Below are 57,671 nucleotides of genomic sequence, written 5' to 3' on the forward strand. Positions count from 1 at the left end.
GAGCCGCAATGGCTCGACTGTATGAGGCTAATCTAGCCCGCAATTTTCAGAGCAGTAGTGGGTCACACTCGCATAGACTTATAAACCGGAACGATAAATGCCGCTTCTCGCTGCAGCTGGCCGAAACATCGGAACGCCTGCCGACGCTGCATGTAAGCCTCTCAGGCCTTGCAAGCGCTATGTTACTCGTTCATTCCATGATAAGAGCATCGCCCGACATATGAGGAGTACTCATAGATGCTGCGCGAAAACGTCAACGATCTCCTGTTTTTCCTCGCTGTTGCCAGAGAGCGGAGCTTTACAAGGGCAGCCGCCCAGCTTGGCGTTTCGCAATCCGCGCTCAGCCATACCATGCGGCAACTCGAGGAGCGAATGGGCGTCAGGCTTTTGACGCGCACGACGAGAAGCGTCAGCCCGACGCCGGCCGGAGAGCGTCTGCTGCAATCGCTGACGCCGCGCTTCCAGGAAATAGAGGCCGAACTCCTCGCCGTCACCGAACTGCGCGAAAAGCCCGCCGGCACCATCCGGATCACGGCGGTCGATTATGCGGTCGATACCTACATCTGGCCGAAGCTTGCCCGCGTGCTGAAGGATTATCCCGACATCCATGTCGAGATCATCAACGACTACGGCCTGACCGATATCGTCGCGGAGCGCTTCGATGCCGGCGTTCGCCTGGGTCAGACGGTCGCCAATGGCATGATCGCCGTGCGCATCGCGCCCGACGAACCATTTGCCGTCATCGGCTCTCCGTCCTACTTCGAGGGATACAACAGACCAGTCGTCCCCCAGGACCTGACTGCCCACAAATGCATCAACCTCCGGCTCCCGACCCATGGCGGCAATTATGTCTGGGAATTCGAAAAGGATAGCGAAGAGCTGCGGGTGCGCGTGGACGGCCAGATCACGTTCAACGGTATCAGGCAGGTGCTGTCCGCCGCCGTAGATGGCTATGGTTTGGCCTATGCGCCCTATGGCCTGGTGCGGCCGCACATAGAAAGCGGTCGTCTCATCCGCGTGCTGGAGGACTGGTGTCCGCCGTGGACGGGCTACCATCTCTATTATCCGAGTCGCCGCCAACCATCCTCGGCCTTTGCCGTGGTGCTGGAGGCGCTGCGCTATCGCGGCTGATGGCGGGACTTACGACACCATCAGCGCACGGATGCTGCGATCCGCCGATTGCAGCAGTTCGAAAGCTTCGTAGCGCCGCTCGTGCAACGTCTTGATGGCACCATCGGCCGGCTCGAACTGCTTCGCCAGTCGCGACATGGTCGCCATGACTTCCACGAGAGAGCCGTAGTGTCCACCGGCCGTAGCGCCGAGCATGGCGGCACCGAGAAGAACGGGCTCCTCCGTATCGGCGACGGCGACCGGCCGACCGGTCGTATCCGCCAGAAGTTGACGCACAAGGCCACTCTGGGCAGCACCGCCGCTCGCGATGATGAGATCGCAGGCGATACCATCCTGCGCCAGTTTTTCAAGCAATTGCCTGAGGCCGTAGCCGATGCCGCAAAGGCCGGCGACGTAAAGAGCGATCAGATCGTCAATGCCGGTTTCCAGCCCGAGACCGGAGATGACAGCACGAGCATCCGGATCGGCATAGGGCGACCGGTTGCCGAGGAATTCGGGAACGACCTGGATGGATTGTGCAAGCTTCGCGGCATCGGACGCATTCCTGCTCGCCTGCATGGCCTGCCGGTCGAGCCAGGCGACCAGAGACAGACCTTCAACCTCGGCCTTTCGGCGAGCTTCATCGGCAGCCGGATGCATGGTGACGAGATGGTCTATCGCCGCCCCCGCTGCAGATTGGCCGCCTTCGGTCAGCCAGAGACCCGGCACCATGGCCGAAAAATACGGACCCCAGACGCCATCGACGAACACGGCCCCTTCGCTCGACGCCATCGAGCAGGCCGAGGTGCCGAAGATATAGGCGAGCCGGTTCCTGACATCGGCCCTTCCATCCGGCCCCTGCCCGCCCAGCGTCCCGACGCCGCCGGCATGAGCATCGATCAGCGATGCACCGACGGGCGTACCAATCATAAGGCCAAGATCGCGCGCGGCAGCTTCGTTCAAACCTTCACCAAGCGCAGTCCCCGGCTCGACGATCTCGGTGCCGATCCGCACAAAGCCTTCGTCGGCCAGTTCGCCGAGGCCGATATCCTTGAAATATTGCGCGTCCCAGCGCTTCTCATGGGCGAGATAGGTCCACTTGCACGTCACGGTGCACACGGATCTCTGCAGCGAACCGGTCGCGCGCCAGGTCAGATAATCGGCAAGATCGAAGAAATGGTCGGCTGTCGCGAAGGATTGCGGCAGGTTTCGCTTCAGCCACAGCAGCTTCGGCGTTTCCATTTCGGGCGAGATGCGACCGCCGACATAACGTAATACGGCATGGTCTCCGGCGTTGATCTCCGCCGCCTCGCCGGCCGCGCGATGGTCCATCCAGACGATAATGTTGCGATCGGCGTCACCCGATGGCCCCATTGCCACGGGCTGCCCGTCCGCCTTGACGGCAACGAGCGAGCAAGTCGCATCGAAGCCGATACCGGCGACATCACCGGCCGCGATCTTCGCCGCTGCGATGGCCTCTTTGACGCTGTCGCAAACGGCCTTCCATATCTGCTCGCCGGACTGCTCGACGATGCTGCCGGCCTCGTGCCAGATGGTGATCTGCCGCTTGGCTGCGGCGAGCAGATGACCTTTCGCATCAAAGACGCCAGCGCGGGCACTGCCGGTTCCGACATCGATGCCGATGAAATAAGATGCCGTCATCAGAGATCCGTACTCAAAGGCAGGATCACCAGATCCCGAATTACAATGTTGCGTGGTCTCGATAGCATGAAGACGACCGCCTCCGCCACTTCCGTCGCCTCCATGAGGCCGCCTGCGGCAATCGCCTCATCGAGCTTTGCCTGCGGCCAGTCGCTGATCAGCGCCGTCACCACCGGCCCCGGCGCCACCGCACCGACACGGATGCCATGCTTGGCGACCTGGCGCCGCACCGTATGCGTGAAGGCCTGGATGGCGTGCTTGGAGGCTGTATAGATCGGCTCCCAGACCACGGGCACCAAGCCGGCAATCGAGCTTGTCATGATGATGTCGCCCGTCTTGCGCTCGATCATGTGCGGCAGCACCATCCGGACAGAACGGAAGGCCGCATTGATATTGAGATCGAGCATCCGGTCCCAGGCATCGGGATCGCCTTCGGCAACCTCGCCGCCGATATAGGCGCCGGCATTGGCGTGGAAGATGTCGAGCTTGCCGAACTTGCCAAGGATCTGCGGCATCATGGTTGCGACGCTCTCGGGTTTCAGAAGATCGACAACGACAGGAAAGGCGTTCGGCCCCAACTCGGCGCAAAGGCTTTTCAGGCTGTCTTCGGCCCGGTCGACGAGGGCGACACTGGCACCCTCGTTCAATAGCGATCTGGCGCATTCCAGGCCAATTCCAGACGCAGCCCCGGTGATGGCGGCGACTTTGCCGGCAAAATCCTGTCTCATAACAATCCTTACCTTCTTGAAGAAATCAGCCACGCCCATGCGAGGCGCGGGAACGACGGGCGAGCGAGTCGACGATGACGGCAATGGCAAGAACTGCGCCTGTTATCATGTAGCGAAGCGCCGACGACAGATCGAGCATGGTGAGGCCACTGGCGATCGACTGGATGACGATGATGCCGAGCAGGGCGGAATAGGCGCTGCCGCGGCCGCCGAAGAGGCTGGTGCCGCCGATGACGGCCGCGGCGATCGCATTGAGATTGACATCGCCCGTGCCCGCCTGCTGGCTGGCCGAAGCCAGACGCGCGGCCGCAAGCACGCCGCCGAGAGCCGCAAACATCGCGCAGAGAACGAAGGCACTGGTATAGATGCGCCGCACATTGATGCCGGCACGACGCGCGGCCTCGCGATTGCCGCCGACGGCGGACATCGACCGCCCCCACTGCGTGCGCGTCAACGCATAGTTCATGACGATCGCCAGCACGACGAACAGGGCAAACATCCAGGGAATGCCGCGGTCCTGGTTGAGATAGAAGGCCACGAATTCCAAAGCGACCGTGATGATGGCAGCCTTTGCCAGCAGCCCGCCGACGGATGGGGCCGACAGGTTTGCCTGCTTGCGCCGCCGCACGGCACTGAGGCCGGCAACAAGCATGACCGCACCCGGAATGAGCGCGAAGACATAGGCGAGCGGGCGGGGAATGACCAGGAGCTGGCCGAAATTCACGATCGCCGAGCCATAGGGCAGATTGATCGAGCCCGTCGCGCCAAGCAGATAGAGCTGCATGCCGAGCACTGCAAGCAGGCCCGCCAACGTCGCAACGAAGCTCGGCATGCCCAGCCGGTTGAACAGCACGGCATAGATGGCGCCGATGACGCCACCGACGATAAGCGCCGCAAGGATCGCCAGGGCCACCGGCCAGCCTTCGTTGACCCAGAGCATGCCGACCATGGCTGAGGCGAAGCCGCTGATCGAACCCACGGAAAGATCGATCTCGCCGACCATCAGCACGCAGACGATGCCGAGCGAGATGATGCCGACGGTCGAGGCATCGAACAGAAGGTTGGCGAGATTGCTGCTGGACAGGAAGATCGGGTTGAGCGTGCCGAACACCGTCCAGATGATGACGAGGCCGACGACGACGGGCAGCGAGCCGAGATCGCCGGAGCGCACCTTGTCGATCGACGAACGGATCGTTGCCGCAAGCCCGGTGTCATTGTTGACGCGGACGTCGCTGCGGTCTAGCAGCAGGGTGGATTGCTTGCTGTCCTGGCTCATGGCTGGCCCCCTTCTCTGAGTTCCTGTTGGGCCTGGCGCCGCCCGGCACGTCGCGACACGGCGTTTTCCGTGGCGCCGGTGATGGCGCTGACGAGTTCCTGATTTGACGTGTCGGGATAAAAGATCCCGTTGTTGCGGCCGAGGCGCAGCACGACGATGCGATCGGCAACGGCACGCACGTCCTCCATGTTGTGGCTGATCATGATGACGCCGAGCCCCTTGTCGCGGACGCGCTCGATGAGGTTCAACACCTCGGCGGTCTGCGCCACACCAAGCGCGGCGGTCGGCTCGTCGAGCATGATGAGCTTCGGCTCGAGCAGCAGCGAGCGGGCGATCGCCACCGTCTGCCGCTGGCCGCCCGAAAGCGAGGCGATCGGGATGCGAACGCTCGGGATGCGCGCTGCAAGCTCATTGAGCAGCGTCCAGGCGCGGACCTCCATCGCGGTTTCGTCGAGCTTCATCGGGCTCAATTCCCGGCCGAGAAAGATATTCGCGACGACATCGAGGTTTTCGCAAAGCGCCAGATCCTGAAAGACCGTAGCAATGCCGAGATCGAGCGCGGTTGAGGGGTCGCTGAGCGTCACCGGCTTGCCGCGGAACGTGATCGTGCCTGAACTCGGCTGGTGGACGCCGGCCAGAACCTTAACGAGCGTCGATTTGCCCGCGCCGTTGTCACCGACAAGGGCGACGACTTCGCCGGCGTGCACATCGAGGTTGATATCCGTCAGTGCCGAGACGGCGCCGAAGTGCTTGGAGATCCCTTTGAGGCTGAGCACAGGCTCGCCCGATGGGGTTCTTTGATCGGAAGCGTCACTCATGACTCGCCACCTTCTCGGGTTGGAATGCTATCGGATGCGTTTGGCTTCCGGCCGCCGAAGCGGCCGGAAACTGGGAGGAGCAGATCTTAGCTGCCAATACCGAGCTTCTTGCAACCATCGGCATAACGGTCGATGCAGAGCTGGTCCGGCGTCTGGATCGGCTTGCCGTTGACGGTCTTGTCGATGATCTCGGCCTTCAGGTTCTCGGACGTAACCAAGGCCGGCGTGAAGAGCTTGGTCGGCGTGTCGAAGAGCTTCGTATCAGCCTTCGGCGTCTCGCCGGAGAGCAACTCGATCGCGACATTGGCGGCGGCGGCAGCAACGATCTCGCTCGGCTTGGAGATCGTATTGTACTGGTCACCGGAAATGATGAGCTGTAGACCGGCGATCGTCGCGTCATTACCGGTCACCGGCGGCACCGGATCAAAGCCGGCGGCCTTGAAGGCGGCGACAGCTGCGCCACCCGTCCCGTCATTTGCGGCGACGACGCCGAGGATCTTCTTGCCGAAGCGGGTGATCTGGCCGCTTGCCCATTGCTGCGCCTTCGGCGGCGCCCATTCCGGCGTGTCGAATTCCGCCAGCACCGGATAACCGCCCTCGGCGAGACCGGCATGGATGCCCTTCTTGATTAAGCCGGCAGCCGCGTCGGTCGGCGATCCGTTGATCTCGAGAAGGCCGCCGTCACCTGCCTTCACACCCTTTGCCTTCAGGTGGTCGACCAGCGATTTCGCGATCATCTTGCCGATCTCCTCATTGTTGAAGGAGACATAGTAATCGGCGGCGGCTGACGGGATCGGGCGGTCATAGGCGATGACCTTCACGCCCTGGCTCTGCGCCAGCTTCACCAACGAAGCGGCAGCGGTGGAATCGACCGGGTCGAGCACGATGGCCTTCGCGCCCTGCGAGATCGCCGAGTTGAACTGCTGCTGCTGGCGCGAGGCATCGCCATTGGCGTTCTGGTAGATGACCTTGCAGCCGGCGCAGAGTTTCTTCATCTCCGCCTGGAAGCCGGGGAAATCGTGCTCTTCGTAGCGCGTAGAGCTCTGGTCGGGCATCAGGAAGGCGACGGTCGCATCCGTCACCTTGGCAGACTGAGCAAAGGCGGAAGTGCCGGCCAGAAGACCGACCGCGAGCGCCGCAGCGCCGGCAATTTTCAGTGCGAAATGGTTCATTGGAATTTCTCCGTTCCAAATGGTAATAGTTTCCCTCGATCATCGCGGCTGTCCGCACGCGATGCTCTTGTTTGGTGTCCACCGACAACGGTCATTCGGCCGATGTGGCGGTAAATTTCGGACAAGCCTTCTCCTTCGAGCGGCAAAGATGCCTGCCCGTTCGCTTGTCCTGAATTCTGTCTTTCCTCCCTGTCCTCCCTTTTGTTAGGCGGCCTCCACCGCGCGCGCGTGCTGTGCTAGGAGCGATCTGAACCGGGAGGGCGCCATGCCCTTCTGATCCAGAAAACGCCGATTGAAATTCGAGATATTGTTGAAGCCTGCCGCAAAGCAGATGTCGGTGATCGTCATCTCAGCCTTGCTCATCAATAGATGGCAGGCGAAGTTGATGCGCAGCCGGTTGACATATTGCACCAACGCCATGCCGGTATGGCGGCGGAAGCTGCGGGAGAAAGCGCTCGGGCTCTGGCCGCTCAATTCGGCAAGGTCGCATTCGCTGAATGGCTCCGTCAGATGCGCGTTGATATAGGCCAGCGCCTGGTTGACGCCCGCCGACATGAAACCCGAGGGGTCCGGCTGATAGCCGGCACTGGCAAGCGTGCGCGTGCCTTGCGCATTGCTCATGGCATCCAGAATGTTCATGAAGAGCTCGATGCGGCGGATACCGGTCGCGTCAACCAGCTCGCCGAGGATCGGGCCGACGATCGCGGCCGTCTGAGGTGTAAAGAGCGCGCCACGGCGGCTCGTCTCAAGAATGCCGCCGCAAGCCAACAGTTCCGGGAAGACCTTGCTCGCATCGGCAAAGAAGGATTCGGAAAATTGCAGGACGCGGCAGCGCAGCGGCAGGGTGACGCCGACGGGCACGTCGCTCACCCAATTGTGCGGCAGGTTCGGCCCCGTCAGCACCAGATTGCCCGGTTCGAACTCGCCGATGAAGTCACCGATGAAATATTGGCCCGTCGTTGCGACGACATGGTGGATTTCATATTCGGGATGGAAATGCCAGCGAACCGTGCGGTAGGGGTAGCCGTGCTCCCAGGCCTTGAAGGATTCTCCGCTGCCGATCGCGACCACTTCCAAATCGGGATTCATCGGCAAGCCTCCTTTCGTCCGTCCGCGTTGCTACGGTTCCGGCGCCTCCTCCCAGAGGCCATCGCGTCTTCCATCTCATAAATCTACCGCGTGCGGCTGCCTGCCGCTACTACGCCATGTACGCCCGGCCGATACTTTTTTGACATGGAGGCTGGCTTCTTTGGTCAAATGTGCAGTGCGGCATGGGCACTGCATCGCCAAAGCAGCCTCATCGGACCCGAAGTGGGATCAATTGATGTCGTCGCGAATACAGGCCTTGAATTGTCCGGGCGCAACCTCGCGCAGTTGCGGCACCGCCGCGGCGCAGGCATCGAGCGCTAGGGGACAGCGCGTGCGGAAGACGCAGCCGCTCGGCGGATTTGCCACGCTTGGAATATCGCCTTTCAGGATTTGCCGATCGCGTCTGCGATCCGGGTCCGGCGACGGGATGGCGGAGAGCAGAGCGCGCGTATAGGGGTGTGACGGTCTGGCGTATAGATCGGCACTCGTGGCAATCTCCATGATCCGGCCGAGATAGAGGACGATGACGCGGTCGCAGAGATATTCGACGACGGCAAGATCATGCGAGATGAACAGCATGGTAAGCGACAGCCGTTGCTGAAGGCCGCGCAACAGATTGATGACCTGCGCCTGAATGGAGACATCCAGTGCCGAGACAGGTTCGTCGGCAACGAGAAATTCCGGCCCGAGCGCCAGCGCCCGCGCAATCCCGATCCGCTGACGCTGACCGCCGGAAAATTCATGGGCATAGCGATTGATGGCCTCTGCCGGCAGATCCACCTGTTCGAGCGCCGCGCGCGCCCGATCCAGCCGATCGAGATGGTTGCCGATGCGCTGGATCTTCAAACCCTCCGTCAGGATCTCGCCGACGGTCATGCGCGGCGAGAGGCTGGCGAATGGGTCCTGAAAGACATACTGCATGCGCGGCCGCATGCGCCTGAGATCGCCGGCGCCGAGCTTGGTCACTTCCGTGCCGTCGAAGCGCACGCTGCCCGCAGAAGGCTCGACCAGCCGCAGGATCGACCTGCCGATCGTCGTCTTGCCGCTGCCGGATTCGCCGACAAGCCCCACCACTTCCCCCTTCCCGATATCGAAGGAGATATCGCGAAGGATGGCAAGCTTCGCACCGCGCGAAACATAGTCCTTGGCAAGATCGCGGATAGAGACAAGCGCTTCGGTCATCTAGATCTCCCGCCAGCGGATACAGCGGCTCGCATGGCTCGCCTCGACACTCTCGAGCGACGGCACCGCCTCGCTGCAAGCCTGGATCGCATGCGCGCAACGCGGTGCGAACGCGCATCCCGAAGGCATTCGCGTCAGTCCCGGCACGACGCCGGGGATGGCATAGAGCTGCTCGCCGGCCTGTCGCATCCGCGTTGCCTCGCCAAGTCGCGGCATGGAGGCCAGCAGGCCGCGTGTATAGGGATGCTTCGGATTGCGGAATACCGCTTCCGTCGACCCCTCCTCGACGATCCGACCCGCGTACATGACGGCAACCCGATGCGCGATCTCGGCCACCACGCCGAGATTATGCGTGACGAACAGGATCGCCATGCTGCGCTCGCGCTGCAGCCGTTGCATGAGATCGAGGATCTGCGCCTGTATCGTGACGTCAAGTGCAGTCGTCGGCTCGTCGGCGATCAAAAGCACCGGATCGCAGGCAAGCGCCATGGCGATGGTCGCGCGCTGGCGCATGCCGCCTGACAATTCATGCGGATATTGCCTGACGCGGCGTTTGGCATCCGGAATTCCGACGCTATCCAGCAACGCGACCGCCGCGCGCATCGCGGTGGCGCGGTCCGCCCCACGGTGAATGCGGATCGGCTCGGCGATCTGGTCGCCGATGGTCAGCACCGGATTGAGGCTCGACATCGGCTCCTGAAACACCATGCCGATATCGCCGCCGCGGATCTCGCGCATCTGCCGGTCATCCAGCGTGACGAGATCACTGACGGCGCCCTGCCGGTCCCGCAGCCTGATGCTGCCGGCGGCGATGGCGCCGACATTACGCGTCAGAAGCCTCATGACGGAAAGGCTCGTCACCGACTTGCCCGAACCGGACTCCCCCACCAGCGCCAGCGTCTCGCCGGCATCGATGGTCAGGTCGATATCGCGTACGGCGGTCAACTCGCCACCGCGGGTGCGGAAGACTGTTCTGAGCCCCCGGATATCGAGAACGGGTTGGGCAGCCGGCGTCATCATGCTCAGAGCAGCCCTGCTTTCTTCAGGATCGCATCGATCTTGGCCGTTTCTTCGGTGTTCAGCGCGGCGCGCGGGCGGGGCATGACAGCGGTGTCGATGATGCCGAGGCTCTTCATCGCAGCCTTGAAGGCGCCGATGCCGGCCGCGCCGCCGCTGACACGTCCCTGCGCGATCCAGACGATCTCGAACAGGCGGCAAAGCCTTTCCTGCTCGCGTCGGGCCGTGGCCCAGTCGCCGCGTTGTGCCGCATCCCACAGGCGGACATAGCCATGCGGATCGACATTGGCGATGCCAGGCACGACGCCATGCGCGCCCATCTGGAGCGCATTGTCGACGACGATCTCGGAGCCGGTCATCAGGAAGATATCCTTGTGATCGGCAAGATCGAGCAGCGCGTAGCGGAAATTGCCATCGTCGCCGCTTGAATCCTTCAACCCGATGATGGTCCCCTCCTTTGCGAGGGTGACCACGGTTTGGCGCTGGAGTTTTACATTCACGCAGACGGGAATGTCATAGGCAACCAGCGGCACATCGACGGCATCGCGAATATAGCGGAAATGGTCCGTTATTTCGGGCTGGCTGGTCACCGTGTAGAAGGGAGCGGTGACGACAACGGCATCGGCGCCGGCCGCCTTGGCGATTTTCGAATGAGCGATCACGCGGTCAGTCGTGGGGTCGATGACCCCGACCAGCAGCGGCACCCGACCATTCACGACCTTGGCGGAATGTTCGATGATCTCCCGCCGCGTCTTTTCGTCGTGAAAGACCACTTCGCTGGTGGAGCCAAGCACGAAGACGCCGTGGCAACCGCCATCGATCAGATGCTCCAGCACGCGGGTATAGGATTGGTAATCGACGGTGAAATCGTCGTTCAGCGGCGTTACGACGGGGGGCACCACGCCCTTGAATTTGCTCATTGTCACTTTCTTTCTTCGGTTCAATGAAGTTCGGCGCGCGGATCGAAGGCATCCCTCAGCCCGTCACCGATGAAATTGATGGCAAGGACGGCAAGAACCAGCGCAGCGCCGGGAAACAGCCATTGCCAGGGATATTGTTCGAGAACGGCGGTGGAGCGGGCCGTATTCAGCATGTTGCCCCAGCTTGCGGCGGGTGGTGCGATGCCAAGCCCGAGGAAGGAAAGCCCGGCCTCCAAAAGGATCGCGTTCGCCACCTGCGTCGTGGCATAAACCACCAGGATATCGACGCAGTTCGGCATGCCGTGGCGCAGCAGGAGGTGCGGCAGCCCTGCTCCCATGCCGCGTGCCGCCGTCACGAAATCGCGCTCCCGCAGTTCCAGCAGCCTGGAACGCACCATGCGGGCAAGCAGTGGCCAGGACAGAAGCGATATGACAAGAATTGTCGGGAGAATGCCGGTCCCAGTGATCGAGGCCAGCACCAGAAGGAAGATCACTGGCGGCAGTGTCATGACTAGATCGACGAAGCGCATGCTGAGCGCATCCGCCCAACGCCCGGCAAAGGACGAAACGAAGCCGAACAGGAAGCCGATAGCGGCTGAAATGACGGTAGACCCCGCCGCGACCATCAGCGATATGCGGCCGCCTTCGAGCACTCTGGCAAAGACATCGCGCCCGACGCCGTCCGTTCCGAACCAATGAGTTGCATTGGGTGCGGCATTCATTGCCAGAAGATCGATATCGTTGGGCTGGAACCGCCACCACAGCGGATAGGTGGCGATCAGCAGCAGCATGGGTACGGCGATCCCAACGCCGAAGAGGGCTGCCCCGTTCAGCCTGAAGCGGTCGAATGCCCGGACGAGCGGGCCGTGGCTTGGTCGTTCGGTTCGCGCCAGCATCTCTCAACCCACCTTGATGCGCGGATCGATCATCGCATAGGCGATATCGGTCAGCAGGTTGACGACGATGACGCAGGCGCCGATCACGAGCGTCGCCCCCATGATGACGGGATAGTCGCGTGACGTGACCGCGTCGACCAGCAGCAGGCCCATGCCCGGCCAGTTGAAGACGCTTTCGACGAAGATCGCGCCGCCGATCGCAAGCCCGATGGTCGAGCCGATGACCGTCACCACAGGCAGCAGCGCGTTGCGCAGGGCGTGCTTGACGATCACCCAGAACTCGAACACCCCCTTGGCGCGCGCCGTGCGCACATAGTCCTGATTGAGGACTTCCAGCAGCGACGCCCGCATATAGCGCATGATGAGCGCAGCCTGGGCGATCGCCAGAAGCGAAGCCGGCAGGATGAGATGCCGGAGCAGGTCGCCAACGGAAAAGTCCTCACCCGGCGTCAGCATACCACCTGAAGGCAGCCAGCCGAGGCGCACGGCAAAGATATAAAGGCCAAGCAGCGCGCTCAGGAACGCCGGGCTCGATATGCCGGCCAACGCCAGCACGGAGAGCGAGACGTCGGTCACCGAATTGCGTCTCACGGCACCGACGACGCCTGCGGCAATGCCGGCGACGATGGCCATGATGAGGGCCGAGCCCATCAGCAGCACGGTCGGGCCGATGCGCGACAGCACAAGCGTCAAGACCGGCTGATCCGCTCGCTTGACGGAATAGCCGAGATTGCCTTGCAGGGCCTGTGTGAGCCAGCCGATATATTGCAGCGGCAGCGGCCGATCCAGGCCGAGGCGCTCTCGCAAATCGGCCATGGCGGCGGCAGACAGGGGCGTGCTCGGATCGATATAGGCATCGATCGGATCGCCCGGCGTCAGCCGCAACAGCACGAACACCAGCATACTCAAGGCCAGGAGCATGCCGATGCCGATCACAAGACGCTTGAGACCATAGTGAAGCATATCGAACCTGGGTTTCGAGGAATGTATCAGCCACTGCTGCGGCTGGCCCAAAACTAGTTTGAAAGCTTCCACGCTTCCGGATGTGCGATGTAGGGCCCGCCGCCGGGAGCCGGCGTCCAGACGAAATCCCTCACCTTGGACGAAACGACGCCGTAGCGGTTCGCCACCCACATGGTCGCCCAGGGCAGGTCCGTGTTCATGACCTTACAGACATCCTGATAGCGCTGATCGCGCTTGCCGGCATCCGTCTCGGCAATGGCAGCATCGAGCGCGCTTGTCAGATCGGGCATGCGCGCCCGCACCACATTGGCGCCCGCCGGCGGGATCTGCTTTTCGTTGAGGCCCGTATTGATATTGCTTGGATCGGGTCCGTTCTGCAGGCCGGCATAGACGAGCTGGAACTGCGATGCGTCCGCCTTGGGGTTGAGCACGATGCCGTTGTAAGTCGGCGCATCGACAGCGCGCGGCACGACATTGATGCCGACCTGCGCCAGCATTGCCTGAACGGCCGCCAGCACATTCGTCGCAAGCGGCGTATTGTAGTAAGTCAGCAGGGTGATCGGCTTATCGCCATTGATCTTGTCCCAGCCGGCGTCATCGAGCAGCTGCTTGGCCTTGGCCGGGTCATAAGGATAGGCTTCGATGCCGCCCGGAACGAGCTGACTTGCCACATAGGCGCAATTGGCCGGCTTTGCCGCGCCGCCATACAGGCTCTTGATGATCGCATCGCGATTGATGGCGTGCATCACGGCCTGACGGACGCGAAGATCTTTCCATAGCGGCGAATCCTGGTTGAAGCCCAGATAATTGACGACAAAGGAATCGCCCTCGATGACCTCGAAGGACTTGTCGTCCTTGAAGGTCGGCACATCATTGGAATCGACATAGGTGAACTGGATTTCGCCTGCCCGCAACGCCGAGATCGCCGCCGCCGGATTGGCGAAATAGCGATTGATCAGCCGATCCAGCACCGGCTTGCCGCCGCGATAGTCAGCATTGGCGGTAAGCTCAACATATTGATCCTGCTGATATTTGACGAACTTGAACGGCCCTGTCCCGACCGGCTGCGTCGACCACCAGCTGCTCTTCGCGAGCTGATCGACCGGCACGGCGGCGAGCGCATGCTCGGGCAGGACCATGATCTTGGCCAGGGTATCGAGCAGGCTTGCCGACGGCGCGGAAAGCTTGATGACGAGCGTATGATCGTCAGGCGTCTCCACCGATGACAGGAGTTTAAACCGGGCGGCGAAGACCGAGCCGGTCTTGGAATTGGCCGCAAGATCGATGGTGAACTTGGCATCCTTGGCCGTAAATGCCTTGCCGTCATGCCACTTGGCGTCGGTAAGCTTGAACGTGTAAGTCAGTTGATCCGGGCTTACTTCATAGGAGGAAGCAAGCACGCCGACGATCTTCTGCAGCTTTGCGTCATAGCTGACGAGCGGCTCGAAATAGGTGCTGAGCCAGGTGAGGCCGGCCGTTGCCGCCAAGGGGTTGAAATTACCCTGAAAGCCACCGGGACCGACATCGAAGCCGCCCGTCATGGTTGCAGCGGCCGCTGGCGCGGCCAAACCGCTCATATCAGGCATCGCCGCGGCCGACAGCAACGCGCCCAACGCGATTGCCGGCAGATGAAACGCTTTCCTCATGAAGATCCTCCTCCCGTGTTTGCGATCGCTATTTTTTCTTGTTGTTGGCGATCACCTGCAAAATTCCCTCGTAGTGGCGGTCGAGGCGCATGCGCACCTCCTTGAGATTTTTGGATTCCAGCGCGTCGACGATGGCCTCGTGGTCACGCCAGGTGGCCATGGGATCGACATCGTCCAAATCAAAGAAACGCGAGGCCTTGTAGAAGGCGAGCCAGAACACATCGATCAGGCGCACGAAAGTCTCGTTGCCCTGGCAACGAAACAGCAGCCGGTGAAAGAGCTGATCGTCTTCGGCAAAGGGTTCGCCACGCTCGGCATGAGCGCGCATGCGGTCCGTGGTAGCGCGCAGTTCGGCCAGATCCTCCGGCCCGATCATCTCAAGCGTCTTGCCGATCAGGCCGACTTCGAGCGTGCGGCGGATCTCCAGCACCTCCTCCATGTGCCGCAGCGCATCGCCAAGCCCGTAGGCGAGATTGTCAAGCAGCGGCGCAAAGGAGAATGCCTTGACGAAGATGCCGATGCCGCGGCGCGTCTCGAGTACACCTAGAGATTCCAGCGCCTTGATGCCTTCGCGCAGGGAATTGCGGCTGACGCCCAATTGCGTCGCGAGCTCGCCTTCGGCCGGCAGCATCGTGCCTGCCTCAAGTCCGTTGTCGGCGATATAGCTGCGCAAGCTTTCCTGCACCGAGACATGCAGCAGCGGCGCGCGCGTCAATGGCTGAATCACTTTACCGACCATGAAACGGGCTCCCCCCAAGAGATCGATAATGATCCTATGAACTTGTAGGATATCCGTCAAGAGGATAAGAGAAGGAACGATCTATGGCTGGCTTGAACACCACCACCCGATCGAACGAAAGTGAACAATGTTGCCATAAGACAGCCAGGCGCGCCGCCTAAAGTGAGAGCCGACAAGACAGACGAAAGCTTCTGCGCAATCATCCACCTCGCCGCAGCCGTCATCAATTCAAGATGAATTCCCCAGACCTTAGCCTGAGGCGTCAAGGGTGCATTCGGCGGGCGTTTACGGTCCGCTGGTTCCGCTATTTCTTCTTCCCCTGATCGTGGTGCCACTTGATGGCGAAGAACATTCCCGTACCCAACACGAGAACCTTGAACGCAATGAAGACTACAGGGAACCAATCCATCATTTTGAATATTTCCAGGCTGTTACTTGGCACTATCTGTCGTGAGGAACACGGCCTCAAAACTGCTGCTTCAGCAGCTTCATTTTTTGTTCAAACCATCATCGAATCCAACTTCGATCACAACGTTCCCATCCACGCGGCATAAGTGGCGCTATCATCCATCTCGCCGCAGCCGTCATCAACTCAAGATGAACCCCCACAGACCTTAGTTCGCTGCATGCGACGTATCGGTCTCCGGCAAACGGACGAGCTTGCCTTCCTCGGCCTTGTAGAAATACTGGCTCGCCACCAGCCACCCCTTTAGCGGTCGCAAGGGTGGAATGCAGGTCGCCAGCATAAATGGACCGGTCACCAGGAACTGAACCCAGACCGGCGCCGAGAAGGCAACCTCCAGCCAGACGCCAAGAAGCACGCTCGGAATGCAGGCAAAGCAAATGACGAAAAACGCAGGCCCGTCTGCCGGATCTGCAAAGGAATAGTCCAGACCGCACGCCTCGCATTGCTTGCGAAGCGTCAAGAATCCATCAAACAAACGCCCCTGCCCGCAACGCGGGCAACGGCAACGAAGGCCGGTCTGCAACGGGCTCAGCGGCGGATAGTCTGTATCCATGGTGACATCACTCCTGAATCAATCTTGCGAAGATATGCAATCAATAATGAGATTGCATGCATTCAATATAGTTACAATGAATGCAAACAGCGAGTCCATCTGGCAGAATGACGCAGCAGGATATCCAGCAAACCAGGAAATTGGCACCGCTCCGGAGCCAGAGCTCCGTCCAGTCAAAAGTGATATTACGACCTGGATTCTAGAAGAAGGAAGCGGCCATTTCCGGCGACCCTTGCAGCGCATGCGCCATGAAATTCAGCGCGCCCTTCAAAGCCTCGCGGCCTATCGGACCGCCAAGGCAAACGCGCACGGCTTCGGGTGCAGCCCCCTCCACGGTAAAGACATCGCTCGCGACAACGCCGATGCCCGCATTGCGCATATGGCTGCCGAAGGTGGCACGCGTCCAGCCATTGTGGAGCGGCAGCCAGATATTGAAACTGATGGGATCGGCCCGATAGCTGCCGGATGGCAATATCTCCGCCACCATGTCCTGGCGAGCCGCAGCCTCGGTGCGGATGAAGCGCAAAATGCTATCGGCGGTACCGTCCTCGATCCAGCGCGTCGCAAGCGCCATGTTCAGCGGCGACGCCATGACGTTGTTGCTCCGCATTGCGCTCACGAAGGGCCATATCGACCTGGTGTCCGGCGCGACGACGAAGGCAAGACGCAGCCCGGCCCCGATGCACTTTGCCAATCCGCCGATATGCCAGGTTAGGTCCGGCGCCACCGCAGCCATCGGCGGGGGGGCATTCAACGGAATGAAGCCATAGGCGTCATCCTCGATGATCGGCACGTGATATTTGCGGGCTATGGCGGCGATCGCTTCGCGCCGCGCCTGCGGCACGGTCAGCGTCGTCGGATTCTGCAGTGTCGGATTGAGATAAAGCGCCTTTGGACGCAGGCGTTCGCAGCTTTCGGCAAAGGCGTCAGGCAGAATGCCGTCCTCGTCCATCGCAAGGCCAGCGAGATTGAGCCGGAGCTGCGCCGCGATCGAACGCATGCCGGGATAGGTGATGTTTTCCGAAAGCACGGTCTCGTCCGGCTTCGCCAACAGGCCGAAGATCGCCAGGAGGGCCGGATGCGCGCCGGGGGTGACGAAGATGCGCTCCTGCGCCGGGATGAGGCCGCGGCGGCTGAGCCAGGCGGCGGCGGCTTCCTTGTCCATGCCCAAGCCACCGAACCCCTGATAACGCAGCAGGGAAACGAGATCGGCCGCTAGGACGGACATGCCCTCCCGCATGCGGGCGAGAAGATCCGGATCGCTGGGCTCCGGCGGCAGATTCATCGAGAAATCGATCGCGGCAGCCCGACGCGGATCGGGAGCAGCGTCGAGGGCGAAACTGCGGCGCTCCCTTTCCTGCCTGCCGGTCACGAAAGTTCCGCGTCCGACATGGGAATCCACCAACCCGCGCTTCTGAGCCTCGACGTAACCGCGTGCCACCGTCGTGAAATCGATATTGAGACGCTTGGCAAGCGCACGCTGCGGCGGCAGCCTGTCCCCGGTGACCAGGACGCCATTGCGCAAATCCATTTCAATCAGGTCGGCTATGGCAATGTAGCGGGGGCTGGAGGAGCGGCTCAGATCGGGATGCCAGTCTTTCATTTCATGCTCCGCACCGGGACCGGCCCAAGCTGGGATTGAGACCGGCATTGATCGCATATTGTTGCATACAACTCACATTATGTGGAGCCATCGCCCCCACTTTTCACCGTGGCAAGACCAAATGCCACAATATTTTCAATTGATGGATGCCTCGCGCCAGCTGTTGGCCTGCGATTGACGGCATGACGAACCGGTTTGACCGATTGGGCGACCTCAAGGCGTTGAGGCTGCCCCGGCGTCGCGCGCCGCGCTCGCAAGGCTCGACACGCCGGTTTGCACCGGCGCGCCGATCGTGTGGCGAACGTCCTTCAAGGGTGGGGCATGACGGTCATTTCTCTTGACCGCGCGCGGCTTTCGCCTTCGCTTGATCGTCCATAAGTTCATACCACATGGCGTTGAGGACGGCGAAAGCTGCCGCCAGAGGGAAGCCGAGAAGCCAGGCAAAGTACCACATGCGAAATCTCCGTGAGGATCAGTAGGCGTGACCGCTCTTGTCGTTCACTGTCTCTTCATCGACCTTGCCCCACAGCACGCGATAGACCCAAGCGGTGTAAGCCAGGATCATCGGCAAGAAGATGATGGTGACGACGAGCATGATGAACAGTGTCAGGTGGCTGGACGACGCGTCCCAAACCGTGAGGCTGGAGCGTGGATCAAGCGATGACGGCAAGAGGAAAGGGAACATCGACAATCCCACGGTCGAGATGATGCCGAAAATGGCAAGCTTACTGAATAGCAACACAGTGACCTCACGCCGAGCCAGCATGGCAAGCAAGGCGGCGGCCGCGCCGATGAAGCCAAGAACCGGCGCGATGATCATCCACGGATGCGCGGCATAGTTCACGAGCCATGCCCCAGGACTGTGCTCGACGGTCTTGAGCAGCGGATTGGAGGGTCCGTCCACGTCGATGGCGCTGGAGATACGATAGCCGTCGATCCCCACCCACAAGAACAGGCCACCCAGCGCAAAGAGCACGATGACGGCCAGGGCTGCGATACTGCCGTAGCGACGGGCACGTTCCGCGACGACACCCTCCGTCTTCACCCGAAGCCAGGCCGCACCATGCATGACCAGCATAGCGACCGACAGCAGGCCGCAAAGGAGAGCATAGGGGTTCAGAAGCGCGAAGAATGACCCCTCGTAATAGATGCGCATATCGTCATCGAACCTGAAGGGAACCCCCTGGAGCACATTGCCGACCGCGACGCCGAAGATCAGCGATGGCACGAAGCCGCCGACAAACAATGCCCAGTCCCAGGCGGCCTTCCAGCCGGCGCTTTCGCGCTTGGAGCGATATTTGAAGGCGACCGGCCGCAGGATCAGCGCGAACAGGATGGCGAACATGGCGAGATAGAAGCCGGAGAAGGACACAGCATACAGCGGTGGCCAGGCGGCAAAGATGGCGCCGCCACCGAGGATCAGCCAGACCTGGTTACCTTCCCAGGTCGGCCCGATCGAGTTGATGGCGATGCGCCGCTCCGTATCCGTCCTGGCGACGAAGGGAAGGAGCGTGCCGACGCCGAGGTCGAAACCGTCGGTGACGGCGAAGCCGATCAGCAACACGCCGAGAAGCAGCCACCAGATGATGCGAAGGGTCTCGTAGTCGATCAATTCATGCAGGATCATGACAGGTCACTCCGCAGCCGGAACGAGGTTTTCGGAAATCAGCTTGGCCTCCGGTTTTTCGTCCGGATCGGGGCCTTTGCGGATCGCCTTGATCATCAGCGTCATCTCGATGACGATGAGGGCGGTATAGAGCGCGGCAAAGCCGAGGATCGTCAGAAGTACGGTGCCGGCGCCGAGATTGGAGACGGCAGCGGCCGTCGGCAGCACGCCTTCGATGATCCATGGCTGGCGGCCGAATTCCGCAACCACCCAGCCCAGTTCGATGGCGACCCATGGCAGTGGGATGGCGAAGACCGCGACCCGCAACAGCAGCGGATAGCGATCGAGCTGTCGCCGCGCCGAGAGCCAGAAGAACACCGTCGTCAGGAGGATGAAGAACATGCCGAGGCCGACCATGATGCGGAACGACCAGAACAGCGTTGGGACATGCGGAATGGTGTCGCGCGCCGCCTGTGCGATCTGCTCCTCGGTCGCCTGGCGCGGATCGTTGACATAGCGCTTGAGCAACAGCGCATAGCCGAGCTGATGACCGATGTCTTCGAAGGAGGAACGCGCCTCGGTGGTGGCGACATCCTGCGATGTCTCACCCGACGTTGCCGGCTTTGCTGCGCGGATCTTCTGCAACGCGTCATAGGCCTTGATGCCCTGGCGGATATTGTCCTTGGCTTCCGCTTCAAGCTTGTCGATGCCAGGGATTTCCGTTGTCAGCGACCGCGTCCCGATCAGACCCATGACCCAGGGAATATGCACGGCATAATGCGTCTCGCGCGCCTCCTGATCCGGAAAACCGAAGGCGGTGAACGCGGCCGGCGCCGGTTCGGTCTTCCACATGCCTTCGATCGCGGCGAGCTTCATCTTCTGATGCTCGGTCGTGAGATAACCGCTTTCGTCGCCAAGCACGACCACGGAAAGCGCCGAGGCAAGGCCGAACGATGCCGCGACCGTCATCGAACGCTTCGCCAGTTCGACGCTGCGGCCCCTCAGGAGATACCAGGCCGAGACACCGAGCACGAAGACGGAGGCACAGACATAGCCGGCCGAAACGGTGTGGACGAACTTCGCCTGCGCTACCGGGTTGAAGAGGACATCGAAAAAGCTGACGATCTCCATGCGCATGGTCTGCGGATTGAGCGCCGAACCCACAGGGTTCTGCATCCAGCCATTGGCAATCAATATCCAGAGCGCCGAGAAATTCGAGCCGAGCGCGACGGCCCAGGTCGCGACCAGATGGCCGACTTTCGACAACTTGTCCCAGCCGAAGAAGAACAGGCCGACGAAGGTCGCCTCGAGGAAGAAGGCCATCAGCCCTTCGATCGCCAGCGGCGCGCCGAAAATATCGCCGACATAGTAGCTGTAATAGCTCCAGTTCATGCCGAACTGGAATTCCATCACGATGCCGGTGGCGACGCCGAGCACGAAGTTGATGCCGAACAGCGTCCCCCAGAACTTCGTCATCTGGCGCCAGATCTGGCGGCCAGTCATGACATAGGTCGTTTCCATGATGGCGAGCAGCACGGAAAGGCCAAGCGTCAGCGGCACGAACAAGAAGTGATACAGCGCCGTCATAGCAAACTGCAGGCGCGACAGCGCCACGATATCGAGTTCCATAGTCTTTCTCCCACCCCCTACGGTGTGTCTGACAGGAATGCGGCGCCATTCGACGCACCGCGGGTATGTTGACTGCCTCTCAATCCGGCCGGAGCCGATCGAGACGCATTTCGAATTCCGGTGTGCCGCGTGCTGCCATGGCAATGATGCGGCCGTCGTCCAAGGCGACGATCCGATCCGCCAGCGCGGCTTCGCGACGAATATGTGTTGCAATGACGAGGCTGCGCCCCTCGGCCGCCGAAGCCAGTCGCGCAAGCACGGCGCCGGCTGTCGTGGCATCGAGACCTTCCGTCGGCTCATCGAGAAGCCAGAGCGGCGTATCGCGCAGCAAAAGCCTTGCAAGCGCCAGCCGGCGCAGCTGACCGCCGGACAGGCCGCTGCCGCCTTCGCCGAGACGCGTCGAAAGGCCAAGCGGCAGCGCTTCGATATCGCCGAGCAGACCGGCCGTCGCGAGCACATCGCGCAACCGGCTGTCGTCGGCATCAGGAGCCGCCAGCTTCAGATTGCCGCGCACCGTGTCCCGAAACAGCTCGCTGCGCTGCGTCAGTGTCGCGGCCGCCTGCCTGGCCACGGAGCCGCTCGTCGCAGCGATCTCACCCGCAAGCAAGGCAAGCAATGTCGATTTACCGACGCCGCTTTGTCCGACGATCGCCAGCCGTTCGCCGACCGGCAGCGACAAAGTCAGATCCTTCAAGACCGGTCGAACTGCTCCCTCGTGCCCGGCCACGACAGCGCTGAGCTGAAAAGCATGGTCGGCCACCGGCTCAACGCGCTTCATTGGAGCGGCAACAGGGCTTAGCCGAGGCGCGATACGTCTCGCAGCAAGCAGGGTTCGTCCGAGTTCGAGAGCTCCCCGTCGCAGAGCCGCAAACGGTTCCGTGGCGGCGAAGGCCACGAGCAGCGCAAAGGCGGCGCCAGGCGCGCCGATCGTTCCTTGCTTGGCAAGCATGGCGACAACAAGCAACGTCACCGTCAACAGCAATGTCGACCCGAGCGAAAAGCCGGCCGCAACGCCGCTGTCGATCCGGTTCAGCGTATCGTCGGCCTCAGCCAGCCGCCGATCCGCCTCGGCAATCGCCGTCCGTTGCGCCCGCAGCTGTCCAGCCATCGCAAGATCTGTCTGGCCGGCAACAAGATCGACGGCACGGGCACGCAAGGCCTCCATCGCATGGGCGCGGCGACGATCCGGCTTCAGTGCCAGACGCGCCGCAACGAGGGAAAGACCAAGACAGAGCGCGACAAGCCACGCCCCTGCCATAATGCCGAACAGAGGGTCGATGAAACAGAGCGCGATCGTCACCGCGATAGCGGCAAGAACTGCGACCGCGGCCGGCACGAGCACGCGCAGATAGAGTGAATCGAGCGCATCGACGTCATTCGTCAGACGGAACAGCAGCTTTGCCGGCCGGCGGATCATGGCCGCGGCGGCGGAGGGCTCCGCCCAGCCGCGAAACAACCTCTCGCGCAAGGCGGCGAGGACCCTGAGCGTCGCGTCATGCGTGACAAGCCGTTCGCCGTAACGAGCCGCCGTCCGGCCGATCGCAAGCATGCGGATGCCCGCAGACGGCATGAAGACGTCGAAAACCACCGCACTTGTGACAGTCAAACCGGCGAAGGCCGAGGCTGTGATGAACCAGCCGGATAGCCCCAGCAATCCGCCACCGGCAAGCATGGCCAGCACGGACAGGCCGGCGCCAAGGGCAAGGCTCGCGCCGCGCTCGGCCCAGAACAGCCGGATGAGCGGGAGAAGGGTCTTGAGGGAAGCCTTCATGCCGCTACTCTCCGCATCCGCTCACCGAGCCGGACGATACGGTTCATCCGCGCGGCCAGTACGGGATCATGCGTGGCGACGATCAGGACGCGGCCCTTGGCGAGCGCGAGCAAGGCGTCCGTCACGGCGGCAGCCGTTTGCGCATCGAGATGCGCAGTTGGTTCGTCCGCGAGGATGATATCGGCCTGTTCATCGACCATCATCCGCGCCAGCGCCAGTCTCAGCGCCTCGCCGCCGGAAAGGCCGAGCCCTCCCTCGCCGACCGCCGCCACCCGCTCCGGAGCAAAGACACGATCGAGCGCGACGCTTTCGAGAGCTGCCGCGACGGCGGGAGCATCGATACCGCCACGTCCCAGGGCAATATTGCGCATGACGCTGCCAGCAAAGATATGCGGCGATTGGCCGATCCAGGCCATGCGACGGCGCAGTGCGCCCGCAGTCTCGTCACGCAGCGGAATGCCGCCGATCCGGATGACGCCGGCATCGTGCCGGGCAAGACCTGATATCAGCGACAGAAGCGTGGTCTTGCCCGAGCCGCTGGTACCCCAGAGCGCCACATGCTCCCCGGCCGCGATGGAGAGATCGAAGTGATCGATCACGGCCTCCCGTTCCGGCGCATGGCGGAAGACCAGAGCTTCGATCTCGACGGAGGCCTCGCATCCCGGCACGGACGACGACGCATCGATGCCGCCAAGGATGATCTGGCGCGATGACGCGAGTTCCTTGAGCGCCGAAAGCGCCGCTTCGCCATTGGCGCGATCATGCCAAACGGCGGACAGCTCCCGCAACGGCTCGAAGAAGGCGGGCGCGAGCAGCAGAATGAAGAGACCTTGCGTCAAGGTGAGACGGCCGACCCATGTGCCGATTTCGATCGACCCCAGAAGGCTGAAGCCGACATAGACGGCCGTCGCGGCAACGCCGAGCGCGGCAAAGAATTCGAGCACCGCCGATGACAAGAATGCGATCTTCAACACCGCCATGGTGCGCAGCCGCAGCGAGTCCGCGTCCGCACGCAAACGCCGCGCGGTGACATCGACGGCGTCGAGCCCGCGAATGGTCGCGAGACCGCGAAGACGATCGAGCAGAAAGGCATTGATGCCGCCGGTTTCGGCAAGCTGCTGCTCGCTGGCGGCCTTGGCACGCCAGCCGATCAATGCCATGAAAATTGGGACGAGTGGCGCACAGAGCGCGAGGATCAATGCCGCCAGCCAGGAAATCGGCAGAATGCAGACGAGCATGACAAGCGGCACAAGGCTTGCCCTCATGCGGGTCGGGCGGAAGCGCGAGAGATAGGGAACGACCGCTTCGGCCTGCTCGCCCAGTGCGCTTGCCGCCAAACCGGACGCCGGCCTGCTGCTGTCGAGGGGTGAGCGCACGGCAAGAGCTGCAGCAGCGGCCGCGCGCTGCGTGCTCAGCTCCTGGCGCGCCGCGCGAAATGCGAGCCGCCCGCCTGCCGCATCCAGACAGGCCCGCAGGACGCCGATACCAGCGACTATGCCGGCCGGAATAGCGACATCATCCACGCCGCCGCCTTGACTGATCGCCCCGACGCCGATGGCCAGCATCGCCGCCTGACCGATCCAGCTGAGAGAGGACAGACAAAGCAAGATTGATGCAAGACCGAGGCCGCGACACTTACCGGCCGGCCGTTCAATCGCCGCGTTCCCGACAGGCGCACGCTCCGATGAAGGCGGGTTCGCAACCGTGTGTCTTTCCAACATTCCATCGGTGGCGGAGGAAGTTGTCACGTGAGCCCGTCCTTTCGAAGTCAGTGTCATCAAGGAGGGTCCGCCGACCAATAAAGATCGAATGAGCTGCATCGCAGACCATCAATCTTTCGTCGAACCCAGAACGCACTTGCCGCAATCGACGATATCGGAGCCCCAATATGACCGGCTTTCTGCCTCTTGTCAGCGACAAGAATAGCAGGACCGGTCTCGCCGAAGAGTTGATCCCACGGCAAGTTGTTCGCGACATGGTTCTAAGGCAGTTTGTGCACTGCGCAAAAGCGTGCAGGATGTCGCAGGGCTCGGTCACGGTGATGGCAGATTGACGCAGAAGCTCATGATATTCTTATGTTGTTGCGACAACGGTAGCACATGGTACGGCGGCTAAGTTGTTTGCATTGCAGCAAATTCCGCCGATTCGCACGCTCGAGCGGAGAAGAGGCTTTCCGTACCCCCCGCTGTCCGACCGACGGTGAAAACCGCGACCATTTGACCTTGATCGAGATAAATTCCACCTCAAGCGACCGAATCACCCGATCGCGCGCGCAGCATCGATTGCGAAGCGAACAGGCATCAGTAGCTGGCGCGCAGATGTGCACGGCCTGCATCTTGCTGGCAACGAGACTTGACGAATGCCGCCATTACCGATGTGTTGGACACTCGTTTGCGTATCTGGGCAAGTTTGACCGGATTGATTGCAGCTCACGGCGAAGAACTGTGTCGAGGCGAGGCGTTTTGGGAGAACGTGATGTATGACAAAATCATCTGCGCGATAGGCTTGGGCTCACGCGAGCGCGCCGAACGCCTGTTGTTCACGTCTCGCTCCCTTCTATCCACCGGCGGCGAACTGACGGTTGCTCATATCGTCGAGCGCTCCCCGTCCGGACACGAAAATCCGGACGATTGGGCGGTTTCCGTCATCAGCGAGGCCGAGGAAAAACTCAACGCGCTGTGCAGGCGTCTCGGCATTACCGCTTCCATCGATGTGCGCCTGGGTACGGCATCGAAGACGTTGCTGACCGTCGCTAACGAGAGAAATGCCGACCTGATCGTTCTTGCGACGCATACGTCGGATATTCTCGATCGCATATTCGGTTCGACGGTCGAATACGTCATCCGTCATGCGGAGTGTTCCGTACTGGTAGAACGGGCCGATAAAGCGCTCTACCATACGACGACGAAAGCGGACGGTACGAAGAAAGCCTAATATTCCATCATATCGGCGCATCCTGCGGAATTCCGTCGAGATATAGCGTCACCTCGGTTTGCGCTGCCTCCGAGTGATGCTACACACCCGCTCCGACCTCAATCCAAGACGAGCCGAATGACCGAATCCGCCATCACCTGGAGCATTGCCGGCCTGACCGCCCTCGGTGTCGTCACACGCCCGTTCCGGTGGCCGGAAGCGATATGGGCGGTTCTTGGCGCAGCACTGCTGCTGGCCTTCCGGCTCATCGGCCCGGCCGACGTATGGGCTGGCATATCCAAGGGCTTCGATGTCTATCTGTTCCTGATCGGCATGATGCTCCTGTCGGAGCTTGCCCGGCGCGAAGGCCTGTTCGACTGGGTGGCGGCGATTGCCACCTCCCACGCAAAGGGCTCGCCTCGCCGGCTTTTTCTGCTCGTCTATGCGGTCGGCGTGGTCGTGACGGTATTTCTGTCGAATGATGCAACTGCGGTCGTCCTCACGCCGGCCGTCTACGCGGCCTGCCGGGCGGCCCGGGTGAAGGACCCTATGCCATACCTGCTGGTCTGCGCCTTCATCGCCAATGCCGCCAGTTTCGTGCTGCCGATTTCCAATCCGGCCAATCTGGTCATCTTCGCCGGCGGCGAGATGCCGCCCCTGTCGCGCTGGATGCAGACGTTCCTGCTGCCATCCGTCGTCTCGATCATCGTCACTTTCGCCTGCCTCTATTGGACGCAGAGACGAGCCCTTTCGGAGGATACGATTGCCCGCGATGTCGAGCAGCCTCTCCTCTCGCATAGTGCTCGGCTTGCCGGATGGGGGCTTGTGGTGACGGCCCTTATTCTAATCGGGGCGTCGGCCATGAACCTCGACCTCGGCATCCCGACTTTTGCCGCGGGCCTCGTGACGACCATCATCGTTCTTGCGCTCACGCGACAAAATCCACTGGAGACGGTCCGTGGCATAAGCTGGAGTGTAATACCTCTGGTTGCAGGCCTCTTCGTGATCGTCGAGGCGGTCAATCATACCGGCCTCACCGCTCTCCTGTCGGACAGACTTGCATTGCTGGCGGCCCAATCGCAGGCACAGGCGGTCGGCGCCGCCGGACTTTCCGTCGCGATCGTTTCCAACCTCGTCAACAACCTGCCGGCCGGTCTCTTCGCCGGCAGCGCGGTACAGGCTGCCCATGTTCCTGATTCCATTGCCGGCGCGGTGCTGATCGGCGTCGACCTCGGTCCCAATCTGTCGGTCACCGGTTCGCTTGCCACCATCCTCTGGCTTGCCGCTCTGCGGCGCGAAGGGCTCCACATGGGAGCCTTGGCGTTCCTGAGGATCGGCGCCCTCGTGATGTTCCCCGCGCTGATCCTCTCGCTTCTAACCCTCGCGCTGATCTGACGGCAAACAACATCGGGTTTATAGACGACCGGTCGATTATTTGTTACGCACCGCTCATGATGAAGAAGAAATCCGAGCTGACTCGCAGCCATATTCTCGCGATCGGGCGAGAATTGGTGCTGCGCAAGGGTTTCGGCGGCGTCGGCCTGAAGGAGCTGCTTGAGCAGAGCGCCGTGCCGAAAGGCTCATTCTATTACTATTTCGCGTCCAAAGAGGCCTTCGGCTGCGCCCTGTTGAAGCAATATTGCTCTGATTATGCGGAACGGCTGGACGCGCTCTTCGGCTGGAAGGGCAATGGCCGTCAACGACTGATGCACTATTGGGATGCATGGCTTTCCGATGGCAACACGGCCAGTCTTGCCGACCGGTGCCTGGTCGTAAAGCTTGCCGCGGAAATCTCCGATCTTTCGGACAACATGCGCGTCATCCTGCTTGGTGGTGTCGAGGATCTCATTCGCCGCCTCACCAAGACAATCACCGAGGGGCGCGACGACGGTTCGATTTCACCGTCCTGCATCCCTGAAAAGACGGCTCGTTCGCTCTACAGCCTGTGGCTCGGGGCAGCGATCCTGGCCAAGCTTGGAAAAGACAAGACACCGCTCGACCAGGCCATGCTCGCCACCGAACAAGCCCTTTCGGCACCCGGCAGCCTTTGATCCAAAGCAGGACCAGCATGTCAAAAAGCAAGGAAAATAAAATGCGCAGTGCCATCCACGATGTCTTCGGCGATCCGGCTGCGGTCCTTTATCTGGCCGACATGCCGCTGCCGGAGCCCGCCGCCGGAGACGTGCGCATTCGCACCATTCTCTCCCCCATCCATAATCACGACCTTTGGACAGTGCGCGGCGCCTATGGCTACAAGCCGATTTTGCCAGCCATCGGCGGCAGCGAGGCGGTTGGCTTTGTCGATGCCGTGGGACCTGATGTCGACAAGACGCTGATCGGCAAGCGGGTTGTTGCGGCCGGCGTCCACGGCACCTGGGCCGAGCAATTCACGGCGCCGGCGGCCAGTCTCGTTCCCGTGCCCGACGTGATTTCCGACGAAGCCGCAGCGCAGCTGATCGCCATGCCGTTCAGCGCCATTTCGCTTCTGGAATCCCTCAACGTCGAGCCCGGCGACTGGATCATCCAGAACGCAGCCAATGGCGCGGTCGGCAAGACGCTGGCCATGCTGGCACGCAGCCGCGGCATCCACATGATCAATGTCGTGCGGCGCGATGGCGGCATCGACGAGTTGTCCGCATTCGGCATCGGCAACGCCGTATCGACGGCTTCTCCCGATTGGAAGGCGAAGATACGCGCCATGGTTGGCGACGCGCCGATCCGCGCCGCCGTAGACTCCGTCGGCGGCGTTGCGAGTAACGACCTGGCCGATCTTCTGGGCGAAAGCGGCCTGCTGGTTTCCTTCGGCACGGCCGCCGGCAAGCCGATGCAGATCGCCTCAAGGGCCGTCATCTTCAAACAACTGACGATCAAGGGCTTCTGGGGCATCAAGGTCAGCGCCGCCATGTCCGCAGACGAACGGCGGCGGCTGATCAGCGAATTGATCACACGCGTCGCTTCCGGCGAGGTCAAGCTGCCGGTGGAAGCGGCCTATGACATCACGGAGATCGCGGAAGCCGTGAAATCCTCGCTGGCGCCCGGCAAGGCCGGCAAGGTTTTGCTGAAGCTTTAGGCGCGCTCGCGATACGTTCGCCGGCCGACGCACATGGAAGCCATTGCCCGATGGCTTCCATGTGATCGGCTTGCCTCGACATGCCGTCTTCAATTTGACGCTTTGCGATGCCTAGAGCACCGCCGGATCGCCTGCCGTCCTTGCAAACTGCCGCGAAAAAAACTGCAAAATGGCCCTTGTCCCTCTAGTTACTAGAGGATGTAGCTATGGTTCCAAGAGAAAATTTGGAACCGAAACATGACGTCGACAACACAACAGAGCCGCTATCGCGTAGAGGGCATGGACTGCGCTTCCTGCGCCGCGAAAATCGACACAGCCGTTCGTCGGCTCCAGGGTGTCGAAGATGTTTCCGTCTCGGTCACCGCAGGCACGATGACGGTCAAGCATCAACGCGACCCGGACCTGCTGCCGAGCATCGCCAAGCGGGTCACTGGACTGGGCTACAAGGTTTTCCCGCTGCCGCAAAGCAGCTTGCCCGCGGCGAAAGTCGAAAAGGACGATCATGCTTGCGGCTGCGGACATGATCATCACGATCACAAATCGGATGCCCGCGACCATGACCACACAGGGCACGATCACAATCACGATCATGGGCATGACCACGACGACCATGGTCATGGCGCCGCCAGTCATCGGCATGACCATGCCGGTCATAGCCACGCCTCCGAAGAACGCGACGGAGCGGTTGCTGGCCTTCACGGTCACGATCATGGACCGACCACCGGGCCTTGGTGGAAATCGGCCAAGGGCCGCCTGACCATCGCCAGCGGCGTTGCGCTTGCCGCCGCCTGGACTATCGGCAAGCTGGTTCCCGCACTGGACGTGTGGATCTTCACCGCCGCGATGCTTGTGGGCCTGTTGCCGATCGCCCGGCGCGCCTTCATGGCCGCAAGGGTGGGAACGCCGTTCTCAATCGAAATGCTGATGACGATCGCGGCTATCGGCGCCGTCATCATCGGCGCCAGCGAAGAGGCGGCAGCCGTCGTCTTCCTCTTCCTGATCGGCGAATTGCTGGAAGGCGTCGCGGCCGGCAAGGCGCGCGCCAGCATTCAGTCCCTGACGGATCTGGTCCCCAAGACCGCTCTGCTTGAGGAGAATGGCAAGACCCGCGAAGTGCAGGCCGAAAGCCTTTCCGTCGGGGCCATCATCCTGGTTCGCCCGGGCGATCGCATTCCGGCCGATGGCGTGATCCTCTCCGGCGAAAGTGCCATCGACGAGGCGCCGGTGACAGGTGAAAGCACGCCGGTACGCAAGGGTGCGGATGCATCCGTCTTTGCCGGCACGGTCAACGGCGATGCGGCATTGCGGGTCCGCGTGAGCGCAGCGGCATCCGACAACACCATCGCCCGTGTCGTCAAACTGGTCGAGGAAGCGCAGGAATCGAAGGCTCCGACCGAGCGTTTCATCGATCGCTTCTCCCGCTATTACACGCCCGGCGTCGTCGTTGTCGGCGCGCTCGTCGCGATCGTTCCCCCGCTGCTCATGGGCGGTGCGTGGGGCGAGTGGGTCTACAAAGGTCTCGCCATCCTGCTGATCGGCTGCCCTTGTGCCCTCGTCATCTCGACGCCGGCTGCGATCGCGGCCTCGCTGTCTTCCGGCGCCCGGCGCGGTCTGCTGCTGAAGGGCGGCGCCGTGCTCGAAAATATCGGCAAGGTCACCGCCGTCGCTTTCGACAAGACCGGCACCCTGACCGAGGGCAAACCCAAGGTCACCGACATCGTCAGCCTCGGCATGAGCGATGCGGAGGTGTTGCGGCTGGCGGCAGCGCTCGAAACCGGCTCCAGCCATCCGCTCGCCCGCGCCATCCTTGACCGCGCGGCTGCTGCCGGAATGGATATTCCGCAGGTCATCGATGCGAAGGCGATCGGCGGCAAGGGCGTGAGCGGCACGGTCGACGGCGTCGACGTATTCCTCGGATCGCCGCAGGCGGCAGTCGAAAGGGTTTCGCTGACTGCGGAGCAATCGACCCATATCGCCGCGCTCAATGACGAAGGAAAGACCGTTTCCATTCTCGTTGCCAGGGGCGCCGCCGCCGGCCTGCTCGCCATGCGCGACGAACCGCGTGCCGATACGGCCGCCGGACTAAAGGCGCTTGCCGACGCGGGGATCAAGACGATCATGCTGACGGGCGACAACCAGCGCACGGCGCAGGCGATCGGCAAGACGCTCGGCATCGAGGTCAGGGCGCAATTGCTGCCCGAGGACAAGCAGCGCATCGTCGGTGATCTGAAGAGCCAGGGCTTCCGCGTCGCCAAGGTCGGCGACGGCATCAACGATGCCCCCGCCCTCGCAGCCGCCGATGTCGGGATTGCCATGGGCGGCGGCACCGATGTTGCGCTGGAGACCGCGGATGCCGCCGTGCTGCATGGCCGCGTCGGAGACGTCATCGAAATGATCGACCTTTCCAAGCGGACGATGACCAACATCGGCCAGAACATCACCATCGCGCTCGGCCTGAAGGGCGTGTTCCTCGTCACCACGATCGTCGGCATCACCGGGCTCTGGCCGGCGATCCTCGCCGATACCGGCGCCACGGTGCTGGTGACCATGAACGCCCTGCGCCTGCTCGCTCTCCGACCTCGCCGGGTGGCGGCCTAAACAATCTGCGGGGCGCTGACCGATAGATCAGCGCCCCTCTTCGCTGCCATTGGAATTTGCTGCAACATGCCGCGTCAAGCTTTCCGGACGGAGAGATAGCGGCGCGGCGACAGGCCGAAGGCCTTCCTGAACATGGCGATGAAGCTGCTGGCGCTCGCATACCCCAGGCTGTCGGCCACCTCCGCGATCGGGTTGCCAGCGCTCAGATATTCCAGCGCCAATAGCAACCGCGCCTGCTGCCGCCAATTTGCGAAGGACATGCCCGTCTCGGCATTGAACAGCCGCCTGGCCGATCGCTCGGATATGCCTGCCCGCTCCGCCAGCGCCTGAAAGGTCTCCTCGGTGGCAGGGTCCTGCAGCACGGCTTCCGCGATGCGAAGGACACGCCGATCCGCCGGCATCGGCAGATGTAGGCTTTCGCGCGGTGCTGCCCGAGCTTCATCGAGCAAAACCGCTGCCAGGCGACGCTGCTGCGGTGACAGCTTTTCCTCCCAATGCCACGTCGTCGCGCGGCGCACTAATGCGCGCAATACCTCGCTGACGCTGAGAACGCATGGCGTTGTCGGTAATCCGGCGCTGGCGTCCGGTGTTAGCAGGATACCCCAGCCACTCAGCACACCATTGATGCCGGCCTTGTGCATTGTCCCAGGCGGAATCCAGCCTGCGCGCTGCGGCGGCAGCAGCCACGAACCATCCGGCGTGTCGACGCGCACCAGCCCGCTTTCGATACAAAAGAGCTGCCCGCGTGCATGTGCATGCCAATCATATTCCTGGGTGCCCAGGCGGAAGGCGCTGCCGGGTTCATCCGACCCCCAGAAGGCGATGAGCGGCGGCCCATCGAGACGGTCGCCGATATTTTCGATGTCCATGTTTCGTTTGGCCGCTTTGCAACATTTATAGACCGAATGTCGTTACCATGCTTCCGTGACGGCGCGCTATTCTTTCCTTGCAAGATCGAAGTCGAATAGGGAATGGAACAGAAGAAGCCATGCAGGACTTTCATGTCGTCATCATCGGCGCGGGCCTCGGGGGCCTGTGCCTAGCACAGGGATTGAAGCGCGCCGGCATTCGTTTCGACGTCTACGAGCGCGATCCGGCAGCCGATAGCCGCTTGCAGGGCTATCGCATCCGCATCGATGCAAACGGACAACGCGCATTGCAGGCATGCCTGCCGCAGAGGCTATTTGAGCTGTTTGAGGCAACGGCCTCCATCAGCCCAAAAGCGGGGCGCTTCCTGACCCCGCAACTTCTGCCCATCGCCGGGCGCACACCGACAAGCTGGGATACTGGCGAAGATGAGGACGACGGCGATCTGAGCGTCAATCGCCTCACACTTCGCGAAATTCTGCTGTCGGGAATCGAGGACCACGTTCATTTCGGGCACGCATTCATGCGCTATAGCTGCTTGGATGACGGCCGCGTCGAGGTACAGCTCGAAGGCACCTCCCCGATTTCCTGCAACCTGCTTATCGGCGCCGATGGCGTGAATTCGCAGGTGCGCCGCCAGTTGGCTCCCTATGCCGAGCCCACGGATACCGGTTCGATATGCGTCTACGGCAAGAGCGAGCTGCCGCTGACCGGTGGCGCCAGCCTGCTTGAAGACGGAACGACGGTGATCTTCGCCGATGGCTGCACGGCGATCTTCGATCTCATGCGGTTCGGCGACGATGTTCCCAATCTTGCCGCTGATCTGGCTCCCGATTGCAGGCTGACGACGATCAGTGACTATCTCTATTGGGCAGTGATCGGCCCCCGGCAAAGGCTGGGGCTGGGGCTGGAGACATACGATCACACGCAGGACCTGCCCATATTGCTCAGGACCGCAATGCGCGGCTGGCATCCGGAACTGAGGCAGATCATCAGCCGAAGCAAGTCTGCGGCGGTGGCGGCACTCCACGTCAGAACCGGCCGTCCGGATGCGCTTTGGCCCTTCGGCGCCGTCACGCTCATGGGTGATGCCATCCATGCGATGAGCCCCGCCGGCGGACTTGGCGCCAACACCGCGCTCGAAGACGCGCGCATGCTCGCACAGATCCTGGCAGATGCCGGCAAGGAGACGAGGACGACCTGCACGTCGCTGCTCGACTACGAGGCCGACATGCGCGAACGGGCGACCCGGGCCATCGACACCTCGGAACGCGGTGCCGCGATGCTGTTTGCTGCCATGACCGACAAGATCGCCTGAGGAGAATATCATGACAATCGACGCAACCACTTTCGCCCTTCACGATGTTTCCCTGTGGCCGATCGTGCGCCAATCTGCAGGCTCCGTGCAGCCGGGCTATTCAAAACAATGGGAGCGGGAGATGGATGCACTGCTCACCCTCTCGATGCCCTTCGTCGTCATCATGGAAGGCGATGAACACGCCGAAGAGCATGAGGATCGCAAGACGCGCGGCATCTGGTTGAAGAAGAACAAGACGGCACTTGCTGCAATCTGCAAGGCCGTGATCGGCATCGAGGCCAGTGCGATCAAGCGCGCTGCCCTGCAGCTGCAGATGAGTCTTGCGACGAAGGCATTCGGGATGAGAATGGAAATCGTCGCCTCCCCGGAGGAAGCGCTGCAGCTTGCAGAGCGGATTCTCAAGGGAAGGGACGCGGCAAGTTCTCGCGCCGGCTAACCAACCCGAGAGCACAGACCGCCATCAGGACAGGTGAAATCCAAACCGGATCGGCACAGGTCGCGCCGATCCGGCCTTGCGGATATCCGGCTGCCGCAACCGTCAGGATGCGGGGCGGCGAAGGAGCGTGGCCTCTTTCCAGCCGAGCTCCGGGGCGATCGATGTCACGAAGTCGTGGATGATCTGCCGATACTCCTCATCATGAAACTCATAGGGCAGCTCCAGCCGGAATTCGCTGACATGGGGCAGGATCGGATCGTTGCGCAGACGCTCGAGAATCTCGTCGGACGAACCGACGAGATCGCGCGTAAAAAGCGTGCGGCGCTCGCCCTGGGGCGAAAGCGTACGTTCGTAGCGGCCGGCGGCATAGTCCGTATAGCGTTTGCGCGTGATCGCATCCGCGCTGTCAAACGGCACGATCACACGGCCGAGCGCCACCCGCCTCGTATCGCCGCCGGAAGCGCGATAGGTTTCCAGTTGCCGGGATTGGGCAACGAAGAAATCGTCGGTCTGCTCTCCCGTGGTAACATTGCCGATCAGCAGGTTAAAGCCGTTACGCCCTGCCCATTCGGCCGAGCGCAACGATCCGCCGCCATACCAGATGCGGTCGATCAGGCCCTTCGCGTAGGGTTGAAGGCGAGGACGCTGCGGACCGAACGGCGTCTTGATGACCGACCGCTGATCGCCGATATAGGTCCCGCGCAGATTGTCGGCGAAGCGCAACACCCTCTGATGCGAGAAATCGTGGCTCTCCCAATTGCCATCGAAAACAAGCGGCCCGATCAGATCCGCATGCAGCGGCCGGCCGGCGCTGAGGCCGATGTTCAGTCGTCCCCTCGACAGGACGTCCACGGTCGCAAGATCCTCGGCAAGCCGATAGGGGCTTTCATAGCCGATAGGTATGACGGCGGTGCCAAGCTCGATATGGCGCGTGCGCTGCGTTGCCGCCGCGAGAAAGGCGCTCGCCGAGGAGATGCCGGGCTCGAGATGCCGCTGGCGGACCCAGGCGCTATCGAACCCCTTCTGCTCGCCATGTTCGAGAAGCTGCAAAGTCTGCTCCAGACCGGCAAGCGGATCTTCGTCCGGATAGTTTCCTGGCGTGAGAAAGCCGATGTGGCTGATCGACGGGGCTGGGCGGCTCATGTGGCAATCTCCTCAGTATTTCGGCAAACCCGGCGGATTGGTTTCCGACTTCGGCAAAGCTTCTTCGGCAAGGTGCCAATGATTAAGGATCTTGGCGTAGGTGCCGTCCTTGATCAGCCCGTTCGTCGCGACGGTCAGTGCAGCAGCCAGTCCGCTGCCCTTGCGCGTCGTGATCGCGACATCGGAGCGATCCGGCCAGCCGGCGCTCAGCGTGCCCACGCGCCTGATATTCTTGTCGCGGGCCGCGATGTAGACCAGCTGGGCGTGTGGCTGCACGATGACGTCGGCGCGATTGGACTGGAGGGCCAAGAGACTTGCCGCATCGTCATCGTAATATTGCAATTCGATCGGCTTCAGGCCGGCTTTGACATCCTCGTCGCTCCACTTCAGCAGGATGCGCTCCTGGTTGGTGCCGGCACCGACGATGATGCGCAAACCGGCGGCATCCTTCGGTTCCTTGATCTCGGTGATCTTGCTGTCGCTCTTGACAAAGAAGCCGTGCAATCCCTGCCGGTAAGTCGAGAAATCGAACTTCTCCTTGCGCTGCTCGGTGACGCCGACATTGGAGATGACGGCATCGTATTTGCCCGAGGTCAGCCCGAGCGGCCAGTCGATCCAGGCGACTGGAACAAGTTCGAGCTTCAGGCCAAGCGCTTCGGCAACGGCATAGGCATAGTCCGGATCAGCGCCGACCACGGTCTTCGCATCCGTTGCATAGGTCGCAAGCGGCGGCCCGCCGGGAGCAACGGCTACCGTGAATTTGCCCGGCGTGACAAATTTGAAATCCTTCGAAATAGCAGCGATGGCTGCGTTATCTTTCGCCGCATGAACACGTCCCGGCTGCTCCGGGCTGAGATCGAATTCTTCGGCCGCCCTTGCGGCGCCAAGTCCGATCAGGGAAATCACCGTCGCGGCAGCAAATATGGTTCTAAGAGTAGGAAGGATGAACACGAACAAGTAGCTCCATGAATAAGACAGGGAGCGGACCGGCGCGGGCCCCACCGGCGCCGGTCCGCTCGGCCAACTTTACGAACCGCTTTTCGGCAGGCCCGCAGGGTTGGTCTTGGATTGATCGATCGCTTCGGCGCTCAGGCTCCAATGCTTCAGCACTTCGCCATACTTGCCGTTTTTGATCAGATCGTTGAGGGCGAGCGTGACCGCATCGGCCAGACCGGCACCCTTCTTAGTCGTAACGGCGATTTCGGCCGTAAGCGGCCAGCCACCCGAAACGGTGCCGACAAGCTTCCTTGTGCCGTTGATGGCGGCCTTATAGGCCTGTGTCGCATTCGGATTGAACTCGACATCGGCACGACCCGATTGCAGGGCAAGGTCGGCGGCGGCACGGTCGTCGTAATACTGCACGTCGATCGGCTTCAAGCCGGCCGCCACGTTCTGCCGATCCCATTCGAGAATGATCTTTTCCTGATTGGTGCCGGCTCCCGTGATGACCTTCAGACCGGCGACATCCTTGGGCTCCTTGATCTCGGTGATCTTGCTGTCCGCCTTCACGTAGAAGCCAAGGACGTCCCTACGATAGGTGGAGAAATCGAATTTCAGCTTGCGCTCCTCGGTAACGGTCACGTTTGAGATGACCGCATCATATTTGCCGGAGGAAACACCGAGCGGCCAATCTTCCCAGGCAACCGGCACCACTTCAAGCTGCAGGCCGAGTGAATCGGCAATCAGCTGCGCGATGTCCGGGTCCGCGCCGACGACAGTCTGGGCATCCGTGGCATAGGTGGCGATCGGCGGGTCCCACGGGTTGATGGCGATCGTGAACTTACCAGGATTGACGAATTTGAAGCCGGGCGCGATCGCCTTGATCGCCGCCTCGTCCTTTTCCGCTCTGACGCGATTGGAGGTATCCGGGCTCAGGTTGAATTTCTCGGCTGCATTGGCGACCGCGCAACTCATCACTACGGCGGTGGCAACTCCCGCCAGCACGTATTTCGCTCTATCAAAGAATGTCATGTCCCTACTCCATTTCATCTTAAGGTTGCTTCTTTTGTCGTTGTTGTCCGAGTGCCCGTCACGGCCCGGCATTTTTCACCAGCTTGTGTCCGCTAGAGAACCTTGGCGAGGAATGCGCGCGTGCGCGGATGTCTCGCATCGTTGAGGATCTGCGTCGGCGATCCCGCCTCGATAATGTGGCCGCCTTCCATGAAGACCACGGTGTCGGCGACCTCACGCGCAAAACCGATCTCGTGGGTGACGATGACGAGGGTCGTCCCGGTGCGGGCAAGCTCCTTGATGACATCGAGCACTTCGCCGACAAGTTCCGGATCGAGTGCCGAGGTTGGCTCGTCGAACAGCAGCACCTTCGGCCTGAGCGCCAGTGCGCGGGCGATGGCGACACGCTGCTGCTGGCCGCCGGAGAGCTGGCGTGGATAGGCGTCGATCTTCTCGCTGAGGCCGACCCGCGCGAGCAACTCCTGCGCAAACGCGATTGCTTCGTCCCGATCCAGCCCCCGCACTTGTATCGGTGCCTCGATAAGATTTTCCAAAACAGTGAGATGCGGGAACAGGTTGAAGTTCTGGAAGACCATGCCGATATCGGTACGGCGCCTCAGAATGTCCTTCTCCTTCAGCTCGTAAAGCACTTCGCCTTTCTGCGTATAGCCGACCAGTTCGCCGTCGACCGAGATGAAGCCACTATCGACGCGCTCCAGATGATTGATGGCGCGCAGCAGGGTCGATTTCCCCGAACCCGACGGACCGATGATGGCCGTCACGCTGCCAGCCGGCAGGCTCAGCTCGATATTATCGAGAACCTTCAACGTGCCAAAGCTTTTCGAGATGCCGTGAATGCGCACTGCACCGCCCTTGGCCCGAAGGCCCGTAACGCTCCGAAAGGCGGCAACCGTTGCCGTGTCCGACCCTGCTCTGGCTGCAGGCACGGGCAGTGGCCGCCGGAAGCGCTGGAAGAAGGCCTGGAAGGGCAAAGGCGTCGGATTGCGCACGGCGCCCTTGGAGAAATAACGCTCGATATAGTGCTGCGCGATCGACAGAACCGTCATGATGACGAGATACCAGACCGTCGCGACCATCAGCAGCGGAATGACTTCCAGATTGCGGCGATAGATGACCTGTACGGTGTAGAAGAGCTCCGGCAGGGCGAGCACGTAGACCATCGATGTGCTCTTGGCGAGGCCGATGATCTCGTTGAAGCCCGTGGGGAGGATGGAGCGCATGGCTTGCGGAAGCACGATGCGAAATGCCTGGCGCCGCCGCGACAGGCCAAGTGCGGCAGCCGCCTCCAACTGTCCCTGATCAACCGAGAGAATGCCGCCGCGCACGATTTCGGCAAAGAAGGCCGACTGGTTCAGCGTCAGCCCGAGGAAGGCCGCGGCAAACGGCGTCAGGAGCTGGGTTGTCGGATAGTTGAACAACACCTTGTCGGTGAAGGGAACGCCGATGGTGATCGTCTCGTAGAGGTAACCGAGATTGTTGAGCACCAGAAGCAGCACGATCATCGGGATCGAACGCAGCAGCCAGATATAGCCCCAGGAGAGGCTTGCAAGCAGTGGCGACTTCGAAACGCGCGCCAGTGCCAGCGCCGTTCCCAAAATGGAACCGGAAACCGCCGCAAGTGCGGTCAGAAGCAGCGTTCTGCCAAGCCCCACCAGCACCGGCTCGGCGAAGAACCATTGGGCAAAGACGTCCCAGCCCCAGCGCGGGTTGGTGAAGGTAGAATAGAGGATGGCGACAAGAACGAACGCAGCAAAGAGCGTCCCCACGGTTCGGCCCGGATGCCGCGCCGGAACGATACGGTAGCGGGCATAATCAGTCTTCGTCTCGGCCGTTCCCGTGCCAGGATCGACACTCGCAAAATCCGTCGTCAGCGCCATGATGCTTATCCCTTATGATTATGATTGATCCATGTCGCCATTATCTGCCGGCAGCAGCCAGACGTTGCTGCGGGCCCGAGGCTTCGGCGACATAGGACAAAGCCAGACGGCTGATATCCTTCTCGAAAGGCAGGCTCTTGTGAATTTCCGGATCTACGGACGTATCGAAGAGCGCGGTGTAGCCGTTGGTGAGATAGAGGCCGACAGCCTCGGGCTGACGAAAGCCGGTCGTCAGATAGATCCGGTGATAGCCCTGCCGCGCTGCCTGAGCCTCCAGCTCCACCAGCAATGTGCGCGCCAACCCCTGGCGACGGAGATCATGCCGTGTCCAGATGCGTTTGAATTCCGCAGTCCGGTCGTCGTAATGCTTGAAGGCCCCGCCGCCGATCGTTTCTCCATCTCGCAACAGGAGCAGAAAATTTCCATGCGGCGGCGCGAAGGCCTCCGGCGGATAGCGATTGAGTTCGGCAGCTGCCCCTTCCGCATTGAAATAGGTGCCGTAGCGGCTGTCATACTCATGGATCAATTCGTCGATCAGCGGCTTGGCGCGTGGATCAAGCGGGGTCGTATAGAGAAACGTGTCGCTCATGTCGGTCGTCACCTGTTATCATCCGCAAGGAAGGTTTCGGCGAGCCGCACCCAGTAACGGGCTGCGGGCGCGATGATTGCGTCGTTGAAATTGTATTGGGCGCTGTGCAGGGGCGCGCTGTCGCCGTTACCGACGAAGAGATAGCTTCCCGGCTTCGCCTCCAGCATGAAGGCAAAATCCTCGCTTGCCGTCCGCGGCCGGAAATTCGCTTCCACGGCAGCAACCCCAAGCGTCTGCAAGGCGACATTGCGGGCGAAGGCGGTCTCGTCGGCATGGTTGACGAGCGCGGGAAAGCCGAGGCGGTAGTTGACCTCGGCCACAGCGCCGAAGCTTTCCGCCTGCGCCCGCGCGAGCGCGGGAATCCGCTCCTGCAGCCTTGCTCGCACCAGCTCGCTATAAGCGCGCATGGTCAGCTTCAACTCGACGCTTTCGGGAATGACGTTGGAAGCGGAGCCCGCATGAATGGAGCCGACCGTCGCGACCGCCATATCCTGCGGATCGATGTTGCGGGAAACCACGCTTTGAAGAGCCGTGATGAAGGAGGCCGACGCCAGCACGGGATCGATGGCCCGATGCGGCTCGGCGCCGTGGCCGCCCTTTCCGACGATCTTGATGACTGCCTGATCGACGGAGGCCATCGCCGGGCCGGCAACGAAGCCGAACTGCCCGGTCGGCACGCCGGGCCAATTGTGCAGTCCGAAGACGGCATCGACCGGAAAGCGATCGAAAAGCCCTTCCGACAGCATCTTGCGGGCGCCGGCGCCGATCTCCTCGGCCGGCTGGAAGATCAGCCGAAGCGTGCCGTTGAAACTGCCGCTTTCGGCAAGATAGCGGGCAGCCGCCAACAGGATCGACGTGTGCCCATCGTGACCGCAGGCGTGCATGACGCCGGGATTGGCGCTGGCATAGTCGAGACCGGTCGCCTCCTCAATGGGCAGCGCATCCATATCGGCACGGATGCCGAGGCTGCGCTGCCCATCGCCCCGCTTGAGGGTTGCAACGACGCCGGTTCCAGCGATGCCTGTCGCAACCTCGTAGCCCCAGTCGGCGAGCAGTGACGCCACCTTCTTGGCGGTGCGATGCTCCTGAAAGGCGAGCTCGGGATATTGATGCAGGTCGTGCCTCAGCGCGATGATCTCATCGAGATAGGCAGCAATCCCTGTCTCGACTTGATCGGCGACCGAAGGGGTCTTGATGATGGCGTTCATGGCAATCGTCCGGGCTCAGGCGCCTACGGCCTTTGCGGGTTCGATGCCGTCGGCTTCCGCCGCGTAACGGCTTTCGCGGAATGGCAGGCCGAGGTGATCGCGCAGCGTCTCGCCCTTCAATGTCGGGTCGAAGTAGCCACGCTGCGTCAGGATCGGCAGAACGTGCCTGGAGAAATCGTCGAAGCCTTCGCCGATGACAGGGAAACCGAGAATGAAGCCGTCTGCGCCTTCCTCATCCACCCAGCGGATGATCTCATCGGCAATGTGCTGGGCGGTCCCGATAAAGGAGGTCCGCGGCGTTGCCGCATCGAGCGCCACCTCGCGCAAGGTAAGCCCCTTCTCTCGCGCAGTCTTCTTGATGCGGTCGGTGGTGGCGCGGAAATTGTTGCGGCCGATGTCGCCGAGATCGGGGAATTGTTCATCCAGCGGATAGGCGCTGAAATCGTGGTGATCGAAGAATCGGCCGAGATAGGCGAGCGCCTCCTCGATGGTAACGAGATTGCGGATCGCCTGATATTTGGCGTCCGCCTCGTCCTGCGTCGCGCCAACGATCGGGCCGATGCCGGGGAAAATGCCGACATCGGCGGCACTGCGGCCATGCGCGATCGCGCTCTGCTTCACCTGCTTGTAGAAGCTCTTGGCGTCATCGAGCGGCCCGCCGTTGGTAAAAACGGCATCGGCGTGCCTGCCGGCGAGCCGAACGCCGGAATCGGAGGCGCCGGCCTGGAATACCACCGGCTGACCCTGCTTCGAGCGACCGATGTTCAGAGGGCCTTCGATGCGGAAGAACCGGCCTTTGTGGTTCAGGCGATGCAGCTTGGATTTATCGGCATAGACGCCGGTCTCACGGTCACGCACGAAGGCATCGTCATCCCAGGAATCCCATAGGCCCTTGATGGCGTCGAGATATTCGTCGGCGATCTCGTAACGAAGCTCATGCTCTGGATGTTCGCGGCTATAATTGCGGCCGGAGCCTTCGAGCGGCGACGTCACGGCGTTCCAGCCGGCGCGGCCGCCGCTGATGGCGTCAAGCGAGGCAAACTGCCGGGCGATGGTGAAAGGGTCGCTGTAGGAGGTCGAGACCGTCCCGACGAGACCGAGCTTTGTCGTAAAGGCGGCGAGCGCGGAAAGGATGGTCAGCGGCTCGAACCGGTTGAGGAAATGCGGGATCGACTGCTCGTTGATGTAAAGCCCATCCGCGACGAAGGCGAAGGCGATGCCGGCCTCTTCCGCCTTGCGGGCCGTCTTGACGAAGAAGTTGAGATTCGTGCTGGCGTCGGCTGGCACGCTCGGGTGCTTCCAGGCATTCATGTGGCCGCCCGGGCCTTGCAGCATGATACCGAAGGTGACGTGTTTTTGAGCCATGATAATCCTCCTGGGACAGGCTGCTCAGGCAACGAGGGAAAGACGTTCTTTAGCCAGCAATTCTATGGAATTGAGCCGTTCGGCCGCGGACAGCGCCGGCGTATCGAGCACGAATTCGTCGACGCCGTAGCGACGGTGCAGCGCGTCGAGTTCGTCGCGGATCTGCGCTGCCGTGCCATGCAGCACGCTTGGCACCTTCTCCTCGGTCCGGAAATCCGAGAAGCCCGCCTGACGGGCAAATTCCGCCGCCTGCTCCTGGGTGCCAACGTTGACGGTCTGGCCATTGGGCAGGAAGAGCTTGACGATACGCAGCCGGCCGACGCGCTCGCGAGCATGGGCCTCGCTTTCGGCGGCGAAGGCGGCGAGCGCCAGGATCGGAACCTTGCCGCCGCTGGCACGGTCATAAGCCTCGAAGGTCTTCTGCAGATTTTCCGGATCGCCGTTCAGATGGCCGGCAAACACCAGCCTCCAGCCCTTCTCTGCAGCGAGTTTCGCGCTTTCAACACTGGCGCCAAGCAGGAAGCGCTCCGGTGAGCGCGGCGGAAAAGGCGTCGCCAGCGCGCCATCGAAATGAGGATCGGCGGCGAGGTAAGCATTGATATCGGACAGCTGCTCCGCAAAGTCCGGCTTCTTTTCAGGGTCGAAGGCACGCTGCAATGCGCGGGTCGAGAGCGGAAATCCGCCCGGCGCCTTGCCGACGCCGAGGTCGATGCGGCCGGGCGCCAGCGAAGCCAAAAGGTTGAAGGCCTCCGCAACCTTGTAGGCGCTGTAGTGTTGCAGCATGACGCCGCCGGACCCGAGACGGATCTTCGAGGTTCTGGCAACAAGATAGGCGATCAGAACTTCAGGCGCCGAACTCGCCAGGCTCGTCATATTGTGGTGCTCGGCGACCCAGAAGCGATGATAACCAAGCTCTTCGGCCCTGATGGCCAAGCGCGTCGTAGCACTGAGCGCATCGGTGGCGCTGAGCCCCTGTTCGATCGGGCTCTTGTCGAGAAGGCTAAGGAGATAAGACATGCCGTTTCATCCGTGTTTGCGCCCAATGCCGACCATTGATCGCATAGTCTATAAAAAACATAGATTTTAAGTTATTTAAGAAACAGCTTTCTTTTTCTTCCGCCGGATGCGGAAAAAATCAGCAGTGGCCAAGGGGAAAGGCGGAGCGATACAGCCGAAGGCCTGCGCGAGCCTCGATTGGACCATCAATGACTTGATGAAGACCATGTTGGTCCCAGCCCGATCATGGACGACCCCAAACTGACGGACGGAACCTCCCCAAGCCGTCCGCCCAGCCCCACTATTCGCGCGAGCCGCGGCGCATCGGGCAAAGCGACGAAAGCCAGGATCGGCGGCATTTGAATGCAATAGATTGCCAAAAACCGCAAATCAGTTCACCTTTCAATCATGCCCAATATCGCACGACCATTCGTGACCGATGATGATCCGGACCGGCACATCCGCTGCCAGGATGCACTGCAAGCCGCTTTGCGAGAGTTGGTGAGTGCTGCGACCCTGGCGGGATGGTCGGAGCGTGAGGTCGTGCTGGCGATTGGCGACCTTGCGGACAAGCACTTGCGCTCGCTTGATGCCAATGACAACACGGACACACTGATCGCGATGCTGCGGCGGATGACCTAGCCTGCCTGCCATCCACCTGCTGGGGATCGGTCGTTGCAGCCGCTCAATATGTGACGCTTTTCTTGAGTTCGGCATTGCTGGGGATCAAGGCGAGCGGAATGGCGCAGAGCGCAATCATCGTCCACAGCGTCTCGTTAAGGCAGGCGACGATGGGGCGATACCCACCAATATTCAGGACACGGATGAGGTCCCGAATGGCTATACTCGTGTCCGTTTCGCTCCACGGAAAGATGCCAGCGCTGTCGTCTCCGCGAATTCGGACAAACAATTCCTATTATAGTCTATAAAAATAGTTTGCTATTTCTATCGATCCTCTCCCCGATTTCGCTAGGCTTTGTTCATCGCATTCAGGGAACCGCTGGAAAACATGATCCGGCCAAGGGGACAAGCATGAAACTCAACACACTGATCGCTGCCGCCGCCATGGGCCTTGCCAGCATTTCGATGGCTGCCGCCGCGGCTGCAGCCGACAAGAAGGTCGTTGTCGCCTATCAGACGGACGCCCTGCCTTCCTCCGTCGCAATCGCCAATGGCGAATTCGCCAAGGAGACGGGCTATGACATCGACTTCCGCAAGTTCAATTCCGGGGCGGAGATCTTTGCGGCCATCGCCTCCGGCGATGTCCAGATCGGCTATGTCGGCTCAAGCCCGTTTGCCGCTGCCGCATCGCGCGGGCTGGAGGTGAAGGCGTTCTACCTGTCCTCCATCTCGGGCGTCGATGAAGCGCTTGTTGTGCGCAACGGTTCCGGCATCAACACGCTCGCCGATCTGAAGGGCAAGAAGCTCGCGGCTGCGCCCGTCTCCACCGACCATTATCAATTGCTTGCTCTCATCAAGTCCCTTGGTCTGAGCGAAAAGGACGTGCAGGTCTTCGCCATCACGCAGCCGGAAATCGTCGCTAGCTACAATCGCGGCGATATCGACGGCGGCTTCGTCTGGGACCCGGCACTGACCGAACTCAAGAAGAACGGCAAGGTGCTGGTGACATCCAAGGATGTTGCCGACAAGGGCGCCCCGACGTTTTCCGCCTGGGTCGCAACGTCGAAATTCGCGGCCGACAATCCGCAGTTCCTGAAAGCCTATGCCTCGGTAATCAACAAGTACTACGCCTCCTTCGCAGCCGACAAGGCCGCTTGGGGACCGGATAGCGACAATGCGAAGGCGCTCGCCAAACTGCTCGGCGGCACGGCGGATCAGCAGGCCGCGGCACTCAAGAACCTGTCGCTTCTGACGCCCGACGTGCAGGCATCGGCGGCATGGCTCGGCGGCGGCGACCAATCCGGCGCCGCCAAGATCCTGAAGGACACCGCAACGTTCCTGAAGAGCCAAGGGAAAGTCTCCGAAGTCCTGTCGAATTACGGCGCATTCGTCACTGCTGACGCGCTCACGAGCGCGAGCAACTGATCCTCCATTGATCCTCCCTGGCACCGGCGCGCGAATTGCGCCGGTGCCGAAACTTTGAGAGGCCCTATGCTTCAAGTCGACCATGCCAGCGTTTTCTTTGCGGCGCGTGACGGCAGAACCGTTCACGCGCTCGACCGCGTTTCCTTCAACATTCCGGAGCGCGGTATCGTCGTTGCACTCGGCGCATCCGGCTGCGGCAAATCCACCTTGCTCAATGCGATCGCCGGCTTCCTGCCGCTTTCGGAGGGGAAGATAACGCTCGACGGCAGGCCGGTCTCCGGCCCCGGCGCCGATCGCGGTGTCGTGTTCCAGAAGGATTCGCTGCTGCCTTGGAAATCCGTCATCGACAACGTGGCCCTCGGCCTGCAATTTGCCGGATTGGGGCGACGAGAAAGACGGGAGCGCGCGTCGCAGCTGCTGCGGCTCGTCGGCCTCAATGATTTTGCCAATGCCCTGCCCTATGAATTGTCGGGTGGCATGCGCCAGCGTGTCGGCATTGCCCGGGCGCTCGCCACCGATCCGGACATATTGCTGATGGACGAGCCCTTCGGCGCGCTCGACAGCCTGACCCGCGAGCAGATGCAGGAACTGTTGGTTTCGATCTGGGCCAGAACCGACAAGCGCATTTTCTTCATCACCCATTCGATCGAGGAGGCGTTGTTTCTCGGCACCGAGGTGCTCGTGATGTCTCCGAGGCCAGGCCGCGTGGTTGCCCGCTTCGAGCTCGATTTCGTACATCGCTTTGCCGCCGGCGGCGATACGAGAGCCATCGTCTCTTCACCGGAATTCAGCGGTCTGCGGGAAGAAATTCGCGCCATCCTCCATAGCGCCGATAACATCAGGAGCGCTGCATGAGCGACATCATCGAAACGCGCCCGATCGCCGCTCCTCAAGACGAAGCGCAGCCGAAGCTGGTTCGCGTTCCCGGCTTCGGCGTTGGCGAGAAGCCCACCATCGCCATCAGCATCGCCACGGCAATCGCCTGTCTTGCGCTGTGGTGGCTGGTCGCCAAACTTGGGCTGGTGTCGCACCTGTTCCTTCCCCGCCCCGACGAGGTACTGACACAGATCGGCGTCGTCTATCGCGATGGCTATGCCGGTGCCTCGCTTTCCGAGCATATTCTGGCAAGTTTGTTCCGCATCGTCGTCGCCGCGGCCATTGCAATTGGTGCGGGCATTCCCGTCGGCCTGCTGATGGGCCTCAACCGCTGGGCAAAGGGAATTCTGGATACGCCGATCGAATTCTACTGGCCCCTGCCTCCGCTTGCCTATCTGCCGCTGATGATCATCTGGCTCGGTATCGGCGAGACCTCGAAGATCACGCTTCTCGTGCTTGCCATGTTCGCGCCGATCTGTTTGTCCGCTCAGGCCGGCGTGCGCTCGCTGCCGCTGGAGCGTGTCAACGCCGCGCGGTCGCTCGGCGCGAACCGGCTGCAGCTTTTCTTCACCGTCGTCCTGCCCTCGGCGCTGCCGGAAATCCTGACCGGCATCCGGATATCCTTCGGCATCGGCTGGGGAACGCTCGTGGCGGCAGAACTGATAGCCTCGACCCGCGGCATCGGCTTCATGATCATGTCGGCATCGCAATTTCTCGCCACCGATGTCGTCTTCGTCGGCATCGGCATCATCGCGGTCTGCGCATTCGCGTTTTCGGCCGCCATCCGCATCCTCGAGGCCGTCCTCGTTCCGTGGAAAGGCAAGCTCTAGCGACTGCGGACCGTGAGCAGCCATTGACGGTCCTCCAAACCACCCAATCTTTCATTCGCTCCCGACAGATCCACAGGCGCAGGCATGAGCAGCAATAGCGAATTTCTCTGGTACATCCCCAACGACGTCAAACCCGGTCATCGCGGCGATTCCGCCGTCGAGAACCACAACAGCCTGGAGACCCTGGCCAGCCATGCCAAGGCGCTGGAGGATCATGGCTGGAAGGGCGCGCTGATCGGCACCGGCTGGGGTCGGCCCGACACATTCACCGTCGCGGCGGCGCTTACCGCGCGCACTACCTCGTTCGAGCCGCTGATCGCAATTCGCCCCGGTTACTGGCGGCCGGCGCATTTCGCCTCCGCCGCCGCCACGCTGGATCAACTGAGCGGTGGCCGCGTGCGCGTCAACATCGTCTCCGGCAAGGACAATCTTGCCGCCTATGGCGACAGCGAGGGCGATCAAGCCGATCGCTACGGCCGCACCAAGGAATTCATGCGGCTCGTCCGCAGGCTCTGGACCGAGGAAAATGTCACCTATGAGGGCGAGCATTTCCACGTTGCGGAATCCACCGCCGCGCCGCGCCTTCAGCACCGTGGCGAACGTCTGCATCCCAAGCTCTATTTTGGCGGCGCTTCGGACGCAGCACAACGCGTTTCCGCCACGGAAGCCGATGTTCAGCTTTTCTGGGGCGAACCGCTCGCCGATATCCGCGAGAGGATCAGCCGGCTCAGGACACTTAGCAGAGACCTCGATCGCGATCTTCCGCCATTGGAATTCGGGCTGCGCATTACGACACTGGTTCGCGACACGACGGAGCAGGCCTGGACCGATGCAGAAGCAAAGGTTGCCGAGATGGCGAAGAACAAGGGCATCGGCTGGAACGATCACCGGCAATCGATAGCGGTGGGCCAGAAACGGCTATTCGATCTCGCCGCGCGCGGCGACGTGCTCGACGACAATCTCTATACCGCCCCAGGCAAGTTCGGCGGCGGCGGCGCCGGCACCACCTGGCTGGTCGGCTCGGCGGAGGATGTCGCTCGCTCGCTGCGCAAGTACCGCGATCTCGGCATCACGCATTTCGTCCTCTCCGACACGCCTTATCTGCCGGAGATCAAGCGACAGGGCGAACAGCTGCTACCGCTTCTGCGCGTCTGAAGGCTTGATGCGGCAAACCAACCGAAGCTCGGGAATTTTGATTTGACGGTCGGCCGTGATCGGACGCCGGGGTTTCATAACGTCGTTGAATTATTTATAGTCGAGGCTAAACATCATTACACGACTCTTAATCTCAGGGAGATGAGCCGCCTTGACGAAATTGCCTGCCGCCCCGGAAAGCCGTCTTTCTTCGACCGAGATCGAGACGCACGCCGAGGCCTTTCAGAAAAGCCGCGACGACCGACGCACGGAATTGATGGAAGACTACGTCGAGCTCATCGCCGACCTGATAGAACATGCCGGCGAGGCGCGCCAGACCGATATTGCACAAAGACTGGGAGTTACACAGCCGACGGTTGCCAAAATGCTCAAGCGGCTGGCCGAGGAAAATCTCATTAAGCAGCGCCCCTATCGCGGCGTCTTTCTGACCGAGGAAGGCCAACGGCTGGCGATCGCAACCCGCAGGCGCCACGAAATCGTGGAAGCCGTTCTTTGCCGTCTCGGCGTCGATCCCGACACCGCAAGGAATGATGCCGAGGGCATCGAACACCATGTCAGCGAGAAGACCCTCGAAGCCTTCGAGCGCTTCTTGAAGACATGACTACTTATACATCGGGCAAATTGGATGATGATCGAGCCAGAGAGCCATTTGTGGCACAGTTTCAACAAGAATGAGTTGAAAACAGGCTGACATTGACTGTCTGGCTTGACCCGCTACCTGATATCAACGCAAGCTTTACCAATGCTCGTTAAGCACAACTTAGCGAACTGCCGGCCTTAGCCTTTCGCATACTGACTTTTATTGCCGGCGCAGGGAATCATGATGAACGCCCAAGACTTTAGCAGCACCATCTTCGACCTTGCCCCCGTCGCCATGTGGCTGGAGGATTTCAGCGGCGTCAAGGAGCAGTTCGAACTGTGGCGCGCCGAAGGCGTGACGGACCTGCGCTCATATCTGCTGGCCGACGTGCAGCGCGTTGCGGCCTGCTCGCAAAAGATCAAGCTTCTTGCCGTCAATGCCAGAACGCTGGAACTCTTCGAAGCGCCGTCCTTGGAGACGCTTGTCGGAAGCCTTTCGCGGGTCTTCCGTGACGAGATGCTGCAAAGCCATGTGAATGAACTTGCCGCGCTTTGGGAGGGCAAGGCCGAATTTTCCGGTACGGCGGTCAACTATTCTCTCGGCGGCAGAAGGCTCGATATCCAGCTTCGCGGCGTCATCCTGCCGGGTCATGAGACCTCCTGGAGCAGATTGCTGCTGACCACGGAAGACGTGACGGCGCGCGAGGAGGCAAGACGGCAGGAAGAACGGCAACGCCGCTATGCCGAGGGAATGTTCGAGCATTCGCCCGTCTCCCTCTGGGTCGAGGATTTCAGCCGCATCAAGATCCTGCTTGACGAGATCCGCAACCGCGGCATCGTCGACTTCCAAGTGTTTCTCGATGTGCATCCGGAATTCGTCCAGCAATGCATGAGTGAAATCAGCGTGCTCGATGTCAATCAGGCAACGCTCGACCTCTTCTGCGCGCCGGATCGCCAGACCCTGCACCACCGGATCGGCGAAGTGTTCCGCGACGATATGGAGAAGCATTTTCGCGGGCAATTGGTGGAATTGTGGAACGGCCGCCTCTTCCATCAGCGCGAGGTGCTGAACTATGCCCTCGACGGATCGGAACGCCATGTTCTGCTGCAATTCTCCGTCTTTCCCGGCTATGAGAACGACTGGTCGCTGGTGCAGGTGGCTCTGACCGATATTACGGCGCGTAAGAAGGCGGAAGCCTACCTCGAATATCTCGGCAAGCACGATGTGCTCACCAGACTTTACAACCGCGCCTTCTATATGGAGGAAATCAACAGGCTGGAGCGCAAATCGCTTCGGCCGGTATCGGCCATCATCATCGACCTCAACGGCCTCAAGGAGGCCAACGACGAGAGCGGCCACGATGCCGGCGACGCGTTGCTGCGCCGCATGGGCGAAGTGCTGAACAGCGTCGTCTCCCTGCCGAACCACGCAGCTCGCATCGGCGGCGATGAATTCGCCGTTCTCATGCCGGGCGCCGACGACGTTACGGCAGCCGCGATGGTCGAGACGATCAACGAGCTGCTGAAGATCAACAATCAGTTCTATTCCAGTGCGCCGCTCGGCATCTCCGTCGGCGTTGCAACGAGCCAGCCCGGCGAGACCATGGAAGCGATGATCAAGCGCGCCGACCTCGGCATGTACGAGCAGAAGAAGGCCCATTACGCCGCGGCCGCCACTATGCGCTCACATCAGGCAAAGCACGGCGCCTGACGTCTCGGCATAGACGCCAACCCGCCCAATCCATTGAATCAGCTGGCTTTCATGTGCCCGGTAGCCGGGAACAAAAGCTGCGACTTTTCATTTGGCTTTCTGGGAAAGATGGAGTTTTGACATGGAAGATCAAACGGCCAATATCGTCGTCGCCACGCGAACAGCACTCGACCAGGCCTCGGCGCTCGCGGTTCAATATGGCTTTTCGCTTCTCGGCGCGATCATTCTCCTGATCGGCGGCTGGCTTCTTGCCGGCATCATCAGCCGCTCGGCCTATCGCGTCATCTCGCGCATCCGCGGTATAGACGAAACGCTTGCGAGCTTCTTCCAGAACGTCCTGCACTACAGTTTGCTCATCCTCGTTTTCATCACCGTCCTTGGGCAATTCGGCGTGCAGACCGCCTCCATCATCGCCGCTCTCGGCGCTGCTGGCCTGGCGATCGGCCTGGCGCTGCAGGGCACGCTGCAAAACATCGCGGCCGGCATCATGCTGCTGATCCTGCGGCCGTTCCGGGTCGGCGAATATATCGAGACGACGAACGTCAAAGGCTACATCAAGGAGATCGGGCTCTTTGCCACGGAGATGAAGACGGCTGACGGCCTCTACCTCATGGCACCGAATTCCACTCTCTGGAACACGCCCATCATCAACTATAGCCGCGAGCCGGAGCGTCGCCAGCAATTATCCGCCGCCTTGGGCGACAACGTCGACATCGATCTCGTTCGCAAGACGATCCTCGACATCCTGAAAGCGGATCAGCGCATCAAGAACACGCCTGGGCCGAAAGTCTATCTCGACGATCTGGCCGCCGACCAGGTCGTGTTCAACATCGAGTATTGGACCGTCACGTCGTCCTGGGCAGATGTCCGGCACGATGCCGTTTCCAAACTGAAGGCCCGGCTTGCCGAGCCCGACATCACGATCAAAACAGCGGTTGATGCGGCGGGCGCTAACGATTGACGTCAGGCAACCGCCAAGCCCGCCGCCGGCAGGGAGTTGAACCAGCGGCAGGCTTCGCGAGGCGATTGCACCTCAAGCAAGATCGATCTCTTGCTTGTTCTAAACTTCCGCGAAAGCCGTTTGTTCCCCGCTTCGATCCTCGCCGGCCAAGCCGAGCAATCTTGCGAACCTACCATTTGATGCGGTAGTCCAGGCGCACATTGCCAGCCGGCATCAAGGTCTGCGGATCGGCGAAGGAAGCGGAAAAATTGAGGTTCGGCGCCAAGGGCTGATGAAACGAAACCGTACTGGAAAAGACGCTGGCCGCATCCCTCAGATTGCCGATCGCGGATATCGAGCTTCCAGTCCAGGGGACGGCGACGGTCACGGCCTGCGTCGCGGTGATGGAGTTTGCCGCATTCCGCGACCCCGCATAATTTACGTTCAGCGACCGGGATGTGCTCATGTCCAGGTTTTCCGACACCGTCCAGCTGCGCGAACGCTCAAGGCAAAGCGTTCCGGTGCTGTTGAGGGTGTCGACCCTCAACGCGACTTCGCGGCGCCATACGGTCGAAAAGTGCCTTTGATCGTCGATCGCCGTACCCCAGAGCGTCGCCAGGCTACTGCTTCGCAGGATCGTGCCGCTCGCCGCACCACCAAGCCCGAGATCCATACCGGCACTGACATCCCAAGCCATCGGCAGCCGGAAACCGAGTGTCGTCTTGTATGTTCGCGGCGCCAATTTGACCGGCGACCAGATCATCAGGTCGCTGGCCTTGGACACTTGAGGCAAGCTGACACTCGCAAGAAGACCAAGAGCGCCGCGAAGGACGCGTTTTGACTTGAAGCCCATGCTAAAGCCCGCATTCTCTATGCCCGGACCCAACGACGTCCAGGGCGCACTAAGACAACAGCCAGGCAAGGAACAGCGCCGCGTTCTGGCCTCGGATCGATTTGTTCGGTTAAGCGCCAGCAAGTCGCAGCGCATCGGAGCCACGCTTGGCGGCATCCGGTTGAAGGGAATAGCGCCGCTGCAAATCAAGCGGCAGCCTTCCCCTAAAGACTCCCATCCGCTGCCGCGCTTGTAAACCCCTTGGGCTCAAGTTTTTTGCTGCGTTGCACACATGTCGCAGCCAGGACGCGGCCGCATCGAAGCGGCAACAGCGTCAATGGCCTGAGGGAACCGGCTTCCATCGACAACTATGTGTTCATTGAGGAGCAATCACATTGCCGCTATCGAGAGCCTGCGAGGCGTCGAAGCGGCAAACATTCATTCCACCCGAAGCCCGGCTTTCTTCAGAAGCGGAAGTACGCGATCGCAGAAATAGGGAAGTTCCTGCGTATAGTTGACGAAGGACAAGGCGATGCCGGCATAGCCTTGTTCGGCGATCGCAATCATCTCGTCAGCGATCCGCTGGGGCGTTCCGATCAAGGGGTAGCTGCCCGCTCCGCCGGCAAAACGCTGCCGGTAACGATCGTAGGCGTCGCGATCATGCGATTGCGAGAACTCCTTCTTGCCGGCCATGTGCTGGTCGACGGCGGCGTGATCGGCCATGGTGACGGCATAGCGCCTATAATAGTCATCCGCCTCCGCCTGCGTTTCGCGGCAGACGACGTGGCAGACGGTATAGACACCGACCTGCCTGCCGTTCCTCTCCGCCCGCTCGCTGATGTCAGTCACATGCTTTCCGGCGTCGGCGATCTCGGTAAAGGTCGTGAAGAGATAATCGCAATGTGCCGCAGCGAAGTCGCGACCGGGGCCGCCGAAAGCCGCATTCATCGTTACCGGCCGCGGCGCCTGCAGGCTTGCCGGTCGGCTGACGGCTTCCTTCAGATTGTAGTAGGTTCCGGCATAGTCGAGCGGATCATCGGAGGCATAGAGCTTTTCGACGATCTCAAGCCATTCCGCCGCCTGATCGTAACCTTTCTCGACGAGCGGCACGCCGAACATGCCGAATTCTTTCGGGTTCCAGCCGCAGACGATGTTGAGCCCCGCCCGCCCCTGGCTGACTTGATCGACGGTGGCAAGTGACTTCGCCGCATAGAGCGGATGGACGAGCGGCACATGCACCGTCATGAACAGGCCGATGCGGTCCGTCGCAGCGGAAAGTGCCGCCGCCCAGGTGAAGGTCTCGAATGACCACTCGCGCACCCGGTTCTTGCCGCCGAAACCGCGCCAGCGGGCAATCGGCAGAAAGAATTCGAGCCCGGCGCGGTCTGCGATCTGTGCGGCAGTCAGATTGTCCTGCCAGCCGGCCGTCCAGCGTTCGGGCACGTCGGTAATTGCCAGGCCGCCATCCGCATTGGCGGAAAACACGCCGAGCTTCAACCGGTTCGGCCCCTTCAGCGGATGCGTCTTCATGGTGGCTTGCTCCTCCCCGAGTTCACCGCACGCCTACGCTGCTCGAGATATGCAGCGACACGATGCGAGAATGTGTGCCGCTCGCGAGAGGGAATTTCAAGCTTAAAATTTATCAATCCGCACCAAGCTCAGGAGTCACGAAATCGATGCCGCGGATATCGCCTCGATGAGCGCACCGAAGCATTGGCTTTAGACAAATTCACTGAGAAGGTATGTACCCGGCCGACTAATAGCTCGGGCGCTATTTTCCCATCCACTTGTATTCGGCAATCGAGGCCTTGCCTGTCTTCTTATCGTAGAGGCACAGCAGATTGACGTTATGAACAGCGGTTTTCGATTTGCCGATTGAGCCACGCAATAAAAGTCCGACCTTGCCAATTGAATCGTCAAAAACGATGGGAGCGGAAACCTCTGGCGTATTCATGCGGGACATTCCGATGCAGGTGCCGTTTACCTTGGCGAAAAGTGCGTCCCACGCGCCTTCGCTAGAGGCATAGCTTTGCGCAGCCGTCATGAGCAAAACCAACGCGGCGATCCCAAATTTCCGATACATGTCAAACCTCTCGCTCAGACCAAACGCCATCTTGTCACGGCACTCCAAGTTGAGCCTTGCTGAGTGCCTGACGCGACTAGATACAAGTCAACGCAGTTTCATCAAGTCTGTTCTTGGGGAGTGACCTCGCTCAACAGCCAATCCTGAAACAATGTCGCGGTCTCGTTGGTCTGTTTCTTTTCCGGCATGACGACATAGTAGCTGTTCTCGGTCGGCATCGGTCGGTCGAACAACGGCAGAAGCGTGCCGGCCTTCAACTCCTCCTCGATCAGATAGATGGGCAGAAGCGCAACGCCGAGCCCCGCAATGGCCGCGGCAATGATCATGGAAAACTGATCGAAGCGCGCGCCCGGATAGGCGTTCTCGGTCGGCAAATCCTGCAAGTCGAACCATTGCGCCCAGAGCTTCGGGCGGGTCGTCAGATGCAGCAGCGGCGCTGTCGATAGTTCTTCCGGCGAGACAAGTCCCAGCCGCCCGGCAAGCTCCCGGCTGGCGACCGGCAGCACTGTCTCGTTGCAAAGAAAGGTCGCGACAGCACCCGCCCAGGCCGGCAGGCCGTAGTGAATGGCGAGATCAAAATTATCCTCGTCGAAGCTGAACGGCTTGGAGCGCGATTCCACCGTGACGGCGACATCGCGATGTTCATCCAGAAAGCGGCCGAGGCGAGGCACCAGCCAGCGCGTGCCGAAGGTAGGCAAAGTCGCGACCTTGAGCGACAGTTTCATCTGGCCGGCAGCGACGGCGCCGATCATCAGCCGCTCCGAACGCAGGAGCAGATCTTTCACCTCCGGCAACAACCGAAGTCCGGCCTCGGAGAGGACGACGCGCTGGCGAACGCGTTCGAACAATTTCAGGCCCGTCTGCTGCTCGAGATCGCTGATCTGGCGACTGACAGCGCTTTGCGTGAGGTTCAGCTCTTCGGCCGCGCGCGAAAAATTCTGATGGCGCGCAGCGCATTCGAATGCCTGCAGATTGACGATGTCAGGGATGAGGCGTCTGCGCATGGTCATTCCATTTTCGCATCAAGTTAGAATTCTCTCTCACAACACCGGGCATCAAACAAGAGATATTCTGCAAAACAGGAATGATATAGCCTTTCAGGAAGAAATCGAACATGAAGCCTGATCACATCTCGACCAGCGATATTCGCAGCGCTTTTTCCGCCGCCATGTCGGCGATGTATCGCGAAGAAGTTCCCGCTTACGGCACGCTCATGGAGCTTGTTGCCCGCGTCAACGACGAAACGCTGGCGGCACAGCCAAGGCTTAAAGAGCGGCTGGAAGCGACCGATTATCTCGATCGTATCTCCGAGGAGCGGCACGGCGCCATCCGGCTCGGCACGGCCGCAGAGCTTGCGATGATGGCGCGCGTCTTTGCCGTCATGGGCATGTATCCGGTCGGCTATTATGATCTCTCGACCGCTGGCGTGCCGGTTCATTCGACCGCGTTCCGCCCCGTCGGTGATGCGCAATTGAAGTGCAATCCCTTCCGCGTCTTCACCTCGCTGCTGCGTTTGGACCTCATCGCCGACGAAGACCTTCGCAAGGCCGCTGCAGACATTCTCGCCAAGCGCCGGATTTTCACCGAGGGCGCCGTTGCGCTCACCGAGAAGGCCGAACGCGATGGCGGCCTGACCATGGCCGATGCCAGCCGGTTCGTCGACGAGGTGCTGGAGACCTTCCGCTGGCACGACGAAGCCAATGTCGATACCGGCATGTATCGTCGCCTCCACGATGCCCATCGGCTGATTGCAGATGTCGTGTCGTTCAAGGGACCGCACATCAACCATCTGACGCCGCGCACGCTGGATATCGATCGCGTCCAGGCGCTGATGCCCGATTACGACATCGCACCGAAGGCTGTCGTCGAGGGGCCGCCGACGCGCAACTGCCCGATCCTGCTGCGCCAGACCTCGTTCAAGGCGCTTGAGGAAGCAGTCTCCTTCCACAATGCCGATGGCATCTGGGAAGCCGGCTCGCACACGGCCCGCTTCGGCGAGATCGAGCAACGCGGCATTGCGCTGACGCCAAAGGGACGCGCGCTTTATGACAGGCTGCTCGATCAGTCCCGCAAGCGCGTGCGCCCGGCAGCCGACGGATCGAACGCGCGCGGTTATGAGGCCGCGCTCGCTGAGAGCTTCGCCGAATTCCCGGATGACTGGGTGGCGATCCGCGCCGAGGGCCTTGGCTACTTCACCTATTCGCTGACGGCCAAGGGCCAGACCGCCGTTGCGAGCCATGGCGATATCGATGCGCTGATCGACCAGGGCCTCGTCCAGTTCGATCCGATCGTCTACGAGGATTTCCTCCCCGTCAGCGCTGCCGGCATTTTCCAGTCCAATCTCGGCGATGGCGCGCAGCAGGATTTTGTCGCCAGCCCGAACCAACAGCGCTTCGAAGTCGATCTCGGCATGAAGGTGCTGAACGAGTTCGACCATTACGCCGGCATCGAACAGGCATCGATCGACGCCTGCCTGCGGGCATTATCCAAACAAGACGCCGCCGAGTGAGGCGCAGCGGCGCCAATCGCCGCCGCCGAGATCAAAGACAATTGGAGTTTCATGACATGAATATCGCAGCCAAGACCCCTTCCGTTGCCGCCGAAGCGGCCGCAATTCTCGAAAAGCTCGGCGTTGACAAGGCGCTCTATACACAGGGCAACATGCCCTCTTACTCCCCGGTTACCGGCGAGAAGATCGGCAGCCTCAAGACAGTTTCGGCCGATGAGGCGGCAAGCAAGATCGAGAAAGCCCATGCCGCATTCCGCGCCTGGCGCCTGGTGCCGGCTCCGAAGCGCGGCGAACTGGTACGCCTGCTCGGAGAAGAGTTGCGCGCCGCCAAGGACGATCTCGGTCGCCTCGTTTCGATCGAAGCCGGCAAGATCCGCTCCGAAGGCCTTGGCGAAGTGCAGGAAATGATCGACATCTGCGATTTCGCCGTTGGTCTTTCCCGCCAGCTCTACGGCCTGACGATCGCGACGGAGCGTCCGGGCCATCGCATGATGGAAACCTGGCATCCGCTCGGCGTCGTCGGCATCATCTCGGCCTTCAATTTCCCTGTCGCGGTCTGGTCATGGAATGCGGCGCTGGCGCTGATCTGCGGCGATGCCGTCGTCTGGAAGCCCTCGGAAAAAACGCCGCTGACTGCGCTTGCCTCGCAGGCGATCCTCGATCGCGCGCTTGCCCGCTTTGGCGATGCGCCTGAAGGCTTGTCGCAGGTCCTGATCGGCGATCGTGCGATCGGCGAGATCCTCGTTGACCATCCGAAAGTGCCGCTCGTTTCGGCCACCGGCTCGACGCGCATGGGCCGTGAAGTCGGACCGCGGCTTGCCAAGCGCTTTGCCCGTGCCATTCTCGAACTCGGCGGCAACAATGCCGGTATCGTTTGCCCGTCTGCCGATCTCGACATGGCGCTGCGCGCTAT

Annotated in this window: 51 protein-coding genes (1 of these 51 cut by a window edge); 18 read left to right on the plus strand and 33 right to left on the minus strand. The window is 61.3% G+C overall.

The genetic code is table 11. The annotated features are described in order from the left end of the window. Positions 1 to 237 precede the first annotated feature (237 nt). Positions 238 to 1,131, plus strand: a complete 894-nt coding sequence (locus tag ACIQWP_RS16810; protein WP_402789175.1) for a LysR family transcriptional regulator — start codon at positions 238 to 240, stop codon at positions 1,129 to 1,131. Positions 1,132 to 1,140: 9 nt separating this feature from the next. Here ACIQWP_RS16810 and ACIQWP_RS16815 read toward each other — a convergent pair whose 3' ends face one another. From ACIQWP_RS16815 to cydD, 20 genes are all read right to left on the minus strand, one after another. Continuing rightward, the gene (locus tag ACIQWP_RS16815) at positions 1,141 to 2,772 is read right to left on the minus strand and encodes an FGGY-family carbohydrate kinase (RefSeq protein WP_402789178.1); all 1,632 of its coding nucleotides are present in this window, start codon (positions 2,770 to 2,772) and stop codon (positions 1,141 to 1,143) included. Then, positions 2,772 to 3,500, minus strand: coding sequence for an SDR family oxidoreductase (locus ACIQWP_RS16820; RefSeq protein ID WP_402789181.1), 729 nt, complete (start codon positions 3,498 to 3,500; stop codon positions 2,772 to 2,774). The genes ACIQWP_RS16815 and ACIQWP_RS16820 overlap by 1 nt, the downstream gene beginning before the upstream one ends. 25 nt (positions 3,501 to 3,525) lie before the next feature. Further along, on the minus strand, positions 3,526 to 4,776 hold the full coding sequence (locus ACIQWP_RS16825) for a sugar ABC transporter permease (protein WP_402789184.1): 1,251 nt from the start codon (positions 4,774 to 4,776) through the stop codon (positions 3,526 to 3,528). Beyond that, positions 4,773 to 5,594, minus strand: coding sequence for an ATP-binding cassette domain-containing protein (locus tag ACIQWP_RS16830; RefSeq protein ID WP_402789187.1), 822 nt, complete (start codon positions 5,592 to 5,594; stop codon positions 4,773 to 4,775). Before ACIQWP_RS16830 ends, ACIQWP_RS16825 begins: the two co-directional genes overlap by 4 nt. Before the next feature lie 86 nt (positions 5,595 to 5,680). Continuing rightward, complete coding sequence (locus ACIQWP_RS16835) at positions 5,681 to 6,766, minus strand: sugar ABC transporter substrate-binding protein (RefSeq protein ID WP_402789190.1); 1,086 nt, start codon at positions 6,764 to 6,766, stop codon at positions 5,681 to 5,683. Positions 6,767 to 6,970: 204 nt separating this feature from the next. After that, positions 6,971 to 7,855: a helix-turn-helix domain-containing protein gene (locus ACIQWP_RS16840; protein ID WP_402789192.1), complete on the minus strand. Its 885-nt coding sequence runs from the start codon at positions 7,853 to 7,855 to the stop codon at positions 6,971 to 6,973. A 228-nt stretch (positions 7,856 to 8,083) separates the two neighbouring features. Next, positions 8,084 to 9,037, minus strand: coding sequence for an ABC transporter ATP-binding protein (locus tag ACIQWP_RS16845; protein ID WP_402789194.1), 954 nt, complete (start codon positions 9,035 to 9,037; stop codon positions 8,084 to 8,086). After that, positions 9,038 to 10,054: an ABC transporter ATP-binding protein gene (locus ACIQWP_RS16850; protein WP_402789886.1), complete on the minus strand. Its 1,017-nt coding sequence runs from the start codon at positions 10,052 to 10,054 to the stop codon at positions 9,038 to 9,040. It abuts the gene before it with no gap. A 5-nt stretch (positions 10,055 to 10,059) separates the two neighbouring features. Beyond that, positions 10,060 to 10,974, minus strand: coding sequence for a dihydrodipicolinate synthase family protein (locus ACIQWP_RS16855; protein WP_402789196.1), 915 nt, complete (start codon positions 10,972 to 10,974; stop codon positions 10,060 to 10,062). A 20-nt stretch (positions 10,975 to 10,994) separates the two neighbouring features. Further along, a complete protein-coding gene (locus ACIQWP_RS16860; RefSeq protein WP_402789197.1) occupies positions 10,995 to 11,870 on the minus strand; it encodes an ABC transporter permease in 876 nt (291 codons plus the stop codon). Positions 11,871 to 11,873: 3 nt separating this feature from the next. Continuing rightward, complete coding sequence (locus ACIQWP_RS16865; protein ID WP_402789199.1) at positions 11,874 to 12,833, minus strand: ABC transporter permease; 960 nt, start codon at positions 12,831 to 12,833, stop codon at positions 11,874 to 11,876. Between the two features lie 53 nt (positions 12,834 to 12,886). Continuing rightward, positions 12,887 to 14,479, minus strand: coding sequence for an ABC transporter substrate-binding protein (locus ACIQWP_RS16870; protein WP_402789201.1), 1,593 nt, complete (start codon positions 14,477 to 14,479; stop codon positions 12,887 to 12,889). Between the two features lie 28 nt (positions 14,480 to 14,507). Next, positions 14,508 to 15,218, minus strand: a complete 711-nt coding sequence (locus ACIQWP_RS16875; RefSeq protein WP_402789203.1) for a FadR/GntR family transcriptional regulator — start codon at positions 15,216 to 15,218, stop codon at positions 14,508 to 14,510. Positions 15,219 to 15,832: 614 nt separating this feature from the next. Continuing rightward, positions 15,833 to 16,237 carry a DUF983 domain-containing protein gene (locus tag ACIQWP_RS16880; RefSeq protein ID WP_402789206.1) on the minus strand — a complete coding sequence of 135 codons (405 nt, stop codon included), beginning with the start codon at positions 16,235 to 16,237 and terminating at the stop codon, positions 15,833 to 15,835. 199 nt (positions 16,238 to 16,436) lie between these two features. Further along, positions 16,437 to 17,840 carry a PLP-dependent aminotransferase family protein gene (locus ACIQWP_RS16885; protein ID WP_402789209.1) on the minus strand — a complete coding sequence of 468 codons (1,404 nt, stop codon included), beginning with the start codon at positions 17,838 to 17,840 and terminating at the stop codon, positions 16,437 to 16,439. A gap of 328 nt (positions 17,841 to 18,168) precedes the next feature. Then, complete coding sequence (gene cydX, locus ACIQWP_RS16890; protein WP_402789212.1) at positions 18,169 to 18,294, minus strand: cytochrome bd-I oxidase subunit CydX; 126 nt, start codon at positions 18,292 to 18,294, stop codon at positions 18,169 to 18,171. A gap of 18 nt (positions 18,295 to 18,312) precedes the next feature. After that, positions 18,313 to 19,467, minus strand: a complete 1,155-nt coding sequence (gene cydB / locus ACIQWP_RS16895; protein WP_402789215.1) for a cytochrome d ubiquinol oxidase subunit II — start codon at positions 19,465 to 19,467, stop codon at positions 18,313 to 18,315. Between the two features lie 6 nt (positions 19,468 to 19,473). Beyond that, on the minus strand, positions 19,474 to 21,075 hold the full coding sequence (locus tag ACIQWP_RS16900) for a cytochrome ubiquinol oxidase subunit I (RefSeq protein ID WP_402789218.1): 1,602 nt from the start codon (positions 21,073 to 21,075) through the stop codon (positions 19,474 to 19,476). Positions 21,076 to 21,154: 79 nt separating this feature from the next. Beyond that, positions 21,155 to 22,846 carry a thiol reductant ABC exporter subunit CydC gene (gene cydC / locus ACIQWP_RS16905; protein ID WP_402789221.1) on the minus strand — a complete coding sequence of 564 codons (1,692 nt, stop codon included), beginning with the start codon at positions 22,844 to 22,846 and terminating at the stop codon, positions 21,155 to 21,157. Continuing rightward, on the minus strand, positions 22,843 to 24,567 hold the full coding sequence (cydD, locus tag ACIQWP_RS16910; protein WP_402789889.1) for a thiol reductant ABC exporter subunit CydD: 1,725 nt from the start codon (positions 24,565 to 24,567) through the stop codon (positions 22,843 to 22,845). Before cydD ends, cydC begins: the two co-directional genes overlap by 4 nt. 631 nt (positions 24,568 to 25,198) lie before the next feature. On the opposite strand from cydD, the gene ACIQWP_RS16915 reads away from it, so the two are divergent. From ACIQWP_RS16915 to ACIQWP_RS16935, 5 genes are all read left to right on the plus strand, one after another. Next, positions 25,199 to 25,780, plus strand: coding sequence for a universal stress protein (locus ACIQWP_RS16915; RefSeq protein WP_402789224.1), 582 nt, complete (start codon positions 25,199 to 25,201; stop codon positions 25,778 to 25,780). A gap of 117 nt (positions 25,781 to 25,897) precedes the next feature. After that, complete coding sequence (locus ACIQWP_RS16920; RefSeq protein ID WP_402789227.1) at positions 25,898 to 27,154, plus strand: arsenic transporter; 1,257 nt, start codon at positions 25,898 to 25,900, stop codon at positions 27,152 to 27,154. A gap of 56 nt (positions 27,155 to 27,210) precedes the next feature. Next, a complete protein-coding gene (locus ACIQWP_RS16925) occupies positions 27,211 to 27,810 on the plus strand; it encodes a TetR/AcrR family transcriptional regulator (RefSeq protein ID WP_402789230.1) in 600 nt (199 codons plus the stop codon). A 41-nt stretch (positions 27,811 to 27,851) separates the two neighbouring features. Next, complete coding sequence (locus ACIQWP_RS16930) at positions 27,852 to 28,829, plus strand: zinc-binding dehydrogenase (RefSeq protein WP_402789233.1); 978 nt, start codon at positions 27,852 to 27,854, stop codon at positions 28,827 to 28,829. Positions 28,830 to 29,066: 237 nt separating this feature from the next. Beyond that, positions 29,067 to 31,427 carry a heavy metal translocating P-type ATPase gene (locus tag ACIQWP_RS16935; protein ID WP_402789236.1) on the plus strand — a complete coding sequence of 787 codons (2,361 nt, stop codon included), beginning with the start codon at positions 29,067 to 29,069 and terminating at the stop codon, positions 31,425 to 31,427. A 74-nt stretch (positions 31,428 to 31,501) separates the two neighbouring features. Here the strand turns inward: ACIQWP_RS16935 and ACIQWP_RS16940 are convergent, their stop codons facing one another. Continuing rightward, positions 31,502 to 32,296 (minus strand): AraC family transcriptional regulator, encoded by a 795-nt coding sequence (locus ACIQWP_RS16940; protein ID WP_402789239.1) that lies wholly within the window; start codon positions 32,294 to 32,296, stop codon positions 31,502 to 31,504. Positions 32,297 to 32,415: 119 nt separating this feature from the next. On the opposite strand from ACIQWP_RS16940, the gene ACIQWP_RS16945 reads away from it, so the two are divergent. Further along, a complete protein-coding gene (locus ACIQWP_RS16945; RefSeq protein WP_402789241.1) occupies positions 32,416 to 33,612 on the plus strand; it encodes an FAD-dependent oxidoreductase in 1,197 nt (398 codons plus the stop codon). A 10-nt stretch (positions 33,613 to 33,622) separates the two neighbouring features. Then, positions 33,623 to 34,048, plus strand: coding sequence for a hypothetical protein (locus ACIQWP_RS16950; protein ID WP_402789244.1), 426 nt, complete (start codon positions 33,623 to 33,625; stop codon positions 34,046 to 34,048). Between the two features lie 102 nt (positions 34,049 to 34,150). On the opposite strand, the gene ACIQWP_RS16955 is transcribed toward ACIQWP_RS16950, so the two are convergent. From ACIQWP_RS16955 to ACIQWP_RS16990, 8 genes are all read right to left on the minus strand, one after another. After that, a complete protein-coding gene (locus ACIQWP_RS16955) occupies positions 34,151 to 35,191 on the minus strand; it encodes an LLM class flavin-dependent oxidoreductase (RefSeq protein WP_402789246.1) in 1,041 nt (346 codons plus the stop codon). Positions 35,192 to 35,203: 12 nt separating this feature from the next. Further along, the gene (locus ACIQWP_RS16960; RefSeq protein ID WP_402789249.1) at positions 35,204 to 36,142 is read right to left on the minus strand and encodes an ABC transporter substrate-binding protein; all 939 of its coding nucleotides are present in this window, start codon (positions 36,140 to 36,142) and stop codon (positions 35,204 to 35,206) included. Between the two features lie 75 nt (positions 36,143 to 36,217). Continuing rightward, a complete protein-coding gene (locus ACIQWP_RS16965; protein WP_402789252.1) occupies positions 36,218 to 37,162 on the minus strand; it encodes an ABC transporter substrate-binding protein in 945 nt (314 codons plus the stop codon). Positions 37,163 to 37,254: 92 nt separating this feature from the next. After that, positions 37,255 to 39,039 (minus strand): amino acid ABC transporter permease/ATP-binding protein, encoded by a 1,785-nt coding sequence (locus ACIQWP_RS16970; protein ID WP_402789255.1) that lies wholly within the window; start codon positions 39,037 to 39,039, stop codon positions 37,255 to 37,257. A 40-nt stretch (positions 39,040 to 39,079) separates the two neighbouring features. After that, positions 39,080 to 39,628 (minus strand): GNAT family N-acetyltransferase, encoded by a 549-nt coding sequence (locus tag ACIQWP_RS16975; protein ID WP_402789258.1) that lies wholly within the window; start codon positions 39,626 to 39,628, stop codon positions 39,080 to 39,082. 8 nt (positions 39,629 to 39,636) lie between these two features. Further along, on the minus strand, positions 39,637 to 40,836 hold the full coding sequence (locus ACIQWP_RS16980; RefSeq protein WP_402789261.1) for a M20 aminoacylase family protein: 1,200 nt from the start codon (positions 40,834 to 40,836) through the stop codon (positions 39,637 to 39,639). A gap of 15 nt (positions 40,837 to 40,851) precedes the next feature. Continuing rightward, a complete protein-coding gene (locus tag ACIQWP_RS16985; RefSeq protein ID WP_402789264.1) occupies positions 40,852 to 42,201 on the minus strand; it encodes an LLM class flavin-dependent oxidoreductase in 1,350 nt (449 codons plus the stop codon). 24 nt (positions 42,202 to 42,225) lie between these two features. Next, complete coding sequence (locus ACIQWP_RS16990; RefSeq protein ID WP_402789267.1) at positions 42,226 to 43,218, minus strand: LLM class flavin-dependent oxidoreductase; 993 nt, start codon at positions 43,216 to 43,218, stop codon at positions 42,226 to 42,228. A gap of 411 nt (positions 43,219 to 43,629) precedes the next feature. Here ACIQWP_RS16990 and ACIQWP_RS16995 point away from each other — a divergent pair, with 411 nt between their 5' ends. From ACIQWP_RS16995 to ACIQWP_RS17030, 8 genes are all read left to right on the plus strand, one after another. Further along, on the plus strand, positions 43,630 to 43,839 hold the full coding sequence (locus ACIQWP_RS16995; protein WP_402789270.1) for a hypothetical protein: 210 nt from the start codon (positions 43,630 to 43,632) through the stop codon (positions 43,837 to 43,839). Between the two features lie 390 nt (positions 43,840 to 44,229). Beyond that, positions 44,230 to 45,243, plus strand: coding sequence for a taurine ABC transporter substrate-binding protein (gene tauA / locus ACIQWP_RS17000; protein WP_402789273.1), 1,014 nt, complete (start codon positions 44,230 to 44,232; stop codon positions 45,241 to 45,243). Positions 45,244 to 45,309: 66 nt separating this feature from the next. Next, positions 45,310 to 46,098 carry a taurine ABC transporter ATP-binding protein gene (locus ACIQWP_RS17005; protein WP_402789276.1) on the plus strand — a complete coding sequence of 263 codons (789 nt, stop codon included), beginning with the start codon at positions 45,310 to 45,312 and terminating at the stop codon, positions 46,096 to 46,098. Next, positions 46,095 to 46,949 (plus strand): ABC transporter permease subunit, encoded by an 855-nt coding sequence (locus ACIQWP_RS17010; protein ID WP_402789278.1) that lies wholly within the window; start codon positions 46,095 to 46,097, stop codon positions 46,947 to 46,949. Before ACIQWP_RS17005 ends, ACIQWP_RS17010 begins: the two co-directional genes overlap by 4 nt. 84 nt (positions 46,950 to 47,033) lie before the next feature. After that, a complete protein-coding gene (locus tag ACIQWP_RS17015) occupies positions 47,034 to 48,104 on the plus strand; it encodes an LLM class flavin-dependent oxidoreductase (RefSeq protein ID WP_402789280.1) in 1,071 nt (356 codons plus the stop codon). A 151-nt stretch (positions 48,105 to 48,255) separates the two neighbouring features. Continuing rightward, a complete protein-coding gene (gene mntR / locus ACIQWP_RS17020; protein ID WP_402789282.1) occupies positions 48,256 to 48,705 on the plus strand; it encodes a manganese-binding transcriptional regulator MntR in 450 nt (149 codons plus the stop codon). 219 nt (positions 48,706 to 48,924) lie between these two features. Then, positions 48,925 to 50,394: a diguanylate cyclase domain-containing protein gene (locus tag ACIQWP_RS17025; protein ID WP_402789286.1), complete on the plus strand. Its 1,470-nt coding sequence runs from the start codon at positions 48,925 to 48,927 to the stop codon at positions 50,392 to 50,394. Between the two features lie 121 nt (positions 50,395 to 50,515). After that, positions 50,516 to 51,355, plus strand: a complete 840-nt coding sequence (locus ACIQWP_RS17030) for a mechanosensitive ion channel family protein (RefSeq protein WP_402789289.1) — start codon at positions 50,516 to 50,518, stop codon at positions 51,353 to 51,355. A gap of 169 nt (positions 51,356 to 51,524) precedes the next feature. Here the strand turns inward: ACIQWP_RS17030 and ACIQWP_RS17035 are convergent, their stop codons facing one another. The 4 genes from ACIQWP_RS17035 to ACIQWP_RS17050 form a co-directional block, all read right to left on the minus strand. Then, positions 51,525 to 52,118 carry a hypothetical protein gene (locus ACIQWP_RS17035; RefSeq protein WP_402789892.1) on the minus strand — a complete coding sequence of 198 codons (594 nt, stop codon included), beginning with the start codon at positions 52,116 to 52,118 and terminating at the stop codon, positions 51,525 to 51,527. Positions 52,119 to 52,604: 486 nt separating this feature from the next. Next, the gene (locus ACIQWP_RS17040) at positions 52,605 to 53,696 is read right to left on the minus strand and encodes an LLM class flavin-dependent oxidoreductase (RefSeq protein ID WP_402789292.1); all 1,092 of its coding nucleotides are present in this window, start codon (positions 53,694 to 53,696) and stop codon (positions 52,605 to 52,607) included. A 241-nt stretch (positions 53,697 to 53,937) separates the two neighbouring features. After that, positions 53,938 to 54,249, minus strand: coding sequence for a hypothetical protein (locus ACIQWP_RS17045; RefSeq protein ID WP_402789295.1), 312 nt, complete (start codon positions 54,247 to 54,249; stop codon positions 53,938 to 53,940). A gap of 101 nt (positions 54,250 to 54,350) precedes the next feature. Further along, on the minus strand, positions 54,351 to 55,259 hold the full coding sequence (locus tag ACIQWP_RS17050) for a LysR family transcriptional regulator (RefSeq protein WP_402789298.1): 909 nt from the start codon (positions 55,257 to 55,259) through the stop codon (positions 54,351 to 54,353). Between the two features lie 104 nt (positions 55,260 to 55,363). Here ACIQWP_RS17050 and ACIQWP_RS17055 point away from each other — a divergent pair, with 104 nt between their 5' ends. Further along, on the plus strand, positions 55,364 to 56,758 hold the full coding sequence (locus ACIQWP_RS17055; RefSeq protein ID WP_402789301.1) for a VOC family protein: 1,395 nt from the start codon (positions 55,364 to 55,366) through the stop codon (positions 56,756 to 56,758). Positions 56,759 to 56,814: 56 nt separating this feature from the next. Next, positions 56,815 to 57,671: the 5' portion of an aldehyde dehydrogenase family protein gene (locus tag ACIQWP_RS17060; RefSeq protein WP_402789304.1), read on the plus strand. It continues 676 nt past the right edge of the window; the window shows 857 of its 1,533 coding nt (coding positions 1–857); the start codon lies at positions 56,815 to 56,817; its stop codon lies beyond the right edge, outside the window.

The sequence above is a fragment of the Rhizobium sp. NPDC090279 genome (assembly GCF_044769665.1).
Lineage (GTDB): Bacteria > Pseudomonadota > Alphaproteobacteria > Rhizobiales > Rhizobiaceae > Rhizobium.

Excerpts from the sequence above, each read along its gene's own strand:
- ACIQWP_RS16810 (WP_402789175.1), top strand. The coding sequence starts at position 238 with ATGCTGCGCGAAAACGTCAACGATCTCCTGTTTTTCCTCGCTGTTGCC.
- ACIQWP_RS16815 (WP_402789178.1), bottom strand. The coding sequence starts at position 2,772 with ATGACGGCATCTTATTTCATCGGCATCGATGTCGGAACCGGCAGTGCC.
- ACIQWP_RS16820 (WP_402789181.1), bottom strand. The coding sequence starts at position 3,500 with ATGAGACAGGATTTTGCCGGCAAAGTCGCCGCCATCACCGGGGCTGCG.
- ACIQWP_RS16825 (WP_402789184.1), bottom strand. The coding sequence starts at position 4,776 with ATGAGCCAGGACAGCAAGCAATCCACCCTGCTGCTAGACCGCAGCGAC.
- ACIQWP_RS16830 (WP_402789187.1), bottom strand. The coding sequence starts at position 5,594 with ATGAGTGACGCTTCCGATCAAAGAACCCCATCGGGCGAGCCTGTGCTC.
- ACIQWP_RS16835 (WP_402789190.1), bottom strand. The coding sequence starts at position 6,766 with ATGAACCATTTCGCACTGAAAATTGCCGGCGCTGCGGCGCTCGCGGTC.
- ACIQWP_RS16840 (WP_402789192.1), bottom strand. The coding sequence starts at position 7,855 with ATGAATCCCGATTTGGAAGTGGTCGCGATCGGCAGCGGAGAATCCTTC.
- ACIQWP_RS16845 (WP_402789194.1), bottom strand. The coding sequence starts at position 9,037 with ATGACCGAAGCGCTTGTCTCTATCCGCGATCTTGCCAAGGACTATGTT.
- ACIQWP_RS16850 (WP_402789886.1), bottom strand. The coding sequence starts at position 10,054 with ATGACGCCGGCTGCCCAACCCGTTCTCGATATCCGGGGGCTCAGAACA.
- ACIQWP_RS16855 (WP_402789196.1), bottom strand. The coding sequence starts at position 10,974 with ATGAGCAAATTCAAGGGCGTGGTGCCCCCCGTCGTAACGCCGCTGAAC.
- ACIQWP_RS16860 (WP_402789197.1), bottom strand. The coding sequence starts at position 11,870 with ATGCTGGCGCGAACCGAACGACCAAGCCACGGCCCGCTCGTCCGGGCA.
- ACIQWP_RS16865 (WP_402789199.1), bottom strand. The coding sequence starts at position 12,833 with ATGCTTCACTATGGTCTCAAGCGTCTTGTGATCGGCATCGGCATGCTC.
- ACIQWP_RS16870 (WP_402789201.1), bottom strand. The coding sequence starts at position 14,479 with ATGAGGAAAGCGTTTCATCTGCCGGCAATCGCGTTGGGCGCGTTGCTG.
- ACIQWP_RS16875 (WP_402789203.1), bottom strand. The coding sequence starts at position 15,218 with ATGGTCGGTAAAGTGATTCAGCCATTGACGCGCGCGCCGCTGCTGCAT.
- ACIQWP_RS16880 (WP_402789206.1), bottom strand. The coding sequence starts at position 16,237 with ATGGATACAGACTATCCGCCGCTGAGCCCGTTGCAGACCGGCCTTCGT.
- ACIQWP_RS16885 (WP_402789209.1), bottom strand. The coding sequence starts at position 17,840 with ATGAAAGACTGGCATCCCGATCTGAGCCGCTCCTCCAGCCCCCGCTAC.
- cydX (WP_402789212.1), bottom strand. The coding sequence starts at position 18,294 with ATGTGGTACTTTGCCTGGCTTCTCGGCTTCCCTCTGGCGGCAGCTTTC.
- cydB (WP_402789215.1), bottom strand. The coding sequence starts at position 19,467 with ATGATCCTGCATGAATTGATCGACTACGAGACCCTTCGCATCATCTGG.
- ACIQWP_RS16900 (WP_402789218.1), bottom strand. The coding sequence starts at position 21,075 with ATGGAACTCGATATCGTGGCGCTGTCGCGCCTGCAGTTTGCTATGACG.
- cydC (WP_402789221.1), bottom strand. The coding sequence starts at position 22,846 with ATGAAGGCTTCCCTCAAGACCCTTCTCCCGCTCATCCGGCTGTTCTGG.
- cydD (WP_402789889.1), bottom strand. The coding sequence starts at position 24,567 with ATGTTGGAAAGACACACGGTTGCGAACCCGCCTTCATCGGAGCGTGCG.
- ACIQWP_RS16920 (WP_402789227.1), top strand. The coding sequence starts at position 25,898 with ATGACCGAATCCGCCATCACCTGGAGCATTGCCGGCCTGACCGCCCTC.
- ACIQWP_RS16925 (WP_402789230.1), top strand. The coding sequence starts at position 27,211 with ATGATGAAGAAGAAATCCGAGCTGACTCGCAGCCATATTCTCGCGATC.
- ACIQWP_RS16930 (WP_402789233.1), top strand. The coding sequence starts at position 27,852 with ATGCGCAGTGCCATCCACGATGTCTTCGGCGATCCGGCTGCGGTCCTT.
- ACIQWP_RS16935 (WP_402789236.1), top strand. The coding sequence starts at position 29,067 with ATGACGTCGACAACACAACAGAGCCGCTATCGCGTAGAGGGCATGGAC.
- ACIQWP_RS16940 (WP_402789239.1), bottom strand. The coding sequence starts at position 32,296 with ATGGACATCGAAAATATCGGCGACCGTCTCGATGGGCCGCCGCTCATC.
- ACIQWP_RS16945 (WP_402789241.1), top strand. The coding sequence starts at position 32,416 with ATGCAGGACTTTCATGTCGTCATCATCGGCGCGGGCCTCGGGGGCCTG.
- ACIQWP_RS16950 (WP_402789244.1), top strand. The coding sequence starts at position 33,623 with ATGACAATCGACGCAACCACTTTCGCCCTTCACGATGTTTCCCTGTGG.
- ACIQWP_RS16955 (WP_402789246.1), bottom strand. The coding sequence starts at position 35,191 with ATGAGCCGCCCAGCCCCGTCGATCAGCCACATCGGCTTTCTCACGCCA.
- ACIQWP_RS16965 (WP_402789252.1), bottom strand. The coding sequence starts at position 37,162 with ATGACATTCTTTGATAGAGCGAAATACGTGCTGGCGGGAGTTGCCACC.
- ACIQWP_RS16970 (WP_402789255.1), bottom strand. The coding sequence starts at position 39,039 with ATGGCGCTGACGACGGATTTTGCGAGTGTCGATCCTGGCACGGGAACG.
- ACIQWP_RS16975 (WP_402789258.1), bottom strand. The coding sequence starts at position 39,628 with ATGAGCGACACGTTTCTCTATACGACCCCGCTTGATCCACGCGCCAAG.
- ACIQWP_RS16980 (WP_402789261.1), bottom strand. The coding sequence starts at position 40,836 with ATGAACGCCATCATCAAGACCCCTTCGGTCGCCGATCAAGTCGAGACA.
- ACIQWP_RS16985 (WP_402789264.1), bottom strand. The coding sequence starts at position 42,201 with ATGGCTCAAAAACACGTCACCTTCGGTATCATGCTGCAAGGCCCGGGC.
- ACIQWP_RS16990 (WP_402789267.1), bottom strand. The coding sequence starts at position 43,218 with ATGTCTTATCTCCTTAGCCTTCTCGACAAGAGCCCGATCGAACAGGGG.
- tauA (WP_402789273.1), top strand. The coding sequence starts at position 44,230 with ATGAAACTCAACACACTGATCGCTGCCGCCGCCATGGGCCTTGCCAGC.
- ACIQWP_RS17005 (WP_402789276.1), top strand. The coding sequence starts at position 45,310 with ATGCTTCAAGTCGACCATGCCAGCGTTTTCTTTGCGGCGCGTGACGGC.
- ACIQWP_RS17010 (WP_402789278.1), top strand. The coding sequence starts at position 46,095 with ATGAGCGACATCATCGAAACGCGCCCGATCGCCGCTCCTCAAGACGAA.
- ACIQWP_RS17015 (WP_402789280.1), top strand. The coding sequence starts at position 47,034 with ATGAGCAGCAATAGCGAATTTCTCTGGTACATCCCCAACGACGTCAAA.
- ACIQWP_RS17025 (WP_402789286.1), top strand. The coding sequence starts at position 48,925 with ATGATGAACGCCCAAGACTTTAGCAGCACCATCTTCGACCTTGCCCCC.
- ACIQWP_RS17030 (WP_402789289.1), top strand. The coding sequence starts at position 50,516 with ATGGAAGATCAAACGGCCAATATCGTCGTCGCCACGCGAACAGCACTC.
- ACIQWP_RS17040 (WP_402789292.1), bottom strand. The coding sequence starts at position 53,696 with ATGAAGACGCATCCGCTGAAGGGGCCGAACCGGTTGAAGCTCGGCGTG.
- ACIQWP_RS17045 (WP_402789295.1), bottom strand. The coding sequence starts at position 54,249 with ATGTATCGGAAATTTGGGATCGCCGCGTTGGTTTTGCTCATGACGGCT.
- ACIQWP_RS17050 (WP_402789298.1), bottom strand. The coding sequence starts at position 55,259 with ATGACCATGCGCAGACGCCTCATCCCTGACATCGTCAATCTGCAGGCA.
- ACIQWP_RS17055 (WP_402789301.1), top strand. The coding sequence starts at position 55,364 with ATGAAGCCTGATCACATCTCGACCAGCGATATTCGCAGCGCTTTTTCC.